Annotated in this window: 54 protein-coding genes and 2 pseudogenes (1 of these 56 running past the window's edge); 44 read left to right on the forward strand and 12 right to left on the reverse strand. The window is 69.2% G+C overall.

Going from position 1 to position 57,082, the window contains the following annotated elements:
• The 17 genes and pseudogenes from ABD951_RS15800 to ABD951_RS15880 form a co-directional block, all read left to right on the forward strand.
• Positions 1-550 carry the 3' portion of an NADH:flavin oxidoreductase gene (locus ABD951_RS15800; RefSeq protein ID WP_345346648.1) on the forward strand. Its footprint begins 671 nt before the window's first position, so only the last 550 of its 1,221 coding nucleotides appear in the window; the start codon falls outside the window, past its left edge; its stop codon occupies positions 548-550.
• Between the two features lie 205 nt (positions 551-755).
• Positions 756-1,919: an acyl-CoA dehydrogenase family protein gene (locus ABD951_RS15805; RefSeq protein ID WP_345346651.1), complete on the forward strand. Its 1,164-nt coding sequence runs from the start codon at positions 756-758 to the stop codon at positions 1,917-1,919.
• Positions 1,920-2,085: 166 nt separating this feature from the next.
• Entirely contained in the window at positions 2,086-2,895 is an 810-nt protein-coding gene (locus tag ABD951_RS15810) for an IclR family transcriptional regulator (protein ID WP_345346654.1), read from the forward strand.
• Between the two features lie 476 nt (positions 2,896-3,371).
• On the forward strand, positions 3,372-3,536 hold the full coding sequence (locus ABD951_RS15815; RefSeq protein ID WP_345346657.1) for a hypothetical protein: 165 nt from the start codon (positions 3,372-3,374) through the stop codon (positions 3,534-3,536).
• 17 nt (positions 3,537-3,553) lie between these two features.
• Positions 3,554-4,417 carry an IclR family transcriptional regulator gene (locus ABD951_RS15820; RefSeq protein WP_345346660.1) on the forward strand — a complete coding sequence of 288 codons (864 nt, stop codon included), beginning with the start codon at positions 3,554-3,556 and terminating at the stop codon, positions 4,415-4,417.
• A gap of 244 nt (positions 4,418-4,661) precedes the next feature.
• Complete coding sequence (locus tag ABD951_RS15825; protein ID WP_345346663.1) at positions 4,662-5,450, forward strand: SDR family NAD(P)-dependent oxidoreductase; 789 nt, start codon at positions 4,662-4,664, stop codon at positions 5,448-5,450.
• Between the two features lie 29 nt (positions 5,451-5,479).
• Positions 5,480-6,256: an SDR family NAD(P)-dependent oxidoreductase gene (locus tag ABD951_RS15830; RefSeq protein ID WP_345346666.1), complete on the forward strand. Its 777-nt coding sequence runs from the start codon at positions 5,480-5,482 to the stop codon at positions 6,254-6,256.
• Positions 6,257-6,338: 82 nt separating this feature from the next.
• Entirely contained in the window at positions 6,339-7,838 is a 1,500-nt protein-coding gene (locus ABD951_RS15835; RefSeq protein WP_345346669.1) for an MFS transporter, read from the forward strand.
• A gap of 147 nt (positions 7,839-7,985) precedes the next feature.
• Positions 7,986-9,209 (forward strand): alpha-hydroxy acid oxidase, encoded by a 1,224-nt coding sequence (locus ABD951_RS15840; protein WP_345346672.1) that lies wholly within the window; start codon positions 7,986-7,988, stop codon positions 9,207-9,209.
• A 35-nt stretch (positions 9,210-9,244) separates the two neighbouring features.
• The gene (locus ABD951_RS15845) at positions 9,245-10,417 is read left to right on the forward strand and encodes a 3-ketosteroid-9-alpha-monooxygenase, oxygenase component (RefSeq protein ID WP_345346675.1); all 1,173 of its coding nucleotides are present in this window, start codon (positions 9,245-9,247) and stop codon (positions 10,415-10,417) included.
• 23 nt (positions 10,418-10,440) lie between these two features.
• Complete coding sequence (locus tag ABD951_RS15850; protein WP_345346678.1) at positions 10,441-11,409, forward strand: zinc-binding dehydrogenase; 969 nt, start codon at positions 10,441-10,443, stop codon at positions 11,407-11,409.
• A 43-nt stretch (positions 11,410-11,452) separates the two neighbouring features.
• Positions 11,453-13,141: pseudogene (locus tag ABD951_RS15855) on the forward strand (thiamine pyrophosphate-requiring protein); the annotation flags it as partial.
• 70 nt (positions 13,142-13,211) lie between these two features.
• The gene (locus ABD951_RS15860) at positions 13,212-15,554 is read left to right on the forward strand and encodes an arylsulfatase (RefSeq protein WP_345346681.1); all 2,343 of its coding nucleotides are present in this window, start codon (positions 13,212-13,214) and stop codon (positions 15,552-15,554) included.
• 485 nt (positions 15,555-16,039) lie between these two features.
• Complete coding sequence (locus tag ABD951_RS15865; RefSeq protein ID WP_345346684.1) at positions 16,040-16,981, forward strand: ABC transporter permease; 942 nt, start codon at positions 16,040-16,042, stop codon at positions 16,979-16,981.
• On the forward strand, positions 16,978-17,859 hold the full coding sequence (locus ABD951_RS15870) for an ABC transporter permease (RefSeq protein WP_345346687.1): 882 nt from the start codon (positions 16,978-16,980) through the stop codon (positions 17,857-17,859). The genes ABD951_RS15865 and ABD951_RS15870 overlap by 4 nt, the downstream gene beginning before the upstream one ends.
• Positions 17,846-18,901 (forward strand): ABC transporter ATP-binding protein, encoded by a 1,056-nt coding sequence (locus tag ABD951_RS15875; protein WP_345346690.1) that lies wholly within the window; start codon positions 17,846-17,848, stop codon positions 18,899-18,901. The genes ABD951_RS15870 and ABD951_RS15875 overlap by 14 nt, the downstream gene beginning before the upstream one ends.
• Positions 18,898-19,704, forward strand: coding sequence for an ATP-binding cassette domain-containing protein (locus ABD951_RS15880; RefSeq protein ID WP_345346693.1), 807 nt, complete (start codon positions 18,898-18,900; stop codon positions 19,702-19,704). The genes ABD951_RS15875 and ABD951_RS15880 overlap by 4 nt, the downstream gene beginning before the upstream one ends.
• A 345-nt stretch (positions 19,705-20,049) precedes the next feature.
• Here ABD951_RS15880 and ABD951_RS15885 read toward each other — a convergent pair whose 3' ends face one another.
• Both ABD951_RS15885 and ABD951_RS15890 read right to left on the reverse strand, forming a co-directional pair.
• Entirely contained in the window at positions 20,050-21,093 is a 1,044-nt protein-coding gene (locus ABD951_RS15885; protein ID WP_345346696.1) for a phosphotransferase family protein, read from the reverse strand.
• Positions 21,094-21,110: 17 nt separating this feature from the next.
• Entirely contained in the window at positions 21,111-21,695 is a 585-nt protein-coding gene (locus tag ABD951_RS15890; protein ID WP_345346699.1) for a TetR/AcrR family transcriptional regulator, read from the reverse strand.
• A gap of 171 nt (positions 21,696-21,866) precedes the next feature.
• On the opposite strand from ABD951_RS15890, the gene ABD951_RS15895 reads away from it, so the two are divergent.
• The 13 genes and pseudogenes from ABD951_RS15895 to ABD951_RS28705 form a co-directional block, all read left to right on the forward strand.
• Positions 21,867-22,688 carry a sugar phosphate isomerase/epimerase family protein gene (locus tag ABD951_RS15895; protein ID WP_345346702.1) on the forward strand — a complete coding sequence of 274 codons (822 nt, stop codon included), beginning with the start codon at positions 21,867-21,869 and terminating at the stop codon, positions 22,686-22,688.
• 85 nt (positions 22,689-22,773) lie between these two features.
• On the forward strand, positions 22,774-23,637 hold the full coding sequence (locus ABD951_RS15900; protein ID WP_345346705.1) for a CoA transferase subunit A: 864 nt from the start codon (positions 22,774-22,776) through the stop codon (positions 23,635-23,637).
• Complete coding sequence (locus tag ABD951_RS15905; protein ID WP_345346708.1) at positions 23,634-24,392, forward strand: CoA-transferase subunit beta; 759 nt, start codon at positions 23,634-23,636, stop codon at positions 24,390-24,392. The genes ABD951_RS15900 and ABD951_RS15905 overlap by 4 nt, the downstream gene beginning before the upstream one ends.
• Positions 24,389-25,471: an NAD(P)H-dependent flavin oxidoreductase gene (locus tag ABD951_RS15910; protein ID WP_345346711.1), complete on the forward strand. Its 1,083-nt coding sequence runs from the start codon at positions 24,389-24,391 to the stop codon at positions 25,469-25,471. The genes ABD951_RS15905 and ABD951_RS15910 overlap by 4 nt, the downstream gene beginning before the upstream one ends.
• 38 nt (positions 25,472-25,509) lie before the next feature.
• Positions 25,510-26,385, forward strand: coding sequence for an SDR family NAD(P)-dependent oxidoreductase (locus ABD951_RS15915; RefSeq protein WP_345346714.1), 876 nt, complete (start codon positions 25,510-25,512; stop codon positions 26,383-26,385).
• Between the two features lie 4 nt (positions 26,386-26,389).
• The gene (locus ABD951_RS15920; protein WP_345347367.1) at positions 26,390-27,163 is read left to right on the forward strand and encodes an SDR family oxidoreductase; all 774 of its coding nucleotides are present in this window, start codon (positions 26,390-26,392) and stop codon (positions 27,161-27,163) included.
• A gap of 26 nt (positions 27,164-27,189) precedes the next feature.
• Entirely contained in the window at positions 27,190-27,639 is a 450-nt protein-coding gene (locus tag ABD951_RS15925) for an FAS1-like dehydratase domain-containing protein (protein ID WP_345346717.1), read from the forward strand.
• Positions 27,636-28,043, forward strand: a complete 408-nt coding sequence (locus ABD951_RS15930) for a MaoC/PaaZ C-terminal domain-containing protein (protein WP_345346720.1) — start codon at positions 27,636-27,638, stop codon at positions 28,041-28,043. The genes ABD951_RS15925 and ABD951_RS15930 overlap by 4 nt, the downstream gene beginning before the upstream one ends.
• On the forward strand, positions 28,040-29,014 hold the full coding sequence (locus ABD951_RS15935) for an NADPH:quinone oxidoreductase family protein (RefSeq protein ID WP_345346723.1): 975 nt from the start codon (positions 28,040-28,042) through the stop codon (positions 29,012-29,014). The genes ABD951_RS15930 and ABD951_RS15935 overlap by 4 nt, the downstream gene beginning before the upstream one ends.
• A 34-nt stretch (positions 29,015-29,048) precedes the next feature.
• Positions 29,049-30,254 carry an acyl-CoA dehydrogenase family protein gene (locus ABD951_RS15940; RefSeq protein ID WP_345346726.1) on the forward strand — a complete coding sequence of 402 codons (1,206 nt, stop codon included), beginning with the start codon at positions 29,049-29,051 and terminating at the stop codon, positions 30,252-30,254.
• A 30-nt stretch (positions 30,255-30,284) separates the two neighbouring features.
• The gene (locus ABD951_RS15945) at positions 30,285-31,217 is read left to right on the forward strand and encodes an aldo/keto reductase (protein ID WP_345346729.1); all 933 of its coding nucleotides are present in this window, start codon (positions 30,285-30,287) and stop codon (positions 31,215-31,217) included.
• Positions 31,218-31,304: 87 nt separating this feature from the next.
• Positions 31,305-32,963, forward strand: coding sequence for a class I adenylate-forming enzyme family protein (locus tag ABD951_RS15950; protein ID WP_345346732.1), 1,659 nt, complete (start codon positions 31,305-31,307; stop codon positions 32,961-32,963).
• Between the two features lie 6 nt (positions 32,964-32,969).
• Positions 32,970-33,266: pseudogene (locus tag ABD951_RS28705) on the forward strand (LLM class F420-dependent oxidoreductase); the annotation flags it as partial.
• A 24-nt stretch (positions 33,267-33,290) separates the two neighbouring features.
• Here ABD951_RS28705 and ABD951_RS15955 read toward each other — a convergent pair.
• Both ABD951_RS15955 and ABD951_RS15960 read right to left on the reverse strand, forming a co-directional pair.
• Positions 33,291-33,698, reverse strand: a complete 408-nt coding sequence (locus tag ABD951_RS15955) for a DnaJ family domain-containing protein (RefSeq protein WP_345346735.1) — start codon at positions 33,696-33,698, stop codon at positions 33,291-33,293.
• A gap of 235 nt (positions 33,699-33,933) precedes the next feature.
• A complete protein-coding gene (locus tag ABD951_RS15960) occupies positions 33,934-35,313 on the reverse strand; it encodes an MFS transporter (RefSeq protein ID WP_345346737.1) in 1,380 nt (459 codons plus the stop codon).
• Positions 35,314-35,368: 55 nt separating this feature from the next.
• Between ABD951_RS15960 and ABD951_RS15965 the strand changes: the two genes are divergently transcribed.
• A complete protein-coding gene (locus ABD951_RS15965) occupies positions 35,369-35,878 on the forward strand; it encodes a winged helix-turn-helix transcriptional regulator (protein ID WP_345346740.1) in 510 nt (169 codons plus the stop codon).
• A 33-nt stretch (positions 35,879-35,911) separates the two neighbouring features.
• On the opposite strand, the gene ABD951_RS15970 is transcribed toward ABD951_RS15965, so the two are convergent.
• A complete protein-coding gene (locus ABD951_RS15970) occupies positions 35,912-36,472 on the reverse strand; it encodes a helix-turn-helix domain-containing protein (protein WP_345346743.1) in 561 nt (186 codons plus the stop codon).
• A 66-nt stretch (positions 36,473-36,538) separates the two neighbouring features.
• On the opposite strand from ABD951_RS15970, the gene ABD951_RS15975 reads away from it, so the two are divergent.
• Both ABD951_RS15975 and ABD951_RS15980 read left to right on the forward strand, forming a co-directional pair.
• Positions 36,539-37,261, forward strand: a complete 723-nt coding sequence (locus ABD951_RS15975; protein ID WP_345346746.1) for an AzlC family ABC transporter permease — start codon at positions 36,539-36,541, stop codon at positions 37,259-37,261.
• Entirely contained in the window at positions 37,258-37,581 is a 324-nt protein-coding gene (locus ABD951_RS15980) for an AzlD domain-containing protein (RefSeq protein WP_345346749.1), read from the forward strand. Before ABD951_RS15975 ends, ABD951_RS15980 begins: the two co-directional genes overlap by 4 nt.
• A 48-nt stretch (positions 37,582-37,629) precedes the next feature.
• Here ABD951_RS15980 and ABD951_RS15985 read toward each other — a convergent pair whose 3' ends face one another.
• A complete protein-coding gene (locus ABD951_RS15985; protein ID WP_345346752.1) occupies positions 37,630-38,064 on the reverse strand; it encodes a nuclear transport factor 2 family protein in 435 nt (144 codons plus the stop codon).
• A gap of 128 nt (positions 38,065-38,192) precedes the next feature.
• Here ABD951_RS15985 and ABD951_RS15990 point away from each other — a divergent pair, with 128 nt between their 5' ends.
• Genes ABD951_RS15990 through ABD951_RS16030 form a run of 9 tightly spaced genes read left to right on the forward strand, consistent with a single transcriptional unit; the run spans position 38,193 to position 46,980 of the window.
• Positions 38,193-39,677, forward strand: coding sequence for an MFS transporter (locus ABD951_RS15990; RefSeq protein WP_345346755.1), 1,485 nt, complete (start codon positions 38,193-38,195; stop codon positions 39,675-39,677).
• Positions 39,678-39,718: 41 nt separating this feature from the next.
• Positions 39,719-40,885, forward strand: coding sequence for an acyl-CoA dehydrogenase family protein (locus ABD951_RS15995; RefSeq protein WP_345346758.1), 1,167 nt, complete (start codon positions 39,719-39,721; stop codon positions 40,883-40,885).
• Positions 40,882-41,844: a bifunctional MaoC family dehydratase N-terminal/OB-fold nucleic acid binding domain-containing protein gene (locus tag ABD951_RS16000; protein WP_345346761.1), complete on the forward strand. Its 963-nt coding sequence runs from the start codon at positions 40,882-40,884 to the stop codon at positions 41,842-41,844. Before ABD951_RS15995 ends, ABD951_RS16000 begins: the two co-directional genes overlap by 4 nt.
• Entirely contained in the window at positions 41,844-42,956 is a 1,113-nt protein-coding gene (locus ABD951_RS16005) for an acyl-CoA dehydrogenase family protein (protein WP_345346764.1), read from the forward strand. The genes ABD951_RS16000 and ABD951_RS16005 overlap by 1 nt, the downstream gene beginning before the upstream one ends.
• On the forward strand, positions 42,953-43,399 hold the full coding sequence (locus ABD951_RS16010; protein WP_345346767.1) for a MaoC family dehydratase: 447 nt from the start codon (positions 42,953-42,955) through the stop codon (positions 43,397-43,399). Before ABD951_RS16005 ends, ABD951_RS16010 begins: the two co-directional genes overlap by 4 nt.
• Positions 43,399-44,577, forward strand: coding sequence for a lipid-transfer protein (locus tag ABD951_RS16015; protein WP_345346770.1), 1,179 nt, complete (start codon positions 43,399-43,401; stop codon positions 44,575-44,577). The genes ABD951_RS16010 and ABD951_RS16015 overlap by 1 nt, the downstream gene beginning before the upstream one ends.
• A gap of 26 nt (positions 44,578-44,603) precedes the next feature.
• Positions 44,604-45,407, forward strand: coding sequence for a MaoC/PaaZ C-terminal domain-containing protein (locus ABD951_RS16020; protein WP_345346773.1), 804 nt, complete (start codon positions 44,604-44,606; stop codon positions 45,405-45,407).
• Between the two features lie 3 nt (positions 45,408-45,410).
• Positions 45,411-46,193, forward strand: coding sequence for an SDR family oxidoreductase (locus tag ABD951_RS16025; protein WP_345346776.1), 783 nt, complete (start codon positions 45,411-45,413; stop codon positions 46,191-46,193).
• Between the two features lie 25 nt (positions 46,194-46,218).
• Entirely contained in the window at positions 46,219-46,980 is a 762-nt protein-coding gene (locus tag ABD951_RS16030) for an SDR family NAD(P)-dependent oxidoreductase (RefSeq protein ID WP_345347370.1), read from the forward strand.
• 109 nt (positions 46,981-47,089) lie between these two features.
• Here the strand turns inward: ABD951_RS16030 and ABD951_RS16035 are convergent, their stop codons facing one another.
• Entirely contained in the window at positions 47,090-48,778 is a 1,689-nt protein-coding gene (locus tag ABD951_RS16035; protein WP_345346778.1) for an alkaline phosphatase D family protein, read from the reverse strand.
• Between the two features lie 152 nt (positions 48,779-48,930).
• Between ABD951_RS16035 and ABD951_RS16040 the strand changes: the two genes are divergently transcribed.
• Positions 48,931-49,641: a phosphatase PAP2 family protein gene (locus tag ABD951_RS16040; RefSeq protein ID WP_345346781.1), complete on the forward strand. Its 711-nt coding sequence runs from the start codon at positions 48,931-48,933 to the stop codon at positions 49,639-49,641.
• Here ABD951_RS16040 and vsr read toward each other — a convergent pair.
• The 4 genes from vsr to ABD951_RS16060 form a co-directional block, all read right to left on the reverse strand.
• On the reverse strand, positions 49,635-50,054 hold the full coding sequence (gene vsr / locus ABD951_RS16045) for a DNA mismatch endonuclease Vsr (RefSeq protein WP_345346784.1): 420 nt from the start codon (positions 50,052-50,054) through the stop codon (positions 49,635-49,637). The genes ABD951_RS16040 and vsr overlap by 7 nt on opposite strands.
• Before the next feature lie 113 nt (positions 50,055-50,167).
• Positions 50,168-51,325, reverse strand: a complete 1,158-nt coding sequence (locus ABD951_RS16050) for a DNA cytosine methyltransferase (RefSeq protein ID WP_345346787.1) — start codon at positions 51,323-51,325, stop codon at positions 50,168-50,170.
• Positions 51,326-51,426: 101 nt separating this feature from the next.
• A complete protein-coding gene (locus ABD951_RS16055; protein WP_345346790.1) occupies positions 51,427-53,115 on the reverse strand; it encodes an FAD-dependent oxidoreductase in 1,689 nt (562 codons plus the stop codon).
• A gap of 33 nt (positions 53,116-53,148) precedes the next feature.
• The gene (locus ABD951_RS16060) at positions 53,149-54,060 is read right to left on the reverse strand and encodes an AurF N-oxygenase family protein (RefSeq protein WP_345346793.1); all 912 of its coding nucleotides are present in this window, start codon (positions 54,058-54,060) and stop codon (positions 53,149-53,151) included.
• 192 nt (positions 54,061-54,252) lie between these two features.
• Here ABD951_RS16060 and ABD951_RS16065 point away from each other — a divergent pair, with 192 nt between their 5' ends.
• On the forward strand, positions 54,253-55,491 hold the full coding sequence (locus ABD951_RS16065) for an Nramp family divalent metal transporter (RefSeq protein WP_345347373.1): 1,239 nt from the start codon (positions 54,253-54,255) through the stop codon (positions 55,489-55,491).
• Positions 55,492-55,512: 21 nt separating this feature from the next.
• Here the strand turns inward: ABD951_RS16065 and ABD951_RS16070 are convergent, their stop codons facing one another.
• A complete protein-coding gene (locus ABD951_RS16070) occupies positions 55,513-57,036 on the reverse strand; it encodes an MFS transporter (RefSeq protein ID WP_345347376.1) in 1,524 nt (507 codons plus the stop codon).
• Between the last annotated feature and the right edge of the window lie 46 nt (positions 57,037-57,082).

Genomic DNA, 57,082 nt, shown 5'->3' on the forward strand with positions numbered 1-57,082 from the left:
CGACGGGGTTGCCGGCGGGTTCTGGGTCGGGGAGGCCGTGCAGCTCGCGCAGTGGCTCGAGGCCGAGGGGCTCGTGGACGCGTTGCAGATGACGGTCGGCAGCTCGCCGCTGAACTCGATGTACCTGTTCCGCGGTGAAGCCCCGATCCGCGAGATGGCCGAGATGATGCCACCGGTACGCAGGCTCGGACTGAAGGTGGCGGGCAAGTACCTGCTCCACGACTACCCGTACGAACCGCTCTTCATGTTGGAGCAGGCCCGCCAGATCCGCGCCGCGGTGAGAATGCCGCTGATCCTGCTGGGTGGGGTCACCGACCTGGACGGGATGAACACCGCCCTCGATTCCGGCTTCGAGTTCGTGGCGATGGCGCGGGCGCTGCTGCGGGAGCCGGATCTGGTCGACAAGCTGCGCCGCGACCAGAACACGCGGGCGCTGTGTATCCACTGCAACAAGTGCATGCCGACGAACTTCTTCAACACCCGCTGCGTGCTTCGGACGGACAGCCCGCCGCCGGCGGCGACGGCCTCGCGAAGCACCCGAGTGGCATGAGCGGGGACCGGGGGCTTCGTCGCGGGGAGGCGTCGAACCGTGACCGAGCGCCGGCCAGTGCCTGCACCACTCGCTCTCCGGGAATCCCGTCGGTTTCCGCCTTCGGCCACCGATAAGATCGGTCCTCCCGCAGATGGGGAGTGCCCGCCGATCGTGCAGGCCCTGCCCGGTGCACCGATCGAGTCGTGGGGCGGAGGGTCCACCTGTGGTCACCGATGATGTGCTCGGCAATGTTCGGGGGCTGCTGCCGGGTCTCTCGGCGGCCGCCTTGGCGACCGAGCAGTGTCGTCGCCTCGACGATTCGGCGATGGACTCGCTGATCGGTTCCGGACTGTTCCGGATGATGCTGCCGTCCCGTTTCGCCGGCCTGGAGTCCACGCCGCTGGACCTGTTCGCGGTGATCCGTGCGGTCTCGTCCGCGTGTGCGTCGACGGGATGGGTCGCCTCGACGCTGTGCCTGAACACGTGGCAGGTCGCGCTCTTCGACGCGGCGGCGCAGGAGGAGGTGTGGGGGCGACACCCCGACGCCCTCATCGCGTCCGCGTATCAGCCGGTGGGACAGCTCCGGCCCGACGGTGACCACTTTCGGCTCTCCGGATCGTGGCGGTACGTGTCCGGGTGCGACCATTGCTCCTGGCTTTTCGCGGGGGCACTGGTTCTGAACGCGGCGGGCGATCCGGTCGAGCACGCGCTGGCACTCGTGCCCCGCGCGGATGTGACGATGCGGCCGGGAGCGGACTGCGTCGGCCTTCGCGCGGCGGCGAACACCGACATCACGATCGAGGACGTCGTCGTGCCTGCACACCGCGTGTACGGGGCGAAACGGCGGGCTCTGCGTGAGAGCGCGAAGGGCCTGCTCGCGTTGCGGCCGCTCTACCGGTACATGGTCACGGCCATGTACACCACCGCCATGACCGTCCCGTTGATCGGTGCGGCCGAGGGCGCTCTCGACCACCTCACGGGCCCGGGCATGGCGAGCCGGGTCGGCCGGCGCATGCTCGAGGACGAGTCGGTGCACACCGCGATCGCCCGTGCCGCATACGAGATCGACGGCGCCATCCTCCAGATCGAGCGGGACTTCTCGGAGATGGATGCCCTCGTCGCCGAGGCGAGGACCTTCCCTGCCGAGTTGCGCGCGCGCGTGCGGCGCGATCAGGTGCTCGGCACGGAGCTGGCGACCGCGGCCGTCGATCGACTGCTGCGTGCCGGCGGACGACCGTGCCTGGTACCCGACAATCCCGTTCAACGTGCCTGGCGTGACATCCATGCGGGCGCGTCACATCGCGTCAACGAGGTCGAGTACGCGCTCGCGATGGTTGGGCGTGCGGCCCTCGGCCTCGGCACCGACGAGGGCCCCATGTTCATCTAGGGCTGACTATGATGACCGCACGAGGTGTGCGTTCCCCTGGATCGAGACGCCGCACGCCGACACGCCACGATGCAGACGACCGCCCCTGGGATCGATATTGACGACCAGCTCACCCGGAGAACCGGCACTTGAATCCGCCGCTCGTCGAGCGTCGCTGCTCGAACGGATGACGGAGATCATCGGGCTCTTCGACGGTCCCGACACCCGCCTGCCGGTTGGGGTGATCGCAGTGGCCACCGGGCTGCCCAGGTCGACGACGCATCGCATCATCGACGAGCTGATCCACCTCGGCTGGCTGGTGCGAACCGCTCGAGGGTACGGACTCGGACCGAGGATGCCGGCGTCGAGCGGGACGGGAGATCAGCTCCGCCTCCGGGCCGCGGCGGCACCTCTGCTTCAGGTCCTCCACGAGGAAACCGGGATCGTCGCGCATCTCGCCGTCCCCGACGGATCCGATGTCGTCATCGTCGACAAGATCGGGGGACGGGTCGCGAACACGGTGCCCACGCGGGTCGGTGGCCGGTTTCCGATCCATGTCACCGCGCTGGGTAAGGCGATCCTCGCGCGATATTTCGCCGAGGACATCGACCACCTGCTCCCGGTCAACCTGGACAAGCGCACCGCGAACACCATCTCCACCCGGTTGGGTCTGCACCGGGAACTGCACGCGATTCGCCGACGCGACGGACTCGCATTCGGTAACGAGGAGGCCACCGCAGGGGTGTACTGCGCGGCGGCGTCGTTCGGGTGCCCGGATGGCAGTTACGCGGCAATCGCGGTGTCGGGACGCTCGGCACTGCATCATCTCGAACGTGTCGGCCCCCTCGTCCGCGAGGCGGCTCGACGCATCAGTGACCGACTGTCGAACGAGGAATCTCCCGAATCGGGGTGGGCGGTCGACGACCCCGCGCGGTCCGGTGCCGACACGATGATGATCCGACTGCTGAGCACCCTCGACGGCGACGACTGGATCTGACGCGCGGCGGCGTCCGGCAACCCCCGTGACCGAGCAGGTGTCTCGTAGCGCGAGACACCTGCGGATTGAATCTTCGAGGGCCGACGGCATCCTGTGTCCTCTCGGCCCACTGTCTCGACTCGTGAGATGTGGGGAGACCGACCCCTCGCCGGCTGCCATAGTGGCGTGCATCACATAGGGGGCTGGGCCGGAGGTTCACGAAGGAGGTCTCCCTGTGGGACGACGTGCAGAACTCGAGCGCGGCGCTGCCGATCGAAGGCCGCAATCGGGTGCCGGTTCACTCGATCGCATCGGCGATCCTGGCTCTTCGGGCCACCGCCGCGCGAGATCGAGATCGTGTTCGCGTGGAACCTCCCGAAACTCCCGTGCACCCGGTCGGTTCTGCTTCTCGGCCGATATACAAGTGAAAGTTTGGTTGACACAAATCATTTCGATCGGCGAATGCTGAACAAGACGCAGATGAAGGCGAGATACCCATGACGACACAGGCGGTTCCGGAACGCGTCCAGGCGACGCAGCGGGCGGCATTCGGAAACATCGACATCTTCACGCGGCGGGGAGGGGGCGAGTCGGCGCTGATGGCCAAGTCGATCTTCGCCGAGGCGCCGATTCGAGTGGCCGCGAGGCGCGGAAACGACTGAAGGAGTCGAGGCACAACATGACAGTTCAGCCGATCAACGAGTGTGCCCCTGCTCCGACCTCGGTCCTCGACCGCGTGTCGGTGATCCTCGACGCCTTCGACGGACCGGGCCGGCTCACGCTCGCCCAAGTCGTCATCCGCACCGGAATTCCGCGCGCGTCCGTGCACCGCTTCCTGGAGAACCTGGTGCGGATGGGATGGCTGCGGCGCACCAACGGTTACTACCAATTGGGGCTTCGGCTCTTCGAGCTCGGATCGCTTGCCGTGCAACAGGACCGCCTCCACGCATCCGCGGAGGCCACACTCCACGAGCTCCATCGGGTCACCGGCTTCGTCGTTCACCTCGGGGTGCTGGACGGTCCCGACGTCGTCTATCTCGACAAGATCGGGGGCCGGCTGGCCGGGGCGGTCCCGTCCCGCGTCGGAGGCCGTCGGGACGCCCGTACCGCAGCCCTGGGGAAGGTGTTGCTGGCCTTCTCGCATCCCGAATCGACCGCGCGAGCGGCCCCGGATCCCGAGCTGCAGCGAGTCGTCGATACCGGTGTGGCGTACGAAAATGGCGACAACACACCAGGATTCAGCTGCATTGCGGCACCGATCGGGCCCGCGGGGGGCGCCGTGGCTGCGGTGTCGATCTGCGGGCCGGCGACGGAACTGAAGTGCGACCACCGCAATGCGGCTCCGGTGCGTATGGCAGCCTCTGCCATCTGGAATTCTCTTCACGGTGCACCCCAACGTCGGGGCAGAGATCCTTTCTGGCACTTCGGTGCCGCGCTGTCGTCGCCGCGCACCCAGGCGCGCCCCAACCCGGCGCATGCGAGGCCTTCGTCGCCGAACTCGGACTTCGGTTCGGTGGTCGCGCTGCCCGACCCGCACCGGTAGACGAGCGGCGGCACTCCCGGGCCTGCCGCGCGAGCCCGACCTGCTGCACGGCAGGTCGGCCTCGGCCGCCGTTCGTTTGGTTGGTCGAGAACTTCTATTGACTTCAAACCGTATACACCCCAAGATATTCCGAAATGCTCCGCAACGAGACATTGCTCGCGCGGGCGACTCTCTCGATTCCGGTGTCGCACGGACCCGGTTTCCCAATTCATCGCCCCACCGCATCTTTCGAAAAGAGTTCTCCATGATCGACATCCAGCACTACGGGCCGTGGGCGGTCATCGCCGGCGGGTCCGAAGGCGTCGGCGCCGCCTTCGCCGAGCAGCTGTCCGAAGCCGGCCTCAACCTGGTCCTCATCGCCCGAAAACCCGAGCCCCTCGAAGTCACCGCCGATGCGGCCCGCCGCAACGGCGTCGAGGTGCGCACCCTGGCGGTCGACCTCCTCGCTCCCGACGCCCTCGACCGCGTCCGCTCGATCACGGACGACCTCGACATCGGACTCCTGATCTTCAATGCGGGTGCGGGCGCGTACGCGAGCGAGTTCGTCGCCGCGGACCTGGCGAAGGTCCAGCAGACGATCGACCTCAACGTCAGGTGCCAGCTGGCGCTCACCCACCACTTCGGAGCGAAGATGAAGGACCGTGGCCGCGGCGGCGTCCTCCTCCTCGGCTCCATCTCCGGGTACCGCGGCACCACCAACATCAGCTTCTACGCCGCGGCCAAAGCGTTCAGCCGGGTGTTCGCCGAGGGTCTCTGGCTCGAGCTCGCGCCCCACGGCGTCCACGTGCTCGAACTGGTTCCCGGTGCGATCAGGACGCCGGCGCTCGGTCGACTCGGGCTCGACCTCGACCAGCTCGGCGAGCTCGCCGAACCCGCGGACGTGGCGCGCGAGGGGCTCGAGCGCCTGCCCCATGGCCCGCTCTGGATCACCACCGGCCACTTCGAGACCGCGCAGGCGCACAGCGGATTTCCCCGAGGCCAACTTCTGCTCGGCGGTGTCGAGAAGGCAAGCAAACTCATGGAATCCGCGTAGCCGGGATGCGACGAGAACAGGAGCACGCGATGAGTGAGAATGCGGACGGACGGGTTGCGGTCGTGACGGGTTCCGGCAGTGGAATCGGCCGAGCGAGCGCGCTGCGCCTCGCGCGCGACGGCATCACCGTGGTGGTCAACGACATCCACGGCGACAATGCACTACAGACGGCGGCGATGATCGAGACCGCCGGCGGCCGAGCGATCGCGATCGCCGGCGACGTGACATCACCGGAATCCGTGGCGGGACTGGTCACCGCGGCGGTCGATCGTTTCGGACGGCTCGACATCCTCTTCAACAACGCGGGGGGCCAGCAGCCGAAGCCCACCGACCACGTCACGCCCGCCGACTTCGCCGCGATCGTGGAACTCAACCTTCACTCGATGTTCTACGGCGTCTCGGCCGCGCTGCCGGTGATGATGGAGCAGCGCGCCGGGGTGATCCTCTCGACCACCTCCGGAGCCGGCCTGGGGGCGGTCCCCGGGCTCGCCGCGTACGGGGCCGCGAAGGCCGGGATGATCAGCCTGACTCGCAGCATCGCGGTGGAATACGGCCCGTACGGAATCCGCGCCAACGTGATCTCGCCCGGATCCATGGACACCACCGGCCTGCGTCGCTGGGTGAACACCCTCCCGGGTGGGGTCGATGCCTACACCGCGCAGATCCCGTCCGGCCGGCTCGGCACTCCCGAGGACATCGCCGACGTCGTCGCCTTCCTCGTCAGCGACCAGGCCACCTACATCAACGGCGCCCTCGTCCCCGTCGACGGCGCCACACACGCGAAACTCGCTGTCCCCGCGACATGATCCACCGAACACGTCCCTCGAGTCACCCGCCTCACCCGATCGTCACCTGGAGCGCCCCACCCACAGATTGGAGCCATTCGCCATGGCCGGTCCCACGCTCTCTCCCGCCTCACACAAATCCGCGGACTCCGAGTCGCGGTCGAAGGGACACTCGATCCTGATCATCACGCTGGTCGCGTTGATGACGGAGATCGTTGCCTTCGAGTTCACCCTCGTCGCACCCGGGCTGCCCGAGATGGCTGCCGCATTCAAGACGCAGCAGATCGCACTCGTGATGACCACTCCGCTTCTGGTCGCCGGCGTCTTCGTCCCGATCATCGGCAAGCTGGCCGACGTCTACGGCAAGAAGAAGGTGCTGCTCTGCACCGGTGCCACCTTCCTCACGGGCACCGTTCTGTGTGCGGTCGGACCCACGTTCCCGCTGTTTCTCGTCGGCCGCGGTCTCCAAGGTCTCGGACTCGTCTCCCCGGTCATCTGCTACGGACTGGTGCGCGACCTGATCCCGTCCAAGTGGGTGCCTCTCGGCATCGGCGGTATCGGGGTGGGGATCGGCGCCTCGTCGCTCATCGGCCCCCTGGTCGGCGGGTGGCTCATCGACAACCACGGATTCCGGAGCAACTTCTGGGTTCTGTTCGTGTACTCGGCGGTCATTGTCGCCGCGATCGCGATCTGTGTCCCGGAGACGACCGTCCGCATCGCCCACCGGATCGACTACCTGGGCGCCGCGCTCCTCGGTGTCGGTGCCACCGCGTTGATCCTCGGGGCGATCCGGCCGGATCTGCGTGCGCTCGGCTTCACCCTGGGCATCGTTCTGCTGATTGCGTTCGTCCTCGTCGAGCGCCGTATCGCCCAGCCGCTGATCTCGATGCAGCTCCTCGCTCGTCCAGGTGTGTGGATGACCCTGCTCGCCGCAGCGGCCTACGGCGTGGTGAACGGCGCCAACGCGGCACTGCTGCCGCAGCTGCTCCGGCTTCCGGTGATCCCCGGCAACGACAACTCCGGGCTGGGTATGTCCGCGACCGAATACTCCCTCTACTACGGGCTCCCCGCGGGCCTGGTGTCCGCAGCGTGCGGGATGTTCGGAGGCTGGGCCGCCCGGAAGTTCGCGCCTCGCACAGTAGGCCTGATCGGCATGGTGGCAACCGTCCTCGCTTGCCTGCTGATCGGCCTCGGCCTGGTCGGATCCTTCGGCATGGTCATCGTCTACGGCGTCGTCTTCGGCATCGCCAGCGGCTTGTACTACGTCAGTTCGACCAACCTGCTCATCGAGGCCGTCCCGGCCAACACCCAGGCCGTCAGCAGTTCGATGAAGTTCACCTCGGAACAGGTCGTCGGTGCACTCGCGAGTGCTTACCTCGGGGTTCTCGTGGGCAACTATGTCCTGATGATCAACCCGAAGACCGGGATGCCGATCCCGTCCGCGCAGGGTTTCCACTACGCCTATCTGATCTGCGCCGGCGCCGCCGTGATCGCCTTCCTCGTTTTGCTGATCATGCGTCACGGACGAACGCCGGCCAGCGGTGGCGTCGTCTCCGGTCAGGGCGACGAACAGCCGAGTTCCGCAGCGGTCGCGGTGCACTGACAACTGCGCCACGCCTGTTCGTTGTCCGCGAAAGCCATTGGCGGACAACGAACAGAACGGAAGGTTACCGATGTGCAGGATGTGGGAGGCTCTCACGAGCCGAGACGGCCCGTTGCCGAGGCCGGTTCCACGGGAAAGGGTGGCGTGGTGTCCGCAATCTCGTTCGACGTCTCGATGCGCAGTCGACCGATCACGGTCGAGGACTACCGCAGGAAGGCGCGCCGTGCGCTGCCCACAATGGTGTGGGCGTTCGTCGACGGCGGTGCCGAGGACGAGGTCACGCTGCGCGCCAACAGGACTGCGTTCGACCGGTGGCAGCTGCGCAGCAAAGTGCTCACCGGAAACGCCGGCACCAGCCTGTCGACGAAGGTTGGCGGTGTCGAACTCTCGTTGCCGGTGTTCCTGTCACCCACCGGCATGACGGGCCTCGTGCACTGGACGGGGGAGCGCAGCGCCGCCCGCGCGGCCGAACGTGCCGGAACACGGGCCGTGATCTCCACCGCCTCCAGTTACACCGTCGAGGAGATCGCGGACGCGACCTCGGACAACCACTTCTTCCAGCTCTACCCGTGGACCAGCCTGGCGACCGGGGAACCGCTGTCGAAGAGGTTCGTCGATCGCGCCCACAGCGCCGGCTACCGTGCACTGTTCGTCACCGTCGACGTTCCGGTGCCCGGAAACCGGGAGCGGGAACGCAAGCACGGCATGGGCATCCCGCCCACGTTGACGCCGAAGCGCGCTCTCGACGCCGCACTCAGGCCCCGGTGGGCCTACCACTTCCTCACGAAGCAACGCATCTCGTCGCGCATGCTGGTGAACGAGCGTGGCGCCGCCGCAGCGGTCCGCTCGGCGAGAACCCAGCAGAGGCTGATGCGGCCCGACCTGAGCTGGGACGATCTCGCGCGGATTCGCGACTGGTGGCAGGGCCCGCTCTACATCAAGGGAATTCTCGACCCGGACGACGCCGAGACCGCCCTGAATCTCGGCGCCGACGGCATCATGGTGTCCAATCACGGTGGGCGCCAACTGGACAGCGCACTGGCCGGCCTCGAGGCCCTGCCCGGCGTGGTGGACCGGATCGGTGGCCGGATACCCGTGTATCTCGACGGCGGGGTGCGACGAGGGAGCGACGTGGTCAAGGCGCTGGCGCTCGGCGCCACCGCGGTGGGAATCGGCCGACCGTACGTCTACGGGCTGGCCGCCCGGGGCGAGGACGGCGCGGCCCACGTGCTCGAGATCTTCCGGGAGGAGATCGCACGCACGCTCACCCTGATGGGCGTCGCCGATGTCGCCGAACTCGATCGCACCCACCTGCACCCCGTGACCGACACCGCCGGCGCCCAGTACACCGACCACCGTCACACCACGTGAATCACCCACATCGTTTCCACCACAAGGAGGCCCACATGTCACTCGGCACCGTCACCACCACCGGAACCGAGCTCGACGACGAGATCCGGATCATCGAGGCCGCGGCGGCTCCCACCCGATACGCGCGCGGCTGGCACTGCCTCGGGCTCGCCGAGTCGTTCCGCAACGGCAAACCGCACTCGATTCACGCCTTCGGCACCAAGCTGGTGGTGTTCGCCGACAGCCAGGGCGATCTGAAGGTGCTCGACGCGTACTGCCGGCACATGGGCGGAGATCTGAGCCAGGGCACGGTCAAGGGTGACTCGGTGGCGTGTCCGTTTCACGACTGGCGGTGGGGCGGCAATGGCAAGTGCACCGGCATCCCGTACGCGCGCCGCGTCCCGCCGCTGGCCCGGACCCGTGGCTGGTTGACGCTGGAGAAGAACGGTCAGCTGTTCGTCTGGAACGACCCGCAGGGCAGCACCCCGCCGCCGGAGGTCACCATTCCCGAGATCGAGGGCATCGGCACCGGCGAGTGGACGGACTGGACCTGGAACACGCTCACCGTCACCGGATCGCATTGCCGCGAGATCATCGACAACGTGGTCGACATGGCCCACTTCTTCTACATCCATCAGTCGTTCCCGCGCTTCTTCAAGAACGTCTTCGAGGGCCACATCGCCACCCAGTACATGGATTCCACACCCCGACTCGACGTCATGTCTCCCTCGTCCCAGGGTGACCCGAACTCCCAGCTGCGTTCGGAAGCAGCCTATTTCGGGCCGTCGTACATGATCGACAGGTTGTGGATCGAGGCCAACGGTGCCACGACCGAGACGGTCCTGATCAACTGCCACTACCCCATCGACAACAATTCCTTCGTCCTCCAGTACGGGGCCGCGGTCAAGAAGCTGCCGGGCATGAGCGATGCCGAATCAGCAGCAATGGCCGCGAAGTTCGTCGAGGGCGTGGAGACCGGCTTTCTGCAGGACTACGAGATCTGGAAGAACAAGGCACCCATCGACAACCCGCTGCTGTGCGAGGAGGACGGCCCGGTGTACCAGCTGCGCCGTTGGTACAAGCAGTTCTACGTCGACGTCGAGGACGTCACCGAGGACATGACCAGCCGGTTCGAGTTCGAGATCGACACCGCACGGGCGGTGACCAGCTGGGAGAAGGAGGTCGCCGACAACCTCGCCAAGCGCGGTGTCCCCGCGCACGCCGGATAGCGAGATCGAAAGGACCGGAAGACATGTGGGCACATGCGTTGACCGCACCGGAGACATTTGAACGCGTGCTGGTGCCGACTCCGCGGCCGGCCAACCTCGACGACGGACAGGTGCTACTGCGGACACTGGCGGGCGGCATCTGTGGCAGCGACCTGCCGATCTTCCGGGGGCGGCGGTCGTGGTTGTGGCAGGACGATGCGGGCGGAGCCCGGAGCGTGCCGGGGTTTCCCATGCACGAGGTGGTCGGCGAGGTGGTGGCATCGCTGCACCCGGACCTCGCGGCCGGCGACCGGGTCGTCGGCTGGGCATCGGGCTGCGATGCCCTCGCCGAGTTCGTGGTCTGCTCCGGGGACGAGCTGGCACCGTTCGGCGCTCATCTGCGGCCCGAGGTCGCGATCCTCCTTCAGCCTCTGGCCTGCGTTCTGTACGCGGTCGACCAACTCGGTCGGGTGGATGGCTCGACGGCGGCGGTGATCGGCCTCGGCCCGATCGGGCTGCTGTTCACACATGTACTGAAGTCCCGGGGTGCCGCGCGTGTCATCGGAGTCGACCGGGCCGACCGGTCGGACGTGGCGGACGCCTTCGGCGTCGACGAGTACGCCCACCTGAGCAGCGACACCTGGGCCGGCGGGCTCGGCGACGCGGATCGGCCGGACATCGTCGTCGAGGCCGTCGGTCACCAGGTCTCGACGATGACCGACGTCGTGACCGCCGCGGCACCCGGCGGCCGCGTGCACTACTTCGGGCTGCCCGACGACGCCACCTATCCCTTCCCGATGATGACCTTCCTTCGGAAGAACCTGACGCTCGTCTCCGGTGTCACCCGCGACCGCCGGCGCGCGCTGATCGGAGCAGGCTCGTACCTGGCCGCGCACCGTGACCTCGAGAGCACGTATGTCACCGATGTGTTCCCGATGGACCACGTCCAGCAGGCGTTCGCCACGGCGGCCGCCCCGAAGCGTGGCCAGGTGAAGGTCGCGGTCACCACCTGACAGTCGACGGCGACGCCACCATGCGCGGCGCGACGACAAATCAACCGAAAGAAAGTGCGACATGAAACTGGGTGCGGCCATCGCCGAGATACTCCAGGCCGAGGGAGTCGAGATCGTCTCCGGCTACCCGCTCAACTACGTCTTCGAGTACGCGGCCGATGTCGGGATCCGACCGGTGATCACCCGGGCAGAGCGGACCGCGGGGCACATCGCAGACGCCATCTCGCGAGTGTCCAGCGGGCAGCGGATCGGCGTCTACGCGACGCAGCACGGGCCGGGAATCGAGAACGGGATGGGAGCCGTGGCACAGGCGTTCGGGGAGTCCGTGCCGATTCTCGTGCTTCCGATGGGCTACCGCCGCGACGAGGCGCACGTGCCGCCGAACTTCAACTCCACGATCAGCCTGCGCACCATCGCCAAGTCGGTGGAGCCGCTCAACGACCCGAACGAGGTCGTGGCGGTGTTCCGCCGCGCGTTCAGCCGGCTGCGGAACGGTCGTGGCGGGCCCGTCGTGGTGGAGATTCCGCGGGACATGTGGTTCGAGGACGTCCGGGAGCCGCTGGACTACCGGCCAGTGGTGGTGACCCGGTCCGGACCCGACCCGCTCCACGTCCGCCGCGCCGCCGAACTGCTGATCGCGGCGGCGCGGCCGGTGATCTACGCGGGGCAGGGCGTGCACTACGCCAAGGCATGGCCTCAACTGAAACGCCTCGCCGAGACGCTCGCGATCCCGGTCACCACCAGCCTCGAGGGCAAGAGCGCGTTCCCCGAGGACCACCCGCTGTCCCTCGGGTCCGGTGGACGGGCGATGCCCCGCACCGTTCACCACTTCCTGGAGGAGTCCGACGTGATCTTCGGAGTGGGCTGCAGTTTCACCCCCACCGACTTCGGCGTGGCAATGCCGAAAGGCAAGCAGGTGATCCACGCAACCCTCGACCCGGCCCACCTCGACAACGGGGTGGCCGCCGACATCGGGCTGGTGGGGGATGCGGCCCTCACCCTCGAGGCACTGCAGGCGGAGATCGACGAACTACTCGACGGCACACGAGATCCCGAGACTGTGACCGCCGAGATCCGGTCCGTGCACGAGGACTGGCTGGCCGAGTGGATGCCGTTGCTCACCTCGGAAGAGACGCCGATCTCGGCGTACCGCGTCATCGGGGAGCTGATCCGCGCCGTCGATCCGGCCGAGGCGATCGTCACCCACGACGCGGGTTCCCCACGGGACCAGCTCTCGCCGTTCTGGAAGTGCACCGAGCCGCTGACATACCTCGGCTGGGGCAAGACGACGCAGCTCGGCTACGGGCTCGGGCTCGTGATGGGCGCCAAGCTCGCCCATCCCGACAAGCTGTGCATCAACCTGTGGGGGGACGCGGCGATCGGGTTCACCGGTCTCGAGCTGGAAACGTGTGTGCGGGAGCGGATTCCGGTGCTTTCGATCCTCTTCAACAACTCGTACATGGCTATGGAGACGAACGCCATGGGGCTCTCGCAACGCACATTCGGCACGATGAACATCTCCGGCGACTACACCGCGATGGCCCGTTCGCTCGGCGCCTACGCCGAGCGTGTCACCGACCCCTCGGAGGTGGCCGCGGCTCTCCGCCGTGGGATCGCCCAGACGGAGGCAGGCAATCCCGTGCTCCTCGAGTTCATCACGTCCAGGGAGTTGCGTATCTCGACGCACGGCGCGGACACCTACATGTCGCCGGTGCCGGACAACTTCCGATGACCCGGCGCGGGGTGTCCGGTACCAGCCGTCCCCGAAACCAGCCGTCCCCGAATCCAGGAGGCTCGCAAGCGTGACCGTCAATCGCTTCTCCATCCCCGTCGTCACCGAAGTGCCACAACCGAGGCCAGCGGTGTTCATCGAGAACCAGTCGGAGAAGTTCCGGCAGGTCGAACCCGTGCGGCCGCCGCAGGGAGCGCCCAACGTTCTCCTGGTGATGCTCGACGATGTCGGATTCGGTGCCTCGTCGGCATTCGGCGGCCCCTGCCGCACCCCGACCGCGGACCGGCTCGCCGCACACGGTTTGAAATACAGCAGGTTCCACACCACCGCGCTGTGTTCACCGACGCGGGCGGCGACACTGACCGGGCGCAACCATCACAGTGTCGGAATGGGCAACATCGCCGAAATCTCGACCTCGTCACCGGGATACAACGGAATACGTCCCGCGAGCGCGGCCACGGTGTCCCGAGTGCTGCAGGGCAACGGCTACGCCACCGGCGCTTTCGGAAAGATGCACCAGACCCCGCCGTGGGAGACCACCGCGGCCGGGCCGTTCGACCACTGGCCGCTGCGCGAGGGCTTCGACACGTTCTACGGCTTTCTCGGAGCGGAGGCGGACCAGTTCGCGCCGGTGCTCTACGACGGCTTCGCGGTGGCCAAGCCGCCGAGGACGCCGGCGGAGGGCTACCACCTCTCGGAGGATCTGGTCGATCGGGCCATCGACTGGATCAAGGGTGTCGACGCAATGGACCCCGACCGGCCGTGGTTCTGCTACCTGCCGTTCGGTGCGGTGCACGCGCCGTTGCAGATTCCGGATGCGTATCAGGGCAAGTACCGGGGAGAATTCGACCACGGGTGGGACCGGCAGCGCGAGATCACCCTCGCCCGCCAGAAGGACCTGGGCGTGGTCGGGGACGACACCGAACTTGCCCCGTGGAATCCCGGTGTCCCGCACTGGGACTCCCTGTCCGACGTCCAGCGGGCGGTGGCCGCCCGGTTGATGGAGACGTACGCGGCGTTCCTCGAGCACACCGACGACCAGGTGGGCCGAATGGTCGACTTCCTGGAGAAGCGCGAACTGCTCGACGACACGCTGATCATCTACATGATCGGCGACAACGGGGCCTCCACCGAGGGCGGTCTGGACGGCTCCTTCAACTACCTGGCCACTCTCGACGGCCGCGCGCAGACCCCCGAGGAGATCTTCGAGCGACTCGACGACATCGGAACCGCGAACAGCTACGCGCACTACCCGACGGGGTGGGCCGTCGCGATGGACACTCCCTACCAGTGGGCGAAGCAGGTCGCGTCGCACTACGGAGGCACGCGCAACGGTCTCGTGGTGCATTGGCCGAACGGAATCGAGGCGAAGGGTGAGGTTCGGCACCAGTGGCACCACTGTGTCGACATCACCCCGACCATTCTCGAAGCCGCCGGCATCCCCACGCCGACGATGGTCGACGGGGTGGCCCAGCAGCCGATCGAGGGCACCGCGATGAACTACTCGTTCGCCGACGCCGACGCCGCGGACCGGCACGTCACCCAGTACTTCGAGATCTTCGGCAATCGCGGTATTTACGACCACGGGTGGACCGCGGTGGCCATGCACCGCAAACCCTGGGAACTGATGGCGCCGCCGCCGGACTACACGGACGACGAGTGGGAGCTGTACGACACGTCGGTGGACTGGTCACAGGCTCGCAATCTGTCGGCCGAGTACCCGGAGAAGCTGACGGAGCTCCAGGAGAAGTTCCTGTTGGAGGCGAGCCGATACCAGGTGTTCCCGCTGGACGACCGGACGTACACCCGCCAGCTCGAGCCGAGCACGCGGGCGCCGCACGTGCTGCGCGGTCGAACCGGACTGACGCTGTATCCGTCGATGAACGGGCTGATCGAGAAGGCCGCTCCGCGGGTGTTCAGCAGCTCCTACACGATCACCGCGAAGATCGAGAAGGGCGACGAGCCGGTCGACGGAGTCCTGATGAGCATCGGTGGCCGGTTCGGCGGATTCGCGCTCTACGTCGTCGACTCGGTTCCGATGTTCTGCTACAACGACCGCGGTACGGTGCACACGTATCTCCGGTCGCCGCGCGGGCTCGAGCAGGGCGAGCGGGAGGTGACGATCGACTTCGCCTACGACGGGGGCGGACTCGGCAAGGGCGGGCTGTTCACCCTGCTGGTCGACGGTCTGCCGGTCGAGAAGACGAGGGTCTCGGCCACCACACCGAGTCAGTTCAGCCTCAACGAGCAGCTCGACGTGGGCGTGAGCCGGGGTACCGCGGTGACCGACGAGATCGCCGCCGACGGTTTCGCCTTCGACGGCCGGCTCGAACACGTCCGGATCGACGTCGATTCGGTGCGGCCGCCGCAGGAGCAGGAGGCGTTGGCGCGCTTCGCCCGCGCGGCACATTAGGTTGGGGCTAATCCGCCGCGAACGTCATCCGGTCGAGTCTGTCGCAGGCCGGGATCGACGCCGAGTTGAACCCGGTGCCCAACACCCGGAACGAGCCGCGCTACATCACGGGCGACTTCGAGGCGATGGTTGCCGGCAGCCTCGGCCCGAAGGTCGACCCGGCCGAAACGGTGCGGACCTACGTGACCTGGCCAACGGCGATCCGCAGATCAAGAGTCCGGTCGCGATGGTCGCAGATCCGACTCTCTCCCAGGGCGGTCGACCGGCGGATCTGGGACTTGACACTGGAGGAGGCGATGTTGGTGCCGATCTGCAACCGGACGAACGCGACATCTCCACAACAAAGGTCGTTGGGGTGGAGCTGATTCCGTGGGTGAATCTGGGCTGTTCGATGTTCGGCATGTTCGATCTTCGGCACGTGGAGATGACCAAGTTGGGCCCTGCCCGGGCCTCCCGATCCACCGACACCTGCGAAGGGGCTGACAATGGTGCGTTATGCCGGGCGGCGGTTGCTGGCGGCGATTCCGCTGCTGCTGATCGTCCCGTTGTTGATATTCCTGTTGATCGATCTGGCGCCGGGGGATCCGGCGGTGGTGCTGGCGGGTGAGAACCCGACCCCGGAACGCCTCGAACAGTTGCGGGCGAGTCTGCACCTGGATCAGAACGTCTTCGTGCGGTACCTCGACTGGGTGGGTTCGGCGGTGCACGGTGATCTCGGGGTCTCGCTGCTGTCGGACCAGTCGGTGGCGGAGCTGTTGCTACGGCGGATGGCGACGACGCTGTCACTGGTCGGGTTCGCGATGGTGTTGGCGGTGCTGATCGGGCTGGTGCTCGGGGTGCTGGGGTCGCTGCGACCCGGTGGCGTGCTCGATCGTGGCATCAACGTGATCGCGTCGGTCGCGATCGCAATCCCGGCGTTCTGGTTCGGGTTGGTGCTGGTGTCGGTGTTCGCGGTGTCCAATCAGATCTTCCCGGCGTTCGGGTACGTACCGCTCACGGACGGGGTGGTGCCGTGGTTCCAGCACCTGGTGCTGCCCGGTGTGGCATTGGCCTTGCTGCCGGCGGCCGAGGTGACGTTGCAGTTGCGTTCGGCGCTCGGCCAGGTGATGGGCAGCGACTACATCCTCAACGCGAAGGCGCGCGGGCTCGGGCAGGCGAGTGTCGTCCTCAAACACGGGTTGAAGAACGCGTGCATCCCGGTGGTGACGGTGCTCGGGTTCCGGGTCGCCGAGGTGCTCGGCGGTGCGGTGACGATCGAGATCATCTACGGCATGCCGGGGATGGGGTCGCTGGCGGTGAACAGCGTCCAGAACCACGACGTGCCGGTGCTGCTCGGATTCGTGCTGTTCACCACGTGTGTGGTGGTGATCGTCAATCTGCTGGTCGACATCTCGTACGGCTACTTCAACCCGAAGGTGCGCGCATGACATCGATTGTTCCGAACCGGCCGGATGTGGAGTTGGGTCCCACCGGTCGGGTGATCGGGTTCGTGCGCGGGCGGCCGGCGGCCGTGGCGGCCGGGGTGTTCGTGTTGCTGCTGGTTGTGGCGGCGGTCTTCGCGTCGCAGCTCGCACCGTACGACCCGTACACCCAGGATCTGCTCGACCGGTTGCAGCCGCCGAGCGGCGAGCACTGGCTGGGGACCGACGACTACGGCCGGGACGTGTTGAGCCGGTTGATCTTCGGTGTGCGGATCTCGCTGGCGGCGTCGCTGCAGGCGGTGGCGACTGCCCTGGTGATCGGGCTGCCGCTGGGGGTGATCGCCGGCTACCGCGGCGGTTGGGTGGACACCGTGTCGACCCGGGTGATGGATGCGTTGATGAGCGCCCCGGCGCTGGTGCTGGCGATCACGATTGTCGCCGTGCTCGGATCGGGTGTCACGAACGCGATGCTCGCGGTCGGTCTGGTGATGGCACCCCGCTTCTACCGGGTGGCGCGCGCGTCGACGATGGACGTGCGCGGCGACACCTACATCGAGGCATCGGTCGCGTTGGGGTGTACCACATCCCGGACGATCGGCAGGCACATCCTGCCGAACGTGATGCCGCCGATCGTGCTCGTCGTCTCGGTGTCGCTCGGCACCGCCGTGGCCGCCGAGGCGAGCCTGAGCTTCCTGGGTCTCGGCGCGAAGGCGCCGGCCGCGAGCTGGGGGTCGATGCTCAGCACCGCCGCATCGAACATGCAGCTCGCGCCGTACCTGGTGTGGCCTCCGGGCGTGATGATCTTCCTGACCGTACTGGCGTTCACGTATCTCGGCGACGGTGTGCGCCGAGCCCTGACGAGGAGTCGCAATGGCAGCAACTGACACTCTTGTCCGTCCCGACGACGCGCCCGCCGACCCCGCTGCGCCGCTGCTGCGGGTGCGGGACCTGACGGTGCAGTTCCGCACCGGCCGCCGGGACTGGGTGACCGCCGTCGACGGGGTCTGCTTCGACGTCGCCGCCGGCGAGTCCGTCGCACTGGTCGGCGAGTCTGGCTCGGGCAAGACGGTCTCCTCGCTCGCGGTGATGGGCCTGACCGGCGACACCGGCGGTCGCATCGCAGGCGGCAGTGTGGAATTCGACGGCCGCGACCTCACGACACTGCCGGCCAGGCAGTGGCGGAACCTGCGCGGCACCGGAATGGGCATGATCTTTCAGCAGCCCATCCGCAGCCTGAACCCCGCGTACACCGTGGGGGACCAGATCGCCGAGTCCGTGCGCAGGCACCTCGGACTCGACCGCAGGGCCGCGATGAAGCGGGCGGTCGAGATGCTCGAGCTGGTGCAGATCCCCCGGGCCGCGGAGCGGGTCCGCGAGTACCCGCACGCCTTCAGCGGCGGCATGTGCCAGCGGGTGATGATCGCGATGGTCATGGCGTGCAACCCGCGGCTGCTGATCGCGGACGAGCCGACCACCGCGCTCGACGTCACCGTGCAGGAGACGATCCTGCAGCTGCTGCGGGACCTGCAGGAGCAGACGGGGGTGGCACTGTTGTTCGTCACCCACGACCTCGGGGTCGTCGCCGAACTGTGCCGCCGGGTGGTGGTCATGTATGCGGGCGAGGTGATCGAGGACGGTCCCGCCGACGACGTCTTCTTCACGCCGCAACACCCCTACACCTCCGGGTTGCTCGCGTCGATCCCGCGCCCGGGGCTGACCACCGACCGGCGGCTGGCCGCCGTCCCGGGCCGCATTCCCGCAGCCGGGGAATGGCCGGTCGGCTGCCACTTCCACGACCGCTGCGCGCACGCCCGCGCCGGGCTGTGCGACACCACGCACCCGGCGCTGACCGAGATCACCGTGGGCCGTGCCGCACGCTGCCTGTGCGCGACCGACATGGAACTGCAAGGAGTGACGGCGTCATGAGCCTGCTCGAGGTCTCGAACCTGTCGAAGTCCTTCTCCACCCGCCGCGATCTGCTCGGCCGCCGCACCGGGTGGACCCACGCCGTACGGGACGTATCGTTCACCCTCGGCGCCGGTGAATGCCTCGCCGTCGTCGGCGAATCCGGTGCCGGCAAGTCGACGGTGGGGCGGATGGTGCTGCGGCTGATCGAACCCGACGCCGGCACCGTCACCTTCGCCGGGGAGGATGTGCGCGCCGCGAAACCGGCCCGGCTGCGGCAGATGCGCCGCGGGATGCAGATGATCTTCCAGGACCCGCACAGCTCCCTCGATCCGCGGATGACCGTGGCCGACGCGGTCGCCGAACCGCTCGTCGTGCACACCGACCTCGACCGCGCCGCTCGCCGCCGACGCGCGGTGGAACTGCTCGACAAGGTCGGCATCGGCGCCCGCTACCTCGGCCGGTATCCGGCCGAGCTGTCCGGCGGTCAGCTCCAACGCGTCGCGATCGCTCGTGCCCTGACCCTCGAGCCGAAGATGATCGTGTGCGACGAACCCGTTGCCGCCCTGGATGTCTCGGTGCGTGCCCAGGTGCTGAACCTGCTCCGCGACCTGCAGGAGGAACTCGGCCTGGCCTACCTGTTCGTCTGCCATGACCTCGCGCTGATCGAGGTCATTGCCGACCGCGTCTTGGTGATGAAGGCCGGCGAGGTGGTCGAATCCGGCACCACCTCCCAGATCTACGCCGCACCCTCGCAGGACTACACCCGGGCTCTGCTCGACGCCGTCCCCGTGCCCATTCCACGCGGCGCGCGGCAAGCCTGACCGGGACCTCCGAGGCCGTGACCCGGGCGGTCGCTTCAGCGCCGAACAGCAGGTGGCAATTCGCGACGGGCGCCGTCAGTGGAGCGCGATCACCGCTCGGTCACCGGACTCCGCGCGGACGTTGGTCGCCGGCCGACCAGCCCCCAGCGCGCACCGGGACAGATCCACGAATCGTCGTAGTGGCCCAGGCATTCGTACGTCCGCCCGGCGTGCACGCTCCGGTTCTTGTCGTCCAGCGGAGACATCAGTGGAAGCGCCGGGCGGACCGGTGACTCAGCCCTGCCCGGACAGCCGGCACAGTGGTGCGGCCCTCGGCACGGCGCGCCGACTCGCGTCCTGTTCACGTCACAGTCGCTGCGCGATGTGCCAGGCCTGAGCTGCGAGTCGTTTCGCCTGTTCACCAAAGGATTCGGCGGTCCGGTCGGTGTCGCCCATCGCGCCGCTGAGCGTGCGGGTGTAGACGCCTTCGACGATGCACGCGATCTTCCACCAGTTGAAGGCCAGGTAGTAGTCGATGTCGGGAACGTCCTCGGGCCGCGTGAACTCGAGGTACAGCGCGACCAACTCGTCTCTGGTGGGGAAGCTGTCCACGCGCGTCGGCGGGTTTTCCAGGGCGCACACCTCGTCGTCGGGCTGCGCCCAGTACACGAGGAGCTGCCCGAGATCGGCGAGCGGATCGCCCACGGTGGCCAGCTCCCAGTCCAGGATTCCGCCGAGCCGAGCATCGCCGGTGACTATGCAGTTGTCGAGGCGGAAGTCCCCGTGGACGACGCGACTGACCGTCTGGGGCGGAATCCTGTCGAGTAGTCGGTCGTGGGCGCGACGAAGGTCGTCGAGGTCGCGGATCCGGTCCTTCTCCCACTGGGTGTTCCAGCGTCGCAGCTGGCGGGCGAGATAGTCGTCCCGCTCCGCGAGGGCTCCCCATCCCACCTCGCGCGGGTCGACCGTGTGAAGATCGGCAAGGGCGCGGACCAGCGATCGCGCCACCTCGCCCCGTTGCTCGACCCGGAGTGCCGCGCGTACGGCCTCCGGGTCGCGCAGCACGTGACCGTCGATGTGGTCCATGACGAAGAACGGTGCACCGGTTACGGATTCGTCGCCGCAGGTACCGACGACCACCGGAACCGGGACGGGGGTGTCTCGGAGTCGGCCGAGAACCGCCGCTTCCCGCAGGACATTGTGCGAGGCGGAATGCGCCATCCCGAGTGGAGGCCGGCGCAGCACCCAGCGGGTCCCGTTCTCGTCGGTCACCGAGTAGGTGAGATTCGACCGGCCACCGGGTATCCGCTCGAACCGCAGCGACCCGTGCGTGGCGGGCACGTGCTCACGGAACCATGCCGTGACCGCGGGTTCGCGGATGCCGTCGTCGTTGCTGATCGGTGCGCTCAACAGATCTCCTCAGGGTGTCAGCGCCGGGCCTCGATGCCCTCGAGGAAGACCGAGACGACGGCGTCGGCGAGTTGGTCGATGTCGAATTCGGGTGTGGGAGTGAACCACCGGAGCGAGAGCCACACGGCGTCGCGGATCAGTCCGTAGAGGACCTCCGCCGGCAGGTCCGAGCGGAACTCGCCGGCGGCGATCCCGCCCTCGATCACGGAGATCCAGGCGTTCTTGGTGGTGCGGGCGGCCGTCCGGATCTTCCGGTACGCCGGGAGCTTGCGGAGGTAGGTGGCGTTGTTCTGGTAGATCTCGGACGCGTGGGGGTGGGCCTGGCTCACTCGGAACGACGCCTCGACCAGGCCCGTGAGCTGCTTGCGTGGATCGGTCGGGGTGCCGAGGATCGTCTCGTACTCGCCGGTGAGGTCGTCGAGGTAGCGGGTGACGATGACCTCGGCGATGGCATCCTTGGACGGGAAGTAGTGGTAAAGGCTGCCCGACAGCACCCCGACGGCATCGGCGATGTCGCGAACCTTGGTGCCCGCGATGCCCTTGGTGGCGAACAACTCGGCCGCCTGTTCGACGATCAGGGTGTGGCGGTCGGACCACTCCATGTATTCCTCCCGGAAGGAACTGCGTGATGGCGTCCGCGGCTGTGCGGACCTTCCCGAGCCTACCCGATGAATCAAACGTTTGCTACGCGCTGGGCAATCGATCAAACGTTTGCTACGGTCGACTCACGGGCCGGTGGTGTCATCGGTATTTCTTCCACGACAGGAGGATTCGTGAACCAGGGAAGTGTCGACGGCGTCCCCCACTCTGCACGGAGTGTGTGCCTGTCCGCGACTGCCGCGTGGCCGATCGCCGACTCGCTCGCCATGACGCGACGCATCGGTGCGCGGCGATTCGGGGTGTTGGCCACCACGCTGGAGGGGCAGGGCTGGGATGTGCCGCTCGCTGCGATCGCCGCGAGTGAACAGTCAGCCGAATTCATCGCCGGCGGCGTCCGCGCCATGCAGGACGATGACGCCGGATGGGGCGAGGCGCTCGCGACTCTCGTGCGCGCGGTCGACGGCGCCGCAGAAATCGGTGCCACGACGGTGTCCTTCACCTGCGGTGGTTCGGGTGCGCTGTCCTGGGAGGAGGCTGCGGACCGGGCGGCCGCGCGGTTCGCGCCGCTGGTCGAGCATGCCCGGACCACGGGCGTCGCCCTCGCGTTGGAGAACACGATGTCCATCCGATCTGGACTGAGCTTCACGCACAGCGTCGCGGACACCGCGGAACTCGCCCGCAGGCTCGGGGTCGGGCTGATGATCGACCTCTACTCGGCGTGGCAGGAACGGGGGCTCATGCAGACCATCGCCGACAACCTGGATGCGATCCTCATCGTGCAGATCGGGGACCACCGCACCTCGGCGACGTCGGTTCCGAATCGCTGGGTGCCGGGTGACGGGCAGATCCCGCTCGAACGGCTGGTCCGCGAGGTTCGTGAACTCGGGTACACCGGCCTGATCGACCTCGAACTGCTCGGTCCCGCGATCGACGAGGAGGGCCCGGAGCGGGCCCTCGGGCGGGGCTGGGCATGGATGTGTGCGCACGTGCCGTGACCGCACCTACGTAGCAAATGTTTGATACGCCGCGGATCGGTGTCACAAAGATCCGACGGGGATACGTGAAGAGGAGTGAAACAGCATGTCGGACAAGACAATGACTGAGAGTGATGTGATCTCCCGGCTCAGATCCGGGATGACGATCGGCATCGGTGGTTGGGGATCGCGGCGCAAGCCGATGTCGCTGGTCCGGGAGATCCTGAAGTCGGACCTGACGGACCTGACGATCGTGTCGTACGGCGGGGCCGACGTGGGCCTGCTGTGCGCGGCGGGCAAGGCCAGGAAGGTGGTCTTCGGGTTCGTCTCGCTGGACTCGATTCCGCTCGACCCGCATTTCCGCGCGGCGCGGCAGTCCGGGGCGATCGAGGTCGAGGAGTACGACGAGGGCATGCTCCAGTGGGGGCTGTACGCGGCGGGCATCCACCTGCCGTACCTGCCCACGCGTGCGGGTCTGGGCTCGGACGTCATGACGGTCAACCCCGGCCTGCGCACGGTCACCGATCCGTACGGCGACGAGACGCTCGTGGCGATGCCGGCGATCGCGCTCGACGCGGCGCTGGTGCACATGAACCGTGCCGACGCCCACGGCAACGCCCAGTACCTGGGTCCGGACCTGTACTTCGACGATCTGTTCTGCCTGGCGGCCGAGCATGCCTACGTGTCGTGCGAGCGGATCGTGCCCACGGCCGAACTGACGGAGCACGCGCACGCGTCGACGGTGCGCATTCCGCGTCTGCTCGTCAGCGGCGTGGTGGAGGCACCGCACGGCGCGCACTTCACCTCCTGCGTGCCGGACTACGACCGGGACGAGGAATTTCAACGCAAGTACGTTGCGGCCGCGAAGGATCCGGAGCAATGGCAACAGTTCCTCGAGCGCTATCTGTCCGGGACCGAGGCCGATTACCAGCATGCGGTCGAAACCGAGCGAAGGACGGTGTCCGCATGAGCGAGGTCACCAGGGCGGAGGTCTGCGCCGTCGCGTGCGCGGACGCGTACCGCGACAACGGCGAGGTCATCGCCAGTGCCTTCGGCACGATCCCGGCGATCGGTGTCCGTCTCGCACGCCACACATTCTCGCCGGACCTCGTCCTCTCGGACGGTGAGGCCACCGCGGTCCGCGGCACGTGGCCGGTCGGCGGCCCCGCGGAGGGCGATGTCGAGGCGTGGCTGCCGTTCAACCAGATCTTCACGCTGGTCTGGAACGGCAAGCGTCACATCATGATGATCCCGACGCAGCTCGACATGTACGGCAACTGCAACATCTCCGCGATCGGCGACCACGCCCGGCCGACGGTGCAACTGTTGGGTGTGCGCGGCGCACCGGGCAACACCGTCTACCACCCGACGAGCTACTGGGTGCCCAAACACAACACGCGGGTGTTCGTCCCCAAGGTCGACATGGTCTCGGGTGTCGGCAACGACAGTGCACGCAAAGCCGGTCCGGCGGCGACGCGCTACCACGAGCTGCGCAGGGTGGTCACCGATCTCGCGGTCCTCGACTTCGCCCCGGACAGCGGTCGGCTGCGCCTGGTCTCGGTCCATCCGGGTGTGACGGTCGATGACGTCGTCGCCGCCACGGGATTCGAGCTGGTGATCCCGGATTCCGTTCCGCAGACCCGCAAACCGACCGCCGACGAGCTCGAACTGATCCGCACCGTGATCGATCCCCGAAACCTGCGAGACAGGGAGGTCCAGGGATGACCGCCGAAGCAAGCCACCGCGCCCTGCACACCCGGTTGTGCGACCTGTTCGGGGTGAAGTACCCGATCGTGCAGACCGGGATGGGCTACGTTTCCGACGGCAGGCTCACCGCGGCGACCGCGAAGGCGGGCGGCCTGGGGATCATCGCAGGCGGCATGCTCGGCTACGACGAACTCGAGCAGGCGATCGGATACGTCAAGGACCGGACGGACGCACCGTTCGGTGTGAACCTGCGTGCCAACCAGGAGGACGTCGACAGACGGATCGACCTGCTGATCCGTTCCGGTGTGAAGGTGGCATCGTTCGCGTTGGCGCCGAAGCGGGACCTGATTGCGAAGCTCAAGGGCGCGGGCCTGGTGGTGGTGCCGTCGATCGGGGCGAGGCGGCATGCGGAGAAGGTCGCCGAGTGGGGTGTGGACGCGGTTGTCGTGCAGGGCGGTGAGGGCGGCGGCCACACCGGGGCCGTCCCGACGAGCCTGTTGTTGCCGCAGGTCGTGGACGCCGTCGACATCCCGGTCATCGCGGCCGGCGGGTATTTCGACGGCCGCGGGCTCGTCTCGGCTCTCGCGTACGGTGCCGATGGAATCGCGATGGGCACCCGGTTCATGCTGACCAGCGATTCCCCGGTGGCGCAGGCGGTCAAGGACGTCTACCTGTCCAAGTCGGTGAACGACACCGTCGTCACCCTCGAGATCGACGGCGTGCCGCAGCGGGTGCTCCGCGCGGGAACCATCGACCAGCTCGAATCCACGCGGGGGCCGCAGCGGATGCTGCGTGCCGTGCGTAACGCCGTTGCGTTCCAGAAGCTCTCGGGCACCCCGTGGCAGGACATGATCCGTGAGGGCCTCGAGATGAAGAAGAGCCACGAGCTCGGGTGGCGTCAGGTCGTGATGGCTGCGAACGCTCCGATGCTGTACCGCTCCGCGCTCGTCGACGGCAACGCCGACGTCGGCGTGATGGCCACCGGGCAGGTCGTCGGGCTCATCGACGACATCCCCAGCTGCGCCGAGCTGATCGACCGCATCGTGCGCGATGCGGAAACGGTGCTCGGCCGCCTCGGTGTGAACCTCGACGACTGATGCCCAACTCAATTCACTCTCCACACGAGGAGTCAGAGATGAACCAACTGAAGGATCGCGTGATCGTGGTGACCGGCTCCGGCCGCGGAATCGGCCGTGAGCACGCCCTGCTCGCCGCGGCCGAGGGCGCGAAGGTGATCGTCAACGACACCGGCGCGGGTCCGGACGGGAAGGGGCTGGACCCGACCTTCGCGTCGCTGGTGGCCGACGAGATCACCGCGGCGGGTGGCACCGCCGTCGCCGTCAGCGCCGACGTCACCACGGTCGCCGGCGCGCAGAAGCTCCTCGACGCGGCCCTCGAGAACTTCGGCGCGGTACACGGCCTCGTCAACAACGCCGGAATCCTGCGCGACCGCATGTTCGTCAACATGAGCGAGGAGGAGTGGGACGACGTCGTCACCGGACAGTTGCGGGCGACGTTCGCGCCGTGCCGGGTGTTCGGTGCGCACTGGCGTGACCGGTCGAAGGCCGGCGACAAGGTGGCCGCGTCGATCGTCAATGTGTCGAGCACGTCGGGGCTGCTCGGCGCGGTGGGGCAGAGCAACTACGGTGCCGCCAAGGCCGGTATCGCGTCGCTGACGGTGATCCTGGCGCAGGAACTCGACCGCTACGGCGTCCGCGCCAACGCGATCACCCCGGTCGCCCGGACCCGGATGACCGAGAACGTGCCCGGCATCAAGGAAATGGTCGCGAAGCCGGCCGACCCGAACGAGTTCGACGTCTACCACCCGGGCAACGTGTCCCCCGTGGTGGCGTACCTGCTCACCGAGCAGTGCCCCGCCAACGGTGCCGTCTTCTACGCCAAGGGCGGTGAGATCCGCCAGTTCCTCGGCTGGCAGTACGGCAAGACCATCGACAAGGGGTCCCGGTGGACCGTCGACGAGCTCGTGCAGGAGATGAGCGGACTTGTCTGAGCAGATGCTGCCGACCCCGGGTGCGGGCCACGGACTCGTTACCGGCCGCTCGGTGGTGGTCACCGCCGCAGCAGGTACCGGCATCGGATTCGCTGCCGCCCAACGGTTTGCGGTCGAGGGCGCTCGGCTGACGATCAGCGACCGCCACGAGGCCCGTCTCACCCAGGCCGCCGACCGGCTCGAGGCCGAGTTCGGCGTGCGGCCGTTGACCATCACCTGCGACGTCACCGACCAGGGGCAGATCGACGCGCTCATGGACGGTGCCGTCGCCGAGCACGGCGCGATCGACGTGCTGGTCAACAACGCCGGACTCGGCGGCACCGCGAGCGTCCAGGACATGACCGACGACCAGTGGAGTTCGGTGCTGGACGTCACCCTCACCAGCACCTTCCGCGCCACCCGCTCGGTGTTGCGACACATGATTCCACGTCGCAGCGGCGTGATCATCAACAATGCGTCGGTGATCGGGTGGCGCGCGCAGGCCGGGCAGGCGCACTACGCCGCCGCAAAGGCCGGCGTGATGGCGTTGACCCGGTGTTCCGCCCTCGACGTCGCCGAGCACGGTATCCGCGTAAACGCGGTGTCGCCCAGCATTGCGATGCACGCCCACCTGGCCAAGGTCACCAGCGACGAACTTCTCGGAGAACTCAGTGCGCGTGAGGCATTCGGCCGTGCGGCACAGCCGTGGGAGATCGCCAACGTCATGGTGTTCCTCGCCAGTGGGTACTCGTCGTACATGACCGGCGAGGTCGTCTCCGTCAGCAGTCAACACGCCTGATTCACAGAACACACCCTGGAGAGAACATGGCCAACCCGGATGCAGTCGGCACCGAGGGCACGCCCTTCGAACTCGTCGTGGAGCGAGGCAAGATCCGCGAGTTCGCGACCGCGACCTACTCGACCAATCCCGACTACCTCGACCGCAAGGACGCCGTCGCCCCGCCGACCTTCCTGACCACCACGCTGCTGTGGCAGCCGCCCGAGGGAAACCCGTGGAAGGCTGTCGAACTCGACGGCAAGCGTGGGCTGCACGCCGAGCAGCGGTACGAGTTCTTCGGCCCGCCGCCGAAGGCGGGTACCCGACTGACGTGCACCTCCCGCATCGCCGATGTCCACACCAAACAGGGCCGTCGGGGCGGTGAGATGACGTTCGCGATCATGACCACCGACTTCCACGACGAGACCGGCCAACTCGTTGCCCGGGCGACGATGACCGGAGTCGAAACCGCCCGTCCCACCACGGAGGCATCATGACCAGCACGCTGACCGTCCCAGCCCCCTGGACCGTCGGGCCGGTGACTCGCACCGACTTCGTCCGCTACCAGGGCGCGTCCGGGGACATGAACCCCATCCATCACGACCAGACCTACGCGGAGGCCGCCGGCTACCCCGGCCCGTTCTCGGTGGGCATGTTCCAGGCCGGCCTGCTGGCCACCTACGCCGGCGACTGGCTCGGCGCGGAGAACATCCGCTCGATCAGAATCCGCTTCCTCGAACAGGTGTGGCCCGACGACGTGCTCACCTGCACCGCCCAGATCCTGCGCGAGTACGAGGAGGACGGTGAGCACAAGGTCGACCTCGAGCTCGACTGCACGCGCCAGACCGGCGGCCTCGCGGTCAAGGCATGGGCCACGTTCGTGACCGGAGCCGGGGCGTGAAAGTTCAACTGTGCGAAGTGCTCGGTGAGCCGGACGTACTGCGTTACACAGAGATCGACGATCCCGAGCCCGGACCGAACGAGGTCCTGGTCGAGGTGTACGCGTCCGGTGTGAACTTCCCCGACGGGCTCATCGTCGCCGGTGATTACCAGACGAAGCCGTCGCTGCCGTTCGTGCCCGGATCGGAGGCGGCGGGCGTCGTGCGGGCCGTGGGTGCCGATGTCTCCGGCGTCGAGCCGGGGTCGCGTGTCCTCGCGTTCTGCGGCATGGGCGGCTACGCGGAACTGGTGACGGTGCCGGCGACGATGGTCTTTCCGATCCCGGGATCCATGTCCTACGTGGACGCGGCAGGCTTCGTGGTGACCTACGGGACCTCGTACCACGGACTGGTGGACAGGGCGGATCTCGCGGCGGGGGAGACCCTGCTGGTGCTGGGCGCGTCCGGCGGTGTCGGACTGACCGCGGTCGAGATCGGAAAGGCGTTGGGCGCACGCGTGATCGCGGCGGCGTCGAACCGCGACAAGCTTGCCCTCTGTCGTGCCCACGGTGCCGACGAGTTGATCGACTACGCCGCCGACGACCTGAAGGCACGGCTGGCGGAGGTGGCTCCGGGCGGCGTCGACGTGGTGTACGACCCGGTCGGCGGCGACCACGCGCTCACCGCCGTCCGTGCATTGTCCTGGGGAGGAAGGTACCTCACGGTCGGGTACGCCTCCGGAGACATCCCCAAGGTGGGGATGAACCGTCTGCTGGTTGCCGGCGGCTCGCTGCACGGCGTCCTGTGGGGTGCGTGGGCCAAACGCAACGTGGAACGCAACGCGGCGAACATGCGCCGACTGTTCGACTGGTACGACCGCGGGGCGTTGCGCCCGCACGTGAGCGAGACCTACCCGCTGACCGACGCGTCCGCGGCGCTCGACGTCGTCATGGCCCGCCGCGCCCGCGGCAAGGTCGTCCTGACGAGCAAGTGACCCGACGGCACGCACTGTACGAGAGGAACCGATCGTGGATCTGTCACCCAGCCCGGAAGCCCGGGACATCATCAAGCGCCTCGAGGCGTTCATGGACGAGTACGTCTACCCCGCCGAAGCGGTGTACGCGGAGCAGCGCGAGGATGCGGGCGCGCGCAGCCACGAGTTGCCACCGGTGGTCGAGGATCTCAAGGTCGAGGCGCGCCGCCAGGGCATGTGGAACCTCTTCCTGCCTGCACTCTCGGGGCTCAGCCACCTCGACTACGCGCACATCGCCGAGGTGACCGGCCGCTCGCCCTACATCGCGCCGGAGGCGCTGAACTGCTCCGCGCCGTCCACCGGCAACATGGAGATCCTCCACATGTTCGGCACACCCGAGCAGAAGAAGCGGTGGCTGGAACCGCTCCTGGATGGCCGCATCCGCTCGGGCTTCTCGATGACCGAACCGGACGTGGCCTCGTCGGATGCCCGAAACATCTCCACCTCGATCGTCCGGGACGGCGACGAGTACGTGATCAACGGGCGCAAGTGGTGGACCACCGGCGCCGGCGATCCACGCTGCGAGATCCTCGTCTTGATGGGCAAGACCGATCCGGCTGCGGCAGCGCACCGTCAGCAGTCGATGATTCTCGTTCCGGTCGAGACGCCCGGCGTCGAGATCGTCCGCTCGCTGCCGATCTTCGGCTACTACGACCAGCAGGGGCACTGCGAGATCACGTTCACCGACGTTCGCGTGCCGGTCACGAACATGCTGGCCGGTGAGGGCGAGGGATTTGCGATTGCGCAGGCCCGCCTCGGCCCGGGTCGGATCCATCACGCCATGCGCTGCATCGGTATGGCCGAACGTGGGCTCGAGCTGATGGTGCGGCGAGCGATGTCCCGCAACGCCTTCGGAGGAGCGATCGCCGAACAGGGAGTTGTTCGCACCTGGATCGCGGAGTCCCGAATGGAGATCGAGCAGGCCCGCCTGCTGGTCCTCAAGACCGCATGGATGATCGACCAGGTTGGGGCCAAGGACGCGCAGATCGAGATCGCGGCCGTCAAGGTGGTCGGCCCGCGAGTGGCCAGGTCGGTGCTCAACCGGGCGATTCAGTGCCACGGCGGGGGAGGGGTCACGGATGACTTCCCGATCGCACGGATGTGGGCGAGTGCCCGGATCCTCGGGATCGCGGACGGCCCCGACGAGGTGCACATCCGCAGCGTCGCTCGACACGAGCTCCGCAAGTACCGTGACCTGTAGCGATTTCAATCGGTGAAGGGACGTTCGAACATGGAGTATCGCCAACTGGGTCGCAGTGGCCTGACCGTCTCCGCTCTGGGACTGGGCTGCAACAACTTCGGTATGCGGATCGATCAGGAGCAGTCTTCGGCAGTGGTGCAACGTGCCCTCGACTCGGGGATCACGTTCTTCGACACCGCGCAGATGTACGGAAAGGGCACGTCGGAGCGGTATCTCGGAGCCGCGCTCGGAAAGCGGCGGCACGAGGTGGTCGTCGCGACGAAGTTCGGCGCACCGATCGCGGACGGGCCCGACCGGGCCACCGGGTCGCGTCGAAATGTCATTCGCGAGTGCGAGGACAGTCTCCGGAGGCTGGACACCGACTACATCGACCTCTACTACCAGCACTATCCGGACTCTCGAACTCCGATCGAGGAGACACTGACGGCGCTCGACGATCTCGTCCGTCAGGGCAAGGTGCGCTACATCGCATCGTCGAATGTCGCCGGATGGCAGATTGCGGATGCCGAACATCTGGCCTCCAACCTCGGGACCGAGCGATTCGTGGGCACCCAGGTCGAATGGAGCCTGCTGAAGCGGGCCGCGGAGACCGAGATCGTCCCCGCCTGCCGACGCTTCGGGATGGGGGTCGTCCCCTACTTTCCGCTCGCATCCGGCCTGCTCACCGGGAAATACTCCTCCGGTACGCCATTTCCGGCCGGATCACGCCTGGAAACCGTGCCGTCCCTGGCGGCGGATGCGACCGCCGAGAACTTCGCGACGATCGATCGGCTCGATGCCGTCGCGAAGGACCGCGGCCACTCGATCCTGGAACTGGCCATCTGCTGGTTGCTCGCGCAGGACGAGGTTTCCTCGGTACTGACCGGTGCCACCTCCCCCGAGCAGGTGGCGCAGAACGTCGCCGCGTCAGCGTGGCGGCTGGAACCCGAAGCGATCGCGGCAGTTGCCGAGGTGTTGGGGTGACCGGGATGCTCGGCCTGGATTCGTAGGTTCGACGCGGCCCGCGAGGGCCCGGGGTTCGACTCTCGGCGCTACACGAATGAGGTGAGCATGATGATGACGAACAGCGATGTGGCACAGTCCATCGTCCCCGGGACCTTCGCGGCCGTGCCCGAACTGTACGAGGAACTGTCGGTCGACGAGGTCGTACGCGCGTGGGCGCGGCAGATTCCCGGCGGGCCGGCGTTCATCACGACGACGAGGGCGACGACGTGGCGGGAGTACGACCGACTTGCCGATGCCATCGCGAGGGAGCTTCGGGCAACCGGAGGTGAACCGCCTTCGCCGGTGGCGCTGCTGCTGCCCGACACCGCGGGCGTGCACGCCGCGCTGTGCGGGTGCCACCGCGCCGGACGTGTCGCCGCGGCCGTCGGCGCGCGGTCCGGGGTGCGGGAGATCGCCCACATCATGAGCCGTGCAGGTGCCGCGGTACTGGTGACCGCGCCGTCTATTCGTGGACGGTCCTGGTGTGACCTGGTCGACCAACTGCGTGCGCGGGGGGTGTCCCCGGCGGACGTCGTGGTGGTCGACGAGGAAGCCGGTACCGCCACTCGGCATCGGCTCGGCGTGGCACCCACCGGGGCGGTGCCGTCCGGTAGGCGGTTCACGACGTCCGAGGTGACGATCCTGAACTCGACATCGGGCACGACTGGCCTACCGAAGGTCGTGGCCCACAACGAGCGCAAATGGGCGGAGTTCTCGCTCGTGGCCGCACTCGGTGGCCGGATCGGTCCGGACGACGTCGTCTGCTCCGTCGTCCCGGCGCCGTTCGGCTTCGGGCTGTGGTCGGCGCACTTCCTGCCCGCGCTTCTCGGTATCCCGGTCGTGGTGACCTCGAGGTTCGACGTCGAGGAGACGGCCATGATGATCGAGCGCGAGCGGGTGACCGTACTGTGTTGTGTCAGTACGCAGTTCAAGATGCTGCTGCGATCGCGTGCGGTACGCCGGCATGATCTGTCGAGTCTCCGCGTGCTGTACACCGGCGGTGAGCCCGTTCCCTACGGGGATGCCCGCACATTCGAGGAGCGGACGGGTGCGAGCGTCCTGCAGTTCTACGGATCGAACGAGGCGGGTGCGGTGAGCCGCACGACGCTGGACGACGACGAGGAGACCCGGCTGCGCACATGCGGTCACGTCCTCGAATCGATGAATGTCCGCGTGCTCGACGACTCCGGTGCCGACTGCACGGGCCGGCTCCGTCGTGGGCAGCCGGCCGTGCGGGGTCCGCTGGTGTCCGCCGGGTACTGGGAGGATTCGACCGCGAATGCCGAGCTGTACACCGAGGACGGCTGGATGAAGCTCGGGGACGTGGTGGAGATCGACGATGCGGGTCGGGTGCGTGTGGTCGGGCGTAAGGCCGATTTCGTCATCCGGGGTGGCAAGAACATCTCGATCGTCGAGATCGAGGGCCTCGTTCGTGGCCACGAGTCGGTGTCGGACGTGGCCGTTGTGGGGGTTCCCGATGACCTTTTCGGTGAACGTGTGTGCGCCGTGGTCGTTCTCGCGGACGATTGTCGACTTGACACCGAATCTCTTGCGAACTGGCTGCGGTCGTCCGGGGTGACGGCCGAGTATCTGCCGGAGTACCTCGTCACCGTCGACCAGCTCGCCGTGGGTCCCGGTGGCAAGACGGATCGTCGGGCTGCGCACGCCGCTGCGGTGGCGTTGCTCGGCCGCTCGGTATCGGTGGGGCCCTCGGGGGGCTCGTAGATCGGATCCTTCCCGAAGCCACTGCGCGACAACCATGTTCCGCTGTACATCGGCGGACACAGCAAGGCCGCTGCACAGCGGACCGGGCGGCTCGGCGACTGTTTCCAGCCGTTCGGGTTCGGCGGCGACGACGACCCGTGCGACGGGGCGCTCGTCTTCGGTGCAAGCCTGCCGCGAATGGACGAGTCCAGGGTCGAGTGGGCGCACTCCCTCGGCTCCGGCCGGATCCCGCTGTCCGCGTCCCGGCACGCGGCCACGCTCGAGGCCGTCCTCGACGAGATGGCCGCCTGCTCGGAGCGCATGCACCGCGTCCGACGGCCCGGCGGGTCAGCGGGCGGTGCGGCGGGCGCGCCAGGCGGTGACGGCGGCCTCCGCGTCGACCTTGTGCACCGGCACCACCGGACCGCTCGGGGCCCGGAGGTGCTCGGCGATCCGCCGGTTCAGGTCGGCGACGAGATCGCGCACGGACTGTTCGGTGGGCAGGTCCGCGACGGTGTCGGCCAGGCGTTCGACCTCGCGGCGCAGCTGTAGTGACGGCGGCAGCAGCGCCTCGGTGGACAGGCCCTCCTCCCGCAGCTTGCGCTTGACCCACCACAGCTCGTCGGTGTCGTTGATGTGCGGCAGCGGTTTGCCTGCGCCCGCGAGGTTGTCGAACTCGCCGCGCTCCTGCGCGAGCCGGATCTGCCGTTCGACCCACGACTCGAACGGGACGTTCCACGGCTTGCGCTCGGTCATTGCCCCATTGTGCTCCCGGACGTCACCGGAGGGTCCCACCGCGTCGCCGGCCTGCGGGTGAGTCGGCCGTCCGCGGTGAACACGCACATCGCGTCCGGGGCCGCGGCGTGCGGAGGCCGGTGGGTGGCCCTCGGCGCGAGTCGCGTGAATCGGTCTGTTCGCCGAATCATCCAGTACCGCTGTTGATCTCGACGACGTCCAGCAGGTCGCCCGATCCCGGCCGGGCGCGACGATGTCACGACGCGTCCGCCCGGGAGTTCATGCCGACCGCGGTGACCGCTGCGAGGAGGCCGACGACCGCGGTCAGCCACCAGCCGCGCTGGAATGCGTCCGGGCTGCTGTCGCCTCCGAATGCCGCGATCAGGATGCTGACGCCGAGCACGGTGCCGATCTGCCGGCTCATGTTCACCACCGCGCTCCCAGTGGCGGAGCGGGCGGGCGGCAGGCCCGCGGTCGCCGACGACAGGATGGTCGGTAGCGCGAGCCCGACGCCCATCCCGCACACGACCCAGCCCGGCAGCAGTTGCGTCGCGTAGTCGCCGCTCACGTCGACCGAGACCAGGATCGTCACGGTCCCGACCACCCACAACAGGCACCCGATCGTGGTGACGACGCCGGCCCTCAACCGCCTGGACAGCACCTGTCCCGCCGCCGCGAAGAGCGGCACGATCAGCGGACCCGGCGCGACGGCCAGCCCGGTCGCGAGCGCCGAGTAGGCCCAGACCTGCTGCAGCCACAGGACGACCGCGAGCAGGCCCGCTGCGAAGGTCGCGCTGAAGGTGAGTGCGGCGGCGTTGGACCACGCGAAGCTGCGGACGCGGAAGAGATCGGGTTCGATCAGTGGTGTCCGATGCGTGCGGGTTCGTTGCACGAACCACGCGACCGCGGCTGCGGCGAGCGCGAACGCGACCAGCACCCGTGGATCCGACCAGCCCCAGTCCGGGGCCTGGACGAGGGCGAGGGACAGCGCTCCGCCGGCGATGGAGAGCAGGGCCGCGCCGAGCGGGTCGGGAAGCGGTTCCGAGGTGGCGCGCGCGTCGCGCGGGAGGATTCGGATCGCGGCGACGAGCAGTGCGACGCCGACCGGGAGGTTGATCAGGAAGGCCCAGCGCCACGACGCCTGCACGAGCAGTCCACCGACGACGGGACCGAGTGCGGCGGCCGCGGCACCCGACGCCGCCCAGATCCGTACCGCCGCGGCGCGTCGGGCCTCGGGGGCCGTCCCGATCAGCAGGCCCAGACTCGCCGGTGTCAGCGCCGCGGCGCCGGCGGCCTGCAGCAACCGGCAGGCGACCAGCCAGCCCAGTGACGGGCTCGCCGCGCAGGCGACGCTCGCCGCGGTGAAGACCGTCAGGCCGGTGACGAAGCCACGGGTGCGGCCGACCCGGTCGGCCCAGCGTCCGAGCGGGACGAGGAGGGCGGCGTAGACGATCGCGTACCCGTTCAGGACCCAGCTCAGTGCCCCGAGTGTGTGGCCGGGATAGCTGGCGGCGATGTCGGCGAACGCGACGTTGACAACGAACAGGTCCAGGGACGCCATGAAGGCCGACCCGGACAGAACGACGAGGAGGGGGGCGAATCGGTCCTGCCCGCGAAGCTGACTAGTTATCACCATAGCCAGGAAGCTAGACGCTGACTTTGACATTGGCAAGCCAGGGTAAGGTGGGGGCATGGAAGCGGCACGTCTCGAAGGATTTCTCGCCGACCGTGACGCCTGGCGCGCGACGCACTGCTCGATCGGCCGCGCGATGGGGGTGGTCGGCACCCGGTCGGCGATGTTGATCCTGCGCGAGGCCTATTACGGCACAACTCGATTCGACGACTTCGCGGAACGGGTCGGCATCACCGAGGCGGTGGCGTCGGCACGGCTGAAGGAGCTGACCGCGGAGGGATTGTTCGAGCGCTCGCCGTACAAGGAGCCGGGGCAGCGCACGCGATACGAGTACCTGCTCACGGAGAAGGGGCGCGACCTGCTGCCTGCGGTGCTGGCGCTGATGCAATGGGGAGACAAGTATCTCCACGGCGGTCGCGGCGGACCGATCGGGATGCGGGACGACCTCACCGGGGAACCCGTCCGTGTCGAGGTGCGCAGCGCGTCCGGCCGCGAGGTGCCGCTCGGTGAGTTGCGGCTGACGCCCAACGTCAGCGAGGAGGCGGCGCGGCGCTCGCTGCGGCGCTAGGCGTCTTCGCCGCGTCCCGACCCGGGGCGCCCGTCAGGTGTGCTCGGAGACGAGCACGGCGCGGGTGCCGGGTTCGAGAGCCTGGAAGACGTGCGCGATGTCGCCCGGATAGGCGATGTAGTCGCCCGGCCCGAGTTCGACCGGGTCCTCGCGCAGGCCGACGAGGGCGCGTCCGGCGCTGACGATGACGTGCTCGACGGTGCCGGGCAGGTGCGGCTCGGATTCGCGTGGCGGGCCGGGTTCGACGTCGAGGCGGTAGATGTCGCGGCGCGCGTTCGGTGGGCAGGACGCGACCAGGGTGACCTGGTAGTCGGTGCGCTCGGAGTACAGGACCGGCCCCTCGTCGGCCCGGATCACCTGGACGCGCGGTCGCGGGGGGTCGACCAGCTGGGCGAACTGGATGTCGAGCGCAACGCTGAGCGCCCACAGCGTCTCCACGCTGGGGTTGCCGGTGCCGGCCTCGAGCTGCGACAGCGTCGACTTCGCGATGCCGGCCCGCCGCGCCACCTCGGTCAGCGACAGGCCCGCCCGCTCCCGCTCGCGGCGCAGCGAGGCCGCGATGACGTCCAAGGGCGCTTTCCCGTCCGATGCCATTCGTTCATCATATCGGTACTGGCGTTCGACTTGACGAACGACGACCGGGCGTTCACTATAACGATCATGCGTTCGACATGGCGAACCCTCGATCGGGGGCTGCGGAGGGACATCGCGCTGGTGTGCCTCGCCGACGGCCTCGTCGGCGTCTCCTACGGCGCGATCGCGGTCGGTCTCGGGTTCGCGCCGTGGGTGCCGGTGCTGATGTCCGTCGTCGTGCTCGCCGGCGCGTCCGAGTTCCTGTTCGTCGGCATCGTCGCCACCGGTGGCAGCCTGCTCGCCGCGCTGATCGGCGGACTCCTGGTCAACGCCCGGCACCTCCCGTTCGGCCTCGCCCTCGGCGGCGTCGCCGGCCGGGGCTGGCGGCGCATTCTCGGCAGTCACCTGCTCAACGACGAGAGCGCCGTGTTCGCGCTGGGGCAGTCGGACCCGGCGCGCAAGCGCGCGGCGTTCTGGTTGTGCGGCATCGGGATCGGGCTCTGCTGGCCCCTCGGCGCGTTGATCGGCGCGTCCGCGGGCGCCTTCCTCGACGACATCGACGCGTTCGGCCTCGACGCGATGTTCCCGACGGTGCTTCTGGCCCTGGTGTTTCCGGCCCTGCGCGACCGCGCGACCGCCTGGGTCGCGATCCTCGGCGCCGTGCTCGCCGTCGCCGTCACCCCGATCCTGCCGACCGGGATCCCGGTGCTGCTGTCCCTGGTCGCCCTGGTCGCGCTGATCTGGGTCGCACCCCACGCGAAGCCCGAGTCCACGGCGGACGCCGAACCGGTACCGGCGGTCGCCTCGTGAGCGCGTCACTGCCGCTCGTGATCGCGGTGCTGGTGCTCGGCGTCGGCACCTTCGCGTTCCGGTTCGCCGGACCGGCGCTGCGCTCGCGCGGCATCGTCCCGGACCGGCTCGAGACCGTGCTGGCCACCGGCGCCGTCGTCCTGCTCGTCGCGGTCGCGGCGACGGGCGCCCTCACCGAGGCCGGGGGAGCGGCGGGCGTGGCCCGGCCCGCCGGCGTGCTCGTCGGCGGCATCCTGGCGTGGCGGAAGGCGCCGTTCGTGGTGTGCATCCTCGCCGCCGCCGCGACCGCCGCGATCCTGCGCCTGCTCGGGGTGCCCTGACCATCCCCGCGAGGTCCCCCGACGTGACGTCGGGGAACCCGGGACGAGTCAGGGGACGGTGACGGCCCGGTCCTCGGCGAAGTCGACGGCCAGTTCCCGGCGGGCGATCAGCCACCGCCCGTCCACCCGGCGGTAGGTGTCCCGGTACCGGATCGCGATCGCGTTGTCGCGGAGGCCGCCGTCGCGACCCCGGTACAGGTGGTGGGCGAGGCAGTACACCCGCCCGGTCGCGGTGTCGCCGTCGACGTCGACGACCCGCTGGTGCACCGCGTGGTGGGTCGCGTGCAGGTGTGCCGTGCCGCCCAGCACGACCTCGATGATCGCGTCGGCGCCGACCGTCACCACCTCACCGGCCCCGCGGGTCAGCGCGGGCGGCTGCACGAACTCGGCGTCGCCGGTGAACAGGGCGGTCAGGGCCGCTGCGTCGCGGTCGTCCACCGCGACCGCGTACCGGCCGGCCAGATCCGAAGGACCGTCACTCATGTGCACGAGTATGCGGCGTCGGCGCCGCGGTCCCACCCCTGCACCCACTGACCGGGAACGTGGGTTCCTCTCCGTCGGCCGGTGCCATAGCGTCGACCGCAAAGCTGAACAGTTCGCAGGGAGGGCCAGTGCCGACACCAGTGCGCGCCGGCCGGGCGTCCGCCTCCGTCCGACTCGTCGTTCTCGCGCTGGCGTCGTGCGGTATCGCGGTGTCGTTGATGCAGACCATCGTCGTGCCCCTGCTGCCCGAATTCCCGCACCTGCTGCACACCACCGCAGGCGGCGCCGCGTGGCTGGTCACCGCGAACCTGATCGCGGGGGCCGTTTGCGCCCCGGTGCTCGGCCGACTCGGCGACATGTACGGCAAGCGCCGCCTCCTGCTCGTCGCATTGGCGATGATGGTGGTCGGCAGCGTGCTCGGCACCGTCTCGAACCAGTTCACGGTGATCCTCGTGGCGCGCGCCCTGCAGGGCGCGGCGATGGGCGTGGTGCCGCTGGGCATCAGCATCATGCGTGACGAACTGCCCGACGACCGGGTCGGTGGCGGCATCGCGCTGATGAGCTCGACCCTCGGGGCCGGGGGTGCGATCGGACTGCCCCTGACCGGGGTCGTCGCCGAGAACCTGAGCTGGCACTGGCTCTTCGGAGGTGCCGCCGCGCTCGGGCTGGTCGAGATGATCGCGATCTGGTGGGTCGTCCCCGAATCCCCGGTCCGTTCCGGCGGCCGCTTCGACGTCGTCGGCGCACTCGGGCTGTCCGCGGCCCTGGTGTGCCTGCTGCTCGCCATCACCCAGGGCAACGGCTGGGGCTGGGTGAGTGCCCCCGTGCTCGGGCTGTTCGCCGGGGCGGCGCTGCTGTTCCTGGCCTGGGGCTGCTACGAATTGCGGCTCGCCCCACCGGGGCACCCGGACCCGGACCGGCAACCGCTGGTGGACCTGCGGGTCTCGGCGCGCCGGCAGGTCCTGCTGACGAACATCGCGTCCGTTCTCGTCGGGTTCGCGATGTTCACCTCGTTCATGGTCAGCGCGCAGATCTTCCAGGCGCCGGACGCCACCGGGTACGGATTCGGAATGTCGCTGACCCTCAGCGGCATCGCGCTGCTGCCCGGCGGTCTGATGATGATCGCGTTCGCCCCGGTGACCGCCCAGCTGTCCCGCCGCCGCGGACCACGGGTCGCCTTCCTGGTCGGTGCCGTGATCCTGATGGTCGCCAACCTCGTCCGGACGGTCTCGCCGCACCTGCTGATCGTCATCGTCGTCGCCACCATGGTGACCTCGATCGGGGCCGCACTCGCCTACGGCTCGATCCCCGCGCTCATCATGCGCGCCGTCCCGGTGTCGGAGACAGCGGCCGCGAACAGCCTCAACGCGCTCGCCCGGTCGCTGGGCACCTCCACGTGCAGCGCTGTCGTCGCCGCCGTCACCACCGCCTCGGTGATGCACGTCGCCGGTGTCGAGTTCCCGACCGCAGGCGCCTACTCCACGGTGTTCGCCATCGCCGCGGCCGCCGCCCTGCTCGCGATCGTCGTCGGCGTCTTCGTGCCCCGCGATCCCGAGACCGAGAACCTACCGCTCAGTGAGACGGAGGAGGACCGGATCCGGATCTCGCCGTAGCGTCCGAATCTCGCGGGGACGCGAGGAATGGGAGAGCAACGATGGAGTTGAGGGAGTCGAGTGCGCAGCTCGAGCTGCGGCGGGAACTGCGCGCGTACTTCGCGAGCCTGCTGCCGGAGGCGAAGCGGCGGGCGGCCGGCGAGCAGGGTGTCGGCGGCGAGTACTTCCGGGAGGTCGTCAGCCTGCTCGGGAAGGACGGCTGGCTCGGGATCGGCTGGCCCACCGAGTACGGCGGACAGGGCCGGTCCATCGAGGAACAGTTCGTGTTCTTCGACGAGGTGCAGCGCGCCGGACTGCCGTTCCCGTTCGTCACGGTCAACACCGTCGGGCCGACGCTGATGAAGTACGGCACCGAGGAGCAGAAGGCCCGGTTCCTGCCGGGCATCCTGTCCGGTGACATCGTCTTCGCGATCGGCTACACCGAACCGGAGGCCGGCACCGACCTCGCCTCGCTGAAGACCCGCGCGGTCCGCGACGGCGACGACTGGGTGGTCGACGGCAACAAGATCTTCACCTCCGGCGCCAACACCGCCGACTACGTGTGGCTCGCGTGCCGCACCGATCCGGAGGCGCCGAAGCACAAGGGAATCTCGATCCTGGTGGTCCCCACCGACGATCAGGGATTCTCGTGGTCGCCGATCAACACGGTCGGCGGCCTGATGGTCACCTCGACGTACTACAGCGGCATCCGGGTGCCGCAGGAGAACGTGATCGGCGAGGTCAACGGCGGCTGGCAGCTGATCGCCGCGCAGCTCAACCACGAGCGCATCGGCCTCGCCGCGATCGGTGGCCGCACCTACGGCCTGTGGCACCAGGTCCTGGACTGGGCCAAGGAGAACGGTGCGATCGAGATCCCCTGGGTGCAGCAGGAGTTCGCGCGCACCCACGCGAAGCTCGAGGCGATGCGGCTGCTGAACTGGAAGATGACCGCCGCGGTCGCCGCGGACACGCTGTCCGGCGCCGACGCCGGCGCGACGAAGGCGTACGGCACCGAGACCCACATCGACGTCTACCGGACGCTGCTCGGGATCCTCGGTGCCGCCGGCCGGATCCGCCCCGAGTCGCCCGGCGCGCTGCTGGCCGGTCAGATCGAGCAGATCTCCCGGCAGGGCATGGTCAACACGTTCGGCGGCGGCGTCAACGAGGTCCTGCGCGACATGGTCGCCACGATGGGGCTCGGTCTGGTGCGGGAGAAGAGGGTCAAGTGAGCGAATTCCTCACCAAGCTCAAGGCATTCGAGGGTCAGATCCTGACCCCCACCGTGTGGGGTCCGGACGAGGTGAACACCCCGATGATCCGCCACTGGGTCGAGACGATGGGCGACACCAGCCCGATCTACCTCGACGACGACGCGGCCCGGGCGACCGGCCGGGACGGCGCCGTCGCGCCCGCGCTGATGGCGCAGGTGTGGACCATGCGCACCTTCAACGACAAGATGGCGAACAACGATCCGTCCCAGGTGTGGACCGATCTGATCGCCACGCTCGACGACGAGGGCTTCACGTCCGTCGTCGCGACCGACTCGGACTTCGAGTTCTTCGTGGAACTGCGCCCCGGCGATCGGGTTTCGCTCACCGAGGTGATCGAGGACATCTCCGAGGAGAAGAAGACCGGCCTCGGGGTCGGGCACTTCGTGACCACGCTCAAGACCTACCGCAACGCAGACCACGAGGTCGTCGCCACCCAGCGCTGGCGCACGCTGCGCTTCAAGCCGAAGGGCAGCGAGAAGGCTGCCGAGAAGCCGGTGGGTCCGATCCCGGGCCTGCGTCCACGCCCGGCGCTCAACGCCGACAACGCCTTCTGGTTCGAGGCCGCGAAGGAACACCGCCTGGTGATCCAGCGGTGCACCGCCTGCGGCACGCTGCGGCACCCCACCGGGCCGATGTGCGGCGAGTGCCAGTCGCTCGACTGGGACACCGTCGACGCCTCGGGCCGCGGCACCGTCTACAGCTTCGTCGTCAACCACCATCCGCAGATTCCCGGATTCGAGTACCCGCTCATCGTCGCGACGATCGAACTCGAAGAGGGCACCCGACTGATCACGAACATGACCGGCATCGCGCCGGACGAGGTCGAGATCGACATGCCGGTGGAACTGGACTGGATCGACGCCGACCCGGACCTGACGCTGCCCGCGTTCCGGCCGGCCGCACGGGAGGACTCGTAATGGACTTCAACTACAGCGAAGAGCAGGAAGCGATTCGCGCGCTCGCCGACGAGGTCTTCACCAGCAAGGCCGGCATCGACCGGGTCAAGCAGGTCGAACTGAGCGACGAGCGCATCGACCGCGACCTGTGGCGGGAACTGGCCAACACCGGCCTGCTCGGTATCGCGCTGCCCGAGGACCTCGGCGGCGGCGGGCTCGGCCTCGCCGAGCTGTACGTGCTGCTCGAGCAGCAGGGCCGCCACGTCGCGCCGGTGCCGATCTGGCAGTCCACGCTCGCCGCTCTCGTGATCGCCGAGTTCGGCACCGACGCCCAGCGCACCGCGCTGGTCCCCGGCGTCGCCGAGGGCAGCAGCTTCCTCACGATCGGACTCGAGGAGTTCGGCCCGTACGTCGACGGCGACCCACAGACGACGGCCACCGAGACCGGTGGCCAGTGGACCCTGACCGGCGCGAAGGCCGTCGTCCCGATCACCCACGTCGCGGACCGCGCGATCGTCTCGGCCACCACGCCGACCGGTGCGGCACTGTTCGTCGTCGACCTTCGCGCCGCGGGCGTCTCGGTGGAGCAGACCCAGTCCACGAACTGGGTGATCTGCGGCAACGTCACCCTCGATGCCGCCCCCGCGGAACTGCTCGGCCCCGCCGACGGCACCTCGGCGCAGTGGCTGCTCGATCGGGTCGAGCTCGCGCAGGCCGCGCTCGCGCTCGGCGTCGGCTCGGGCGCCGTGCAGCAGGCCGTCACGTATCTCAACGGCCGGCACCAGTTCGGGCGCCCGCTCGCGACGTTCCAGGCGGTCGGGCACCAGCTGGCCGACTGCTACATCGACCTGCAGGCGATGAGCGTGACCCTCTGGCAGGCCACACAGAACCTCGTCGACGGCACGGATCCCGGCACGTCGGTCCTCGTCGCGAAGTGGTGGGCCACCGACGGCGGCCAGCGCATCGTGCACCGCACCACGCACCTCCACGGCGGTATGGGCGTCGACACCGACTACCCCGTGCACCGGCACCTGTTGTGGGGCAAGCAGATCGGTGCCACCCTCGGCGGTTCCGCTTCCGACCTCGCGCGTCTCGGCGCGCAGCTCGCCGCCGGTGTCGAGGTGGTCGGATGACCACCACGATCGAGCTGACGGGCCGCAACTACGACGACATCGCGGTCGGCGAGGCGCTCCCCGAACTGGCGATCCCGCTGACCCGCACCCTGATCGTGTCCACCGCGATCGCCACGCGCGACTTCCAGGACGTGCACCACGACCCCGAGCTGGCGCGTGAGCGCGGCTCGAAGGACGTGTTCATGAACATCCTCACCAGCAACGGGCTGGCGGGCCGGTTCGTGACGGACTGGGCCGGACCCTTCGCGACGGTCCGCCGCGTCAAGATCCGCCTCGGTGCCCCGAACTACCCGGGCGACACGATGACGATGACCGGTGAGGTCGTCGCCAAGGAGAACGGTCTGGTCGAGGTGAAGGTCGTGGGCGCGAACAGCCTCGGCAACCACCTGTCCGGCACCGTCACCGTCGCCTACCCCGCCGCAACCGAAGGGAAGGACGCCTGATGGCCGTCAGCCCGCTCTCGGGTGCCGCCGCGATCGTCGGCATCGGCGCCACCGAGTTCTCGAAGAGGTCCGGTCGTTCCGAGCTGCAGCTCGCGTGTGAGGCCGTCACCGCGGCCCTGGCCGATGCCGGCATCGACCCGTCGGAGGTCGACGGCCTGACCACGTTCACGATGGAGACAAACGGCGAGATCCTCGTCGCGCGCAACTGCGGCCTGGGGGAGCTGAAGTTCTTCTCCCGGATCGGCTATGGCGGCGGCGCGGCGTGCGCGTCGGTGCAGCAGGCGGCGATGGCGGTCGCGACCGGCGTCGCCGACGTCGTGGTGGTCTACCGCGCGTTCAACGAACGCTCCGGTATGCGTTTCGGTCTGGGGCAGCACGACCGGCCGATGGACTCGACCGCAGATCGCGCAGCGTATGCGTGGTTGACGCCGCAGGGATTGGCGACTCCCGCCCAGTGGGTCGCGATGTTCGCCCGGCGATACATGTACCAGTACGGTGCGACGAGTGAGGATTTCGGCCGGGTCGCTGTCGTGGCACGCAAGCATGCCGCGAACAACCCCGCCGCGTGGTTCCACGGCAAGCCCATCACGCTCGAGGACCACCAGAACTCACGGTGGATCGCCGAGCCGCTGCACCTGCTCGACTGCTGCCAGGAGACCGACGGCGGCCAGGCCCTCGTCGTCGTCTCGGCCGAGCGTGCCAGGGACCTGCGCCACACGCCCGCGATCGTCAAGGGCGCCGCGCAGGGTTCGGGCAAGGACCAGCACATGATGACGAGCTACTACCGCCCCGACATCACCGGCATTCCGGAGATGGGTCTGGTCGGCCGCCAGCTCTACGGCCAGGCCGGCCTGACGCCGGACGACATCGACGCCGCGATCCTCTACGACCACTTCACTCCTCTGGTGCTCCCGCAGCTCGAGGAACTCGGCTTCTGCCGCCCCGGCGAGGCCAAGGACTTCATCCGCGAGGGCAATCTGGAGATCGGTGGACGGCTGCCGAGCAACACGCACGGTGGCCAGGTGGGTGAGGCGTACCTGCACGGCGTCAACGGCATCGCCGAGGCGGTCCGGTTGCTGCGGGGCACGTCCACCAACCAGCCCGAGGGTGTCGAGAACGTGCTCGTCACGGCGGGAACCGCGGTTCCCACGAGCGGCCTGATTCTCGGCGCCGCCTGACCCGTATTACCTGGAAGGACCGAAGAATGACGGCAGTGGAGCAGAAGCCGGCCGGCGCGTGGCGTGGGGTCGACCTCGGCACCCGTACGGTGAGCTACGACGAGCGCGACGCGATCCTGTACGCGCTCGCCGTGGGTGCGCAGGCCACCGATCTGGACCTCGTGATGGAGGACCGGCTGCGGGTGCTGCCGACGTTCGCACTCACCCTCGCGCAGTGGGCACCCGACGAACTGGGCTCGCGCGGTGCGTTCGACACCAAGACCGCCCTGCACGGCTCGCAGGAACTGACCGTGCTCGCGCCGCTCCCGCCGTCCGGTGAGGTGACGCTGTCGGCCCGCGTCGGCGAGGTGTGGGACAAGGGCGCCGCGGCGGTGTTCGAGGTCGTCGTCGAGAGCGAGTACTTCGTCGCCACCTGGTCGCTGTTCGCGCCCGGTGCAGGCGGATTCGGCGGCGAGCGTGGCCCCGCCAAGCCCGCGGGCCCGGTCGGAGACCCCGACCTGAGCGCGGAACTGGTCACCGCCGCGAACCAGACGGCGCTGTACCGCCTGCTCGGCGACATGCACCACATCCACATCGACCCCGCGGCCGCCGAGCGGATCGGGCAGCCGCGCCCGATCATGCACGGGCTGTGCACCCTGGCGGCGAGCTCGCTGCCGCTGGCCCGCGCACTCGGCGTGCACCCGGCGAACCTCACCCAGCTGTCGGGACGCTTTGCGGCCCCGGCATTCCCGGGCGATCGCCTGCCGATCAGCGGTTGGCGCGGCGCGGACGGCGTCGACTTCACGGTCGGCGGCGCGATCGTCGGCGCGCACGCGCGGTTCTCGGAGTAGACGATGGCCCTGACCAATCCCGCCGACTTCACCGGCAAGGCGGTCCTGATCACCGGCGGCACCAAGGGAATCGGCCGTGTCGTCGCCGAAACGTTTCTCGCCGCCGGTGCCGACGTCACCGTCTGCGCGCGGACCGAGCCCGACACCCCGATCGACGGTGACGGCCGGCGCGCCCACTTCCTGCCGGTCGACGTCCGCGACGCCGACGCGGTCAAGGCGATGGTCGACGCCGCGCACACGCAGATGGGTCGACTCGACGTACTGGTCAACAACGCCGGCGGTTCCCCGGACGCGGACGCCGCGACGGTGTCCACCCGGTTCGTCGACAGGATCGTCGCACTGAACCTGTTGGCGCCGTTCTACGTTGCGCAGGCGGCGAACGCGGTCATGCAGCAGCAGGACGGTGGCGGGTCGATCGTCAACATCGGTTCGGTGTCGGCACACGACCCGCAGCCGGGCACCGCCGCCTACTCGGCGGCCAAGGCCGGACTGCTGATGCTCACCAAGGCGCTCGCCCTCGAGTGGGCGCCGAAGGTGCGCGTCAACCACATCACCACCGGACTGATCCGCACCGAGGCCGCGGCGTCGGTGTACGGCGAGGACGGCGGAGCGGCCGTCACCCGCACGCTGCCGATCGGCCGGATGGCGGTGCCGTCGGACATCGCCGGCGCCTGCCTGTTCCTCGGCGGCCCGCTGTCCTCGTACGTCAACGGTGCCGACATTGCGGTCCACGGCGGCGGCGAGTACCCTGCCCGCTACCTCGCCACCCACCCCGAAATCGGCTGATCCACTTCACGATCGGAGCATGAACATGGGAACCCTGGACGGGAAGGTCGCGCTGGTCACCGGCGCAGGCCAGGGCATCGGGCGGGGCATCTCGCTGGCCCTGGCGAAGGAGGGTGTCGCGGTCGCGGTCGCCGGCCGCACCGAGTCCAAGCTGCACAAGACCGTCGCCGAGATCGAGGAGATCGGCGGCCGGGCGATCCCCGTGCGGTGCGACGTCTCGGTCGCCGAGGACATCGAGGCGGCGGTGGCAACCACCGTCGAACGGCTCGGCGGCGTCGACATCATGGTGAACAACGCCAACGACTCCAAGCCCGGCACGCTGCTCGACGTCGACGACGCCGACTTCGAGCGGGGGTTCGCGACCGGTCCGCTGGCGACGCTGCGGTTCATGCGGGCCTGCCACCCCCACATGGTCGCCCGCGGCGGCGGCTCGATCATCAACCTGGTGACCTCCGCGGCGGTGCGGTGGGACGCCAGCAACTACGGCGTCTACGGCTCCATCAAGGAGGGCATCCGGGTACTCACCCGGGCCGCCGCCGCCGAATGGGGTCGCGACGGGATCCGCGTGAACAACGTTGCCCCGCACGCGATGACCCCCGCGTTGCAGTGGTGGATGGACAAGAACCCGGAGGAGGCCGCCGCCTTCGTCGCCGGCATCCCCCTCGGCCGCGTCGGCGACCCCGAGGCCGACATCGGCCGCGCGGTCGTGTTCCTGTGCTCCGAGGACGCGCGCTACCTCACCGGCGCCACCGTCCCCCTGGACGGCGGCCAGTCCCGCTGGGGTTAGTTCCCTTGCGCCCGTGCGTGATCGACCGGACCGGTCGGACGTCACGCCCGGGCGGGAACCACCCAGGTCCGGTCGCCGGCGCACCGCCGCCGACGGCCGGACCATCGGGTCACATCTGCTCGATCACCGCCTGCCCGGCCGGGGTGCGCAGCGCCTTCGACGTCTCCACGCCCGAGTTCGGGTTCAGCTTGTCGACCGTGCGGAACTGGAAACGCGCCTCGGTCGCGTCGACCTCGAGGACGCCGTAGCCGTGGCTGACCATGTCGGCGTGCTTGACGTGCGGATTCTTGTCCCGCCGGTTGGCTTCCTCGGCCCGTGCCGCGCCGGTGTTGTCGCTGCTGCTGGTGTAGCCGCCGTCCGCGGTGTTGGCGGACGTGACGGACGGAACGACGAACTCGACGCCCGCGCGCGCGGTGCCCGGCGCGTTCACCTGCGCGCCGCTCGGGGTGCCCGGCGCGAATCCGGTGTCCCACAGCTCACCCGCCCACCCGTCGTGGTCGTCGCCGGTCACCAGCACCAGGTTGTCGACCGACCGGGCCGCGGTCGAGAGGATCTCGGCCCGCTCGGCGCCGTAGCCGTCCCAGGTGTCCATGTAGGCGCGGGTGCCGTCACCCGCCACCACCATGCCCATCATCATGTTGGCGTTCGCGACCACCTTCCAGCGCGCGTCCGAGCCGGTCAGTCCGTCGAGCAGCCACCGCTTCTGCGTCGCCCCCAGCATCGTCCGGCCGGTCGCGTCGGCCTCCGCGCAGACGATGTGGTCCAGTGAGTCGCCGCACGCCTGTCGATCGCGGTACTGCCGGGTGTCCGGCGCGAACAGCTCCACCGTCCGGCCCACCCGCAGCGAGCGGTACGTCCGGGTCGGGTCGCCGGCGAACCGGGGCACCGGCATGTGCTCGAACCACGACTGCCAGGCCCACTGCTTCTTCTGCTGGAACCCGATCGCTCCCTCGATCGGTGAGATCACCGGGAACGTCCACCCGTCCTTGCTGTAGTTGTTGCGGAACTCGTGGTCGTCCCAGATCGGAATGAAGGCGTGCTGGCTGTGCATCGACCGCAGGTCCGCGTCGCTGCGGTACTGGCGGTACTTGTCGCGCATGGCGTCGATCGTCTGCGGGAACGCGTTGGTCTCCACGCCGCGCACACCCGGCTTGGTGAACTCGTACACGTAGTCGCCCAGGCACACGACGAAGTCGAGGTCCTCCGCGGCGAGATGCCGGTGTGCCGCGTAGTAGCCCTCCTCGAACCCCTGGCAGGTGAACCAGCCGATGCGGACCGGTTCGTTGGAGTCGGCCGGCCGCAGCGTCCGGAACCGGCCGACCGGCGACTCGCCCCCGTTGCCCCGGAACTGGTAGTAGTACGTCTCTCCGGGAGCCAGGCCGTTCACGTCGAAGTGCACCGTGCCGTCCGCGTCGTCCCGGACCTGCACCCGCTCGGCGAGCACCGGGCCGGACAGGTCCTCGCGGGTGGACACGATCAACGCCAGTTCCCCGCCGGCGGCGCTGCTCCCGGCGCTGCCGGTTCCGGCGCTACCCGCGCCGATGCTGCCACTGCCCGCGCTGCCCGTGCCTGCCGCCGCACCGACCCGCGTCCACAACGTGGCGCCGTCGGTGCGGGGCACCCCGGCCATGACACCGTTGCCGAACTCCGGGTTGCGGATCAGGCCGGCCCCGGCGTCCGGCGCCTGGCGCAGGACCGGGGTGGCGTGCGCGACGGTGGGCAGCAGGGTGGCGCCGCCGAGAGCGGAGAGGCCGGCCAGGAAGGCGCGGCGGGAGACGTTGGTGGGCGGAAAAGGCACAAGCCACCTCGGGTGCGTAGGGACGTCGATTTCGTGATGACCCTAGCCGTCGTTTGCTCGCCCATTACTGTTTTGCGGTCGTTCACCGGATCGCGGTGGCGCCACCGGCCTCTCTCAGTTTCCTACCAGTTTCGCCGCGTAGATTCCGGCGAGTGCGTACCCGATTTCTGCCCCGGCACTGGCCGCTGGGCCTCGCGGCCCTGATCGTCGCGGCCGGCATCCTCGCCGTGTTCGGTCCCGCCGACATGGCGACCAATCCCGTCATCGGCTGGTCCACCTCGCTGTACCGCAGCGTCGACTCGGCGACGGCGTCGTGGCCTGCCAGCGCCGGCACCGTCAGCGACCTCGTGGCCGAGGCCGGACTCCTCGCCCTCGCAGGGATGCTGGCGGTGCTGCTGTGGTGGGGCCGCCGCGACACCCGCACCCTGGCCGTCGGACTGGCGGCGGGCGCGGGAGCAGTCGGCTCGGCGGTCGCGACCCTCGCGGTCAAGTCCGTCGTCACCGAGGAGCGCCCCTGCACCGCGCTGCCCGGCGTCCACGCACTGTCGGAATGTCCGCCGCTCGGGGACTGGTCGTTCCCCAGTAATCACTCCGGGATCGCGGCCGCCCTGGCCACCGCGGTGGTCCTCGCCGCGCTGGCCGCCGGTCGCGTGTGGTTCGGTGTGGCAGCCGTCGTGGTCGCCCTGGTCGTCGGCGCGTCCCGTGTGGTCAGCGGGGTGCATTACCCGCACGACGTCGCTGCCGGGCTGGTGTTCGGCTCCTGCATCGCGCTCGCGTTCGCGGTCGCGCTGACGCCGATCGCGGCGGTGGTGGTGCGGCGCGTCGGACTCGGTTCGCCCTCCCGCGAACCCGCGCACTACTGACGCCGACGGAGCACCGCCTCGACCGCGTCGGCCGCCGCGACCGGGTCCTCGTGCTCCCACACCCGCACGACCGCCCATCCCGCCGCGGCGAGCCGGGCATCGGTGTCGCGGTCGCGGGTGACGTTCCCGTCCAGCTTCCGCGCCCACCACTGGGCGTTGTTCTTCGGTGCGGTCGCGTGCACCGGGCAGCGGTGCCAGAAACACCCGTCGACGAACACCGCGACCCGCGCCGCCGGGAACACCAGGTCCGCGCGGCGACGCACCCCCGGCAGCGGGGCCCGATCGACCCGGTAGCGGCGACCCCGACGGTGCAACTCGCGGCGCAGGGCCATCTCCGGGGCGGTGTCCCGGCGCCTTTGCGCGCTCATCCGGTCCCGGGTGGACACCGAGTCCGGCAGGGGTCGCGACGTCATGACGTCATTGTCGCGCCACACCCCGAGACCGGACGAGGGCCGGCGCGCGCCTCGGGCCCGGCGGGTCGGTCGTCGGCGTCGTCACGTGGACGGCGGCGCCTCGTACCGTGCGTTCACGCCACCCGTGCCGGGTCGCCGCCCATCCGTTCGAGGTGCTCGGCGACGTCGTCGAGGAAGCCGGGCACGAACCGCAGAGTGCCGGTCCGGGCGCGGCGCAGGAACCCGGCGGTCGCGCGGGCGGACAGCAGTTTCGAGTCGTCGAGGAAGTTGCCGAGATCCTCGTACTCGTGCTGGACCGGCCAGGTGCTCACGTCGGCGCGGTGGGCGGTGCCGCCGCGTCCCCACGCCGCGGTCGGCCACGCGGCGCCCCTCTTCAACGGCGCGTCGGCCGCGTCGTCGTACGGCAGCGGCTGCGCGAGCCGGTGCCCGACCCACGACGACATGCGGGTGCTGACGGCGTTGCCGACGAGCTTCCAGCGATGCCCGCCACGCAGGCCCGGGACGTCGAGGGCGGGCCGCGTCCACTCCGGATCGAAACCCTGCAGGCGTTCGGCGCCGACGATGCCCGGGGTGACGATCTCGCCGGTCAGCAGCCGCACCGCCGGCGGGCTGGCGATGCCGATGGTCGAGCCGCCCTTGAGGGTGGGCACCGCGTTGACCGCCCACCCGAGACCGCGGACACCCTCGGTCCAGTAGAAGCCGCACGGGTGGTCGTTCGGGTCGCCCTCCTCGGCGGGCCCGGCGTCGTCGGTGAGCAGGACCTCACGGGGGTCCTCCGTGCGGGAGGCCAGCATCAGCACCCGCTGGCGACGCTGCGGAAGTCCGAACGCGCGGGCGTCGACGACCCGGTACGCCCACGTGTAGCCGAGCTCGTCGAGCGCGGACGTGACGTGCCGCATCGCGGCCCCCCGCCCGAGTTGCAGCATGAACGGCACGTTCTCCAGCAACAGCCAGCGCGGGCCCTTCTTGCGCTTGACCAGCCGGAACACCTCGTCGACGAGACCGGACCGGGTGCCGGTGATGCCGACCGTCCGGCCGGCCTGGGACAGGTCCTGGCACGGGAAACCGGCGGCGACCAGTTCGATGCCGGCGGGCAGGGACCGCAGCGTCGTCACGTCGGCGTGCAGGTCCGCGTCCGGGAAACGGGCCGAGAGCACCGCCTGGGCGCCCGCGTCGATCTCGCAGTACAGCTCGGTGTCCCAGCCGTGGTCGCTCAATCCGAGCTCGAGGCCGCCGATGCCGGCGAACAACCCCACCGCGCGCCCGCTCACGTGACTCCTTACCGCCGATCCGCCGATGCAAGGACCGTACCCGGCGGCGCCGATACGGTCCCCGCGTCGCTGCGCACGACGGCCGGAACCCGGGAAGGGGGTCAGCGGGTGAACAGGGGGAGCCGGTGGCGGACCCTGGCCGCGGCGAGCATCTCGTCGACGGCGGTGAACTTGACGCGGGGGCGGCCGGCGGCGGCGCCGCGGGCCCGTTCGGCGGCGTCGATGGCCCGCCAGCCGCGACCGTCGAGGTGGCCGGGCACGCGGCGGTCGAGCAGGGCCGCCAGCGCGGCGCGGTCGACGACCGTCCGGACCAGCCGCTCGTTCTGGAAGTCGTCGAGCAGCCGGGTGACCGTCTCCCTCGCGCACGCCTTGTTGGTGCCGATCACCCCGGACGGTCCGCGCTTGATCCACCCGGTCACGTACACCCCGTCGATCACCGCACCGCCCGGCCCGTCCAGCACGCGACCGTGGTCGTTCGGGACGACGCCGCGGCGCTCGTCGAACGGAACTCCGGGCACCGGACGGCCGCGGTAGCCGATCGAGCGCAGCAGCAGCCCGGCGGGCAGGGTCTCGGTGTCCCCGGTGGGGCGGGCGGCCGGGGTGCCGTTCGGACCGGCGACGAGGTCGTTGCGCACCACGGTCAGCGACTCGAGGCGGCCGGGCCCGTGTGCCGCGGTCGGTGACGCGAGGTAGCGGAACACGATCCGCTTGTTGCCCGGAGTGGTTGCGCGGGAAGAATATTCGCGTGCCAGTTGGACCTTGAACGCCGCCTGCGGGTCCGGCTCGCCCGCGCAGGACGGGTCGGCGTCGAGTTCGGCCGGATCGATCACGACGTCGACGCCGTCGAGGTCGCCGAGCGCCAGGAACTCCGGCGTGCTGTACGCGGCCTGCGCGGCGCCGCGCCGGCCGAGCAGGACGACCTCTCGAATGTTGCTGCGGCGCAGCGCGTCCAGCGCGTGGTCCGCGATGTCGGTGCGGGCCAGTTCGTCGGGGTTCATCGTCAGGATGCGGGCGACGTCGAGGGCGACATTGCCGTTCCCGACGATCACCGCGCGCTCCCCGGACAGGTCGAAATCGTGGTGCGCGTGGTCGGGATGCCCGTTGTACCAGCCGACGAACTCGGTGGCGGCGTGGCTGCCGGGCAGGTCCTCGCCGTCGATGCCGAGGCTGCGGTCGTGCGGCGCCCCGACCGCGTAGATCACCGCGTGGTGGTGGTCGAGCAACTCCCGGTGGGTCAGGTCGGTGCCGACCTCGACGCCCAGGTGGAACCGGAAACCGTCCTTGCCTGCGGTCCACTCGAACGCGTCGGTGATGACCTTGGTGCCGGGATGGTCCGGCGCGACACCCGCCCGCACCAGACCCCACGGGGTGGGCAGCTTCTCGAACACCTCGACCTCGACATCCGAGTGGGCGAGCAGCTCGTCGGCGGCGTAGCACGCGGCAGGTCCGGCGCCGACGATCGCGACCCGCAGAGTCCCGAGGTCCACCCGCTTGGCCTCTTTCGGTGCCAGCGGCGCCCAGCCCTCCCACATCGGGTGCCGGTCGTAGTAGTTCGCGTTGATCTGCGCGTACCGGGCGTCGGGCCCGGACAGCTGGTCGTCCGGGAAGATCGCGGCCACCGGGCAGGCGTCGACGCAGGCACCGCAGTCGATGCAGGTGTCCGGTTCGATGTAGAGCTGTTCGGTGGTCGCGAACTGCGGCTCGTCCGGGGTCGGATGAATGCAGTTGACGGGGCAGGACGCGACGCACGACGCGTCGTTGCAGCACGCCTGGGTGATCACGTAGGCCATGGGTGCGTTCCTCGGTTGTCGCTGATGCGTCGGTCAGATCAGGTGCACTCGCTTGTAGAGGAGCCTCGTCGGGCGCGAGACCAGCCCGGCCTCGGTGAGGAACTGCATGAGCTTCGCCCCGGAGCGGCGCACCTTGTCCTGGTGGTGGGTGTTGGCGCGGGCCTCGGCGCGCGCCCGTGCGGGGTCCAGGCCTGCGTTCGTGTACACGTCGGCGCGGACCATCGACTTCATCACGAAGTACACGACGACCGCGGTGTTCATGCGTTCGATCGCGAGCCGGGCGCGGCCGGCGCCCTGCAGGCGGCGCACCACCTCCTCGCGGGCGAACCGGATGTGCCGGGCCTCCTCGAGCACGTGGATCTTGGAGACCGTGCGGGTGATCGGCTGGACGCGTTCGTCCCGCATGAACTCGCGCTGCATCATGTCGAGGATCTCCTCGGCGGCCATCACCGACGCATAGGCGTTGGCGCCGCGGAAGAAGTGACCCCAGACCCGGCCCAGACGGTGGATCACCGGGTGCGGGCCGTAGTTCGGCACGCCGAGGCGTTCACCGGCGCGCGCGAACATCACCGAGTGCCGGCACTCGTCGGCGACCTCGGTCAGCGCGAACTGGACGTGCCGGGAGTACTTGTCACGGTCGTAGACGTCGCGCAGCAGCATCTGCATCAGCAGGATCTCGAACCAGAGGCCGACGCTGGAGACGGAGGCCGCCTCGTGCTTGGTCAGGGTGATCCGCTGCTCTTCGGTCAGCTCGTCCCACAGCCGCGTGCCGTAGAGCGTGCTCCACTCGGGGGTCAGGCCGTACTTGTCGTCGGGGATCGGCGCGTCCCAGTCGACCTCGACCATCGGGTCGTAGGACATGCGCGCGGACGAGGCGAGCAGCCGGCCCGCGGTCTCCTCGCGGTCGGAGGCCTCGGGTCGCTGCGTCGGAATTGCAGTGGTCATGTGCCGGCCTCCGGGTGCATCTCGTCGTGTATGTGACATCAAGTCACAGTTACATGACTGTACCCACGGTCGCCCGCGTGTGACAACCGCCACGACCACCCGCAAAGTTTGGGTCACCAAACTTCTTGATATGGTTGAGCAAATACTGGATTCGAGCTGGTCTGGAGGGATGCCGTGGAGAGCGTCCGCACGATCGAGCGGACCCGCCCACCCGCCTCGCGATGGGGCGGCCTGGGGCGGCTGATCGCCCTCGCCGGACCGGCGTTCGTCGCCGCGATCGCCTACGTCGACCCCGGCAACGTCGCGGCCAACCTGACCGCGGGTGCCAAGTACGGCTACCTGCTGGTCTGGGTGCTGGTGATGGCGAACGCGATGGCGGTGCTGGTGCAGTACCTGTCCGCCAAGCTCGGCCTCGTCGCCGGGCGGTCGCTGCCCGAGTTGCTCGGCGACCGGCTGCGCCCGACTCCGCGCAAGGCGTTCTGGCTGCAGGCCGAGCTCGCCGCGGTCGCGACCGATCTCGCCGAGGTGATCGGCGGTGCGATCGCGCTCAACCTGCTCTTCGGGCTGCCGCTGTGGCTCGGCGGTGTGATCACCGGCGCGGTGTCGATGGCGATCCTCTCGACCCAGTCCCGTGGTCAACGAACCTTCGAGTTCGTCGTCATGGGGATGCTGGCGATCATCACTCTCGGATTCGTCAGCGGCCTCGCGTTCACCGACGTGTCCGGCCGCGACGCCCTCCACGGGCTCGTTCCGCGGTTCGAGGGCGCCGAGACGGTGCTGCTCGCGGCGAGCATGCTCGGTGCGACGGTGATGCCGCACGCGATCTATGTGCACTCCGCACTGGCCCGTGACCGGCACGGCCGCGGCATCCGTCCCGCGCTGCTCCCGCGGCTGCTGCGGGCCACGAAACTCGACGTCGGGGCCGCACTGGCCGTCGCAGGCACGGTCAACATCGCGATGCTGCTGCTGGCGGCTGCCGCGCTGCGGGGAGTCGAGGGCACCGACAGCATCGAGGGGGCGCACGCCGCGATCGAGTCGGCGCTCGGTCCGGCGGTCGCGGTCGTGTTCGCGATCGGTCTGTTGGCCTCGGGCCTGGCCTCCACGTCGGTCGGGTGTGCGGCCGGCGCCGAGATCATGGCCGGACTGCTGCACCTCCGGATCCCGATGCTGCTGCGCCGGATCCTCGTCCTGATCCCCGCGCTGGTGATCCTCGCGAGCGGTGCCGACCCGACGATGTCGCTGGTGATCAGCCAGGTCGTGCTCAGCTTCTGCATCCCGTTCGCGCTGATCCCGTTGGTGCGCATGACATCCGAGCCCGGGCTGATGGGCGAACACGTCAACCGGTGGGGCACGACGGTCGCGGCCTGGACGGCCACCGCGGTGATCGTGGCCCTGAACGTCGCGCTGCTGGTGCTCACCGTCACCGGATGAGCACCCAGGCGGCCGACCGGGTCAGTCGACCAGGGCGGGGGTCTCGGCGTCGGCGCCCAGCGCCGACGTGCGCCGTCCGGGTGCGCAGACGCCGACCCCGACCGCGGCCACCAGCAGCACCGCGGCCAGCGCGTACGCGGCGGTCGAGACGCCGTCCATGAACGCGGTGCGGGCGAACTCCGCGAGTTGATCGCCCTGCGGCCCAGCCATTTTCGCCACCTCGAGCGCCGCCGCCAGTGACGAGCCCACCGGTTCCTTCGCCGGCTCCGGCACCGCCTCGACGGCGGGCGCGATGTTGGTGTTGTACGTGGCGGCGAGCAGGCTGCCCGCGAGCGCGATCCCGACCGCCGCACCGATCTCGCGGGTGGTGTCGTTGACCGCCGACGCGACGCCCTGCTTGCCGTCCGGGGTGTTGTCGACGATCGCGTGGGTCGCCGGCGCGGTGCACAGCCCGACGCCGACCGAGTAGATCAGCAGGGCACCGACCGTGGCGCCGTAGCCGCTGTCCGCATCCACGCCGGCGAAGACGATCATGCCGACGCCGGCGAACACGAGCCCGAGCACGCTGAGCCAGCGCAGGCCGAGCCGGGGCAGCAGCCAGGGGATCGCGGCCGAGATCGCCATCGTCGGAACGATCATCGGTGCGAGGGCGAGCCCGGACTGCAGCGGGCTGTAGCCGAGCACCAGCTGCATGTACTGCACGATCAGGTAGAACAGTGCGAACGAGGCGAGGAACTGCAGCGTCACCGAGGCGGCGCCGGCGCCGAACGCCCGGTTGCCGAAGAGCCGGACGTCGAGCAGCGGTTCGGCGCGCCGCAGCTCCACGATCGCGAACACCGCGCCGCAGATCAGGCCACCGACGATCGCGATCAGGGGGACCGGGTCGGACCACCCGCAGAGCGGGCCCTCGAGGACCCCGAGCACCAGCAGCCCGACCGCGGCCACCGCGAGCAGCGCGCCCGGCACGTCGAACCGTGGTGGATGCTCGTCCCGGGACGGTGAGATCGTCCAGGTCGCGGTGAACAGGGCGATCGCGGCGACCGCGAAGCCGACGAAGATCGACTGCCACGGCCACGTCTCGAGCAGCAGCCCCGACACCAGCAGTCCGGCGATGCCGCCGGACGCCGCGACCCCCGACCAGATCGCGACACCCCGCGCGCGGTGCTCGGGCGGAAAGGTGGCGGTGAGCAGCGACAGCGTGGCCGGCATGACCAGTGCGGCGCCGACGCCGGCGACAGCGCGCGTGCAGATCAGCCACTGCGGGGAGTCGAGCCAGATCGCCCCGGCGGACGCGGCCGCGACGATCGCGAGCCCGCCCAGCAGCACCCCACGCCGGCCGAACCGGTCGCCGAGCGCGCCGGCCGGCAGCAGCAGCGCGGCGAGGGTGAGGGTGTAGCCGTCGACGATCCAGGTCAATTCGCTCTGCGTGGCACCGGTGTCGAGGGCCATCGCCGGCAGCGCCGAGTTCAGCGCGGCCGCGGCGGCGATCACCAGCGCGACGGCGGAACACACCACGGTCAACGTCCACAGCTCGCGGGCGGACATCCCGGTGGCGCCGGGTCCGGTGCGTGCGGTCGTCAAAACATGGCCT

The organism is Rhodococcus olei (assembly GCF_039540555.1).
GTDB classification, from domain to species: Bacteria; Actinomycetota; Actinomycetes; order Mycobacteriales; family Mycobacteriaceae; genus Rhodococcus_G; species Rhodococcus_G olei.

What these genes read in the sequence shown, in the direction of transcription:
- ABD951_RS15810 (WP_345346654.1), top strand. Translation starts at nt 2,086, where the DNA reads ATGACGGAGATCATCGGGCTCTTCGACGGTCCCGACACCCGCCTGCCG.
- ABD951_RS15815 (WP_345346657.1), top strand. Translation starts at nt 3,372, where the DNA reads ATGACGACACAGGCGGTTCCGGAACGCGTCCAGGCGACGCAGCGGGCG.
- ABD951_RS15820 (WP_345346660.1), top strand. Translation starts at nt 3,554, where the DNA reads ATGACAGTTCAGCCGATCAACGAGTGTGCCCCTGCTCCGACCTCGGTC.
- ABD951_RS15825 (WP_345346663.1), top strand. Translation starts at nt 4,662, where the DNA reads ATGATCGACATCCAGCACTACGGGCCGTGGGCGGTCATCGCCGGCGGG.
- ABD951_RS15830 (WP_345346666.1), top strand. Translation starts at nt 5,480, where the DNA reads ATGAGTGAGAATGCGGACGGACGGGTTGCGGTCGTGACGGGTTCCGGC.
- ABD951_RS15835 (WP_345346669.1), top strand. Translation starts at nt 6,339, where the DNA reads ATGGCCGGTCCCACGCTCTCTCCCGCCTCACACAAATCCGCGGACTCC.
- ABD951_RS15845 (WP_345346675.1), top strand. Translation starts at nt 9,245, where the DNA reads ATGTCACTCGGCACCGTCACCACCACCGGAACCGAGCTCGACGACGAG.
- ABD951_RS15850 (WP_345346678.1), top strand. Translation starts at nt 10,441, where the DNA reads ATGTGGGCACATGCGTTGACCGCACCGGAGACATTTGAACGCGTGCTG.
- ABD951_RS15865 (WP_345346684.1), top strand. Translation starts at nt 16,040, where the DNA reads ATGGTGCGTTATGCCGGGCGGCGGTTGCTGGCGGCGATTCCGCTGCTG.
- ABD951_RS15870 (WP_345346687.1), top strand. Translation starts at nt 16,978, where the DNA reads ATGACATCGATTGTTCCGAACCGGCCGGATGTGGAGTTGGGTCCCACC.
- ABD951_RS15875 (WP_345346690.1), top strand. Translation starts at nt 17,846, where the DNA reads ATGGCAGCAACTGACACTCTTGTCCGTCCCGACGACGCGCCCGCCGAC.
- ABD951_RS15880 (WP_345346693.1), top strand. Translation starts at nt 18,898, where the DNA reads ATGAGCCTGCTCGAGGTCTCGAACCTGTCGAAGTCCTTCTCCACCCGC.
- ABD951_RS15890 (WP_345346699.1), bottom strand. Translation starts at nt 21,695, where the DNA reads ATGGAGTGGTCCGACCGCCACACCCTGATCGTCGAACAGGCGGCCGAG.
- ABD951_RS15900 (WP_345346705.1), top strand. Translation starts at nt 22,774, where the DNA reads ATGTCGGACAAGACAATGACTGAGAGTGATGTGATCTCCCGGCTCAGA.
- ABD951_RS15905 (WP_345346708.1), top strand. Translation starts at nt 23,634, where the DNA reads ATGAGCGAGGTCACCAGGGCGGAGGTCTGCGCCGTCGCGTGCGCGGAC.
- ABD951_RS15910 (WP_345346711.1), top strand. Translation starts at nt 24,389, where the DNA reads ATGACCGCCGAAGCAAGCCACCGCGCCCTGCACACCCGGTTGTGCGAC.
- ABD951_RS15915 (WP_345346714.1), top strand. Translation starts at nt 25,510, where the DNA reads ATGAACCAACTGAAGGATCGCGTGATCGTGGTGACCGGCTCCGGCCGC.
- ABD951_RS15920 (WP_345347367.1), top strand. Translation starts at nt 26,390, where the DNA reads ATGCTGCCGACCCCGGGTGCGGGCCACGGACTCGTTACCGGCCGCTCG.
- ABD951_RS15925 (WP_345346717.1), top strand. Translation starts at nt 27,190, where the DNA reads ATGGCCAACCCGGATGCAGTCGGCACCGAGGGCACGCCCTTCGAACTC.
- ABD951_RS15930 (WP_345346720.1), top strand. Translation starts at nt 27,636, where the DNA reads ATGACCAGCACGCTGACCGTCCCAGCCCCCTGGACCGTCGGGCCGGTG.
- ABD951_RS15945 (WP_345346729.1), top strand. Translation starts at nt 30,285, where the DNA reads ATGGAGTATCGCCAACTGGGTCGCAGTGGCCTGACCGTCTCCGCTCTG.
- ABD951_RS15950 (WP_345346732.1), top strand. Translation starts at nt 31,305, where the DNA reads ATGATGATGACGAACAGCGATGTGGCACAGTCCATCGTCCCCGGGACC.
- ABD951_RS15955 (WP_345346735.1), bottom strand. Translation starts at nt 33,698, where the DNA reads ATGACCGAGCGCAAGCCGTGGAACGTCCCGTTCGAGTCGTGGGTCGAA.
- ABD951_RS15960 (WP_345346737.1), bottom strand. Translation starts at nt 35,313, where the DNA reads ATGGTGATAACTAGTCAGCTTCGCGGGCAGGACCGATTCGCCCCCCTC.
- ABD951_RS15965 (WP_345346740.1), top strand. Translation starts at nt 35,369, where the DNA reads ATGGAAGCGGCACGTCTCGAAGGATTTCTCGCCGACCGTGACGCCTGG.
- ABD951_RS15970 (WP_345346743.1), bottom strand. Translation starts at nt 36,472, where the DNA reads ATGGCATCGGACGGGAAAGCGCCCTTGGACGTCATCGCGGCCTCGCTG.
- ABD951_RS15975 (WP_345346746.1), top strand. Translation starts at nt 36,539, where the DNA reads ATGCGTTCGACATGGCGAACCCTCGATCGGGGGCTGCGGAGGGACATC.
- ABD951_RS15985 (WP_345346752.1), bottom strand. Translation starts at nt 38,064, where the DNA reads ATGAGTGACGGTCCTTCGGATCTGGCCGGCCGGTACGCGGTCGCGGTG.
- ABD951_RS15995 (WP_345346758.1), top strand. Translation starts at nt 39,719, where the DNA reads ATGGAGTTGAGGGAGTCGAGTGCGCAGCTCGAGCTGCGGCGGGAACTG.
- ABD951_RS16005 (WP_345346764.1), top strand. Translation starts at nt 41,844, where the DNA reads ATGGACTTCAACTACAGCGAAGAGCAGGAAGCGATTCGCGCGCTCGCC.
- ABD951_RS16010 (WP_345346767.1), top strand. Translation starts at nt 42,953, where the DNA reads ATGACCACCACGATCGAGCTGACGGGCCGCAACTACGACGACATCGCG.
- ABD951_RS16015 (WP_345346770.1), top strand. Translation starts at nt 43,399, where the DNA reads ATGGCCGTCAGCCCGCTCTCGGGTGCCGCCGCGATCGTCGGCATCGGC.
- ABD951_RS16020 (WP_345346773.1), top strand. Translation starts at nt 44,604, where the DNA reads ATGACGGCAGTGGAGCAGAAGCCGGCCGGCGCGTGGCGTGGGGTCGAC.
- ABD951_RS16025 (WP_345346776.1), top strand. Translation starts at nt 45,411, where the DNA reads ATGGCCCTGACCAATCCCGCCGACTTCACCGGCAAGGCGGTCCTGATC.
- ABD951_RS16030 (WP_345347370.1), top strand. Translation starts at nt 46,219, where the DNA reads ATGGGAACCCTGGACGGGAAGGTCGCGCTGGTCACCGGCGCAGGCCAG.
- vsr (WP_345346784.1), bottom strand. Translation starts at nt 50,054, where the DNA reads ATGACGTCGCGACCCCTGCCGGACTCGGTGTCCACCCGGGACCGGATG.
- ABD951_RS16055 (WP_345346790.1), bottom strand. Translation starts at nt 53,115, where the DNA reads ATGGCCTACGTGATCACCCAGGCGTGCTGCAACGACGCGTCGTGCGTC.
- ABD951_RS16060 (WP_345346793.1), bottom strand. Translation starts at nt 54,060, where the DNA reads ATGACCACTGCAATTCCGACGCAGCGACCCGAGGCCTCCGACCGCGAG.
- ABD951_RS16070 (WP_345347376.1), bottom strand. Translation starts at nt 57,036, where the DNA reads ATGTCCGCCCGCGAGCTGTGGACGTTGACCGTGGTGTGTTCCGCCGTC.